At 59.3% G+C, this 57,671-nt stretch carries 52 protein-coding genes (1 of these 52 running past the window's edge); 31 read left to right on the top strand and 21 right to left on the bottom strand.

The window, feature by feature from the left end; all coding sequences use genetic code 11:
• The 5 genes from O9K64_RS15985 to O9K64_RS15965 all read left to right on the top strand — a co-directional run.
• Positions 1-162: the 3' portion of a cyclophilin-like fold protein gene (locus O9K64_RS15985; RefSeq protein WP_275099092.1), read on the top strand. Its footprint begins 222 nt before the window's first position; 162 of the gene's 384 nt are visible here — the last part of the coding sequence; its start codon lies off the left edge, out of view; it ends in the stop codon at positions 160-162.
• Between the two features lie 52 nt (positions 163-214).
• On the top strand, positions 215-1,033 hold the full coding sequence (gene panB, locus O9K64_RS15980; RefSeq protein ID WP_275099091.1) for a 3-methyl-2-oxobutanoate hydroxymethyltransferase: 819 nt from the start codon (positions 215-217) through the stop codon (positions 1,031-1,033).
• Between the two features lie 130 nt (positions 1,034-1,163).
• Positions 1,164-1,478: a hypothetical protein gene (locus O9K64_RS15975; RefSeq protein ID WP_275099090.1), complete on the top strand. Its 315-nt coding sequence runs from the start codon at positions 1,164-1,166 to the stop codon at positions 1,476-1,478.
• Positions 1,479-1,490: 12 nt separating this feature from the next.
• On the top strand, positions 1,491-2,183 hold the full coding sequence (locus O9K64_RS15970) for a class I SAM-dependent methyltransferase (RefSeq protein WP_275099089.1): 693 nt from the start codon (positions 1,491-1,493) through the stop codon (positions 2,181-2,183).
• Positions 2,184-2,235: 52 nt separating this feature from the next.
• Positions 2,236-2,586, top strand: a complete 351-nt coding sequence (locus O9K64_RS15965; protein WP_275099088.1) for a hypothetical protein — start codon at positions 2,236-2,238, stop codon at positions 2,584-2,586.
• A gap of 382 nt (positions 2,587-2,968) precedes the next feature.
• Here the strand turns inward: O9K64_RS15965 and O9K64_RS15960 are convergent, their stop codons facing one another.
• Both O9K64_RS15960 and frc read right to left on the bottom strand, forming a co-directional pair.
• Positions 2,969-3,397 carry a PAS domain-containing protein gene (locus tag O9K64_RS15960; RefSeq protein WP_275099087.1) on the bottom strand — a complete coding sequence of 143 codons (429 nt, stop codon included), beginning with the start codon at positions 3,395-3,397 and terminating at the stop codon, positions 2,969-2,971.
• 152 nt (positions 3,398-3,549) lie between these two features.
• Complete coding sequence (frc, locus tag O9K64_RS15955; protein ID WP_275099086.1) at positions 3,550-4,806, bottom strand: formyl-CoA transferase; 1,257 nt, start codon at positions 4,804-4,806, stop codon at positions 3,550-3,552.
• A gap of 541 nt (positions 4,807-5,347) precedes the next feature.
• Between frc and O9K64_RS15950 the strand changes: the two genes are divergently transcribed.
• The 15 genes from O9K64_RS15950 (at position 5,348) to O9K64_RS15880 (ending at position 15,458) form a co-directional block, all read left to right on the top strand.
• On the top strand, positions 5,348-6,169 hold the full coding sequence (locus O9K64_RS15950; RefSeq protein ID WP_275099085.1) for a phosphate/phosphite/phosphonate ABC transporter substrate-binding protein: 822 nt from the start codon (positions 5,348-5,350) through the stop codon (positions 6,167-6,169).
• Between the two features lie 86 nt (positions 6,170-6,255).
• Positions 6,256-7,629 carry a sensor histidine kinase gene (locus tag O9K64_RS15945; RefSeq protein ID WP_275099084.1) on the top strand — a complete coding sequence of 458 codons (1,374 nt, stop codon included), beginning with the start codon at positions 6,256-6,258 and terminating at the stop codon, positions 7,627-7,629.
• Positions 7,622-8,959, top strand: a complete 1,338-nt coding sequence (locus O9K64_RS15940; protein ID WP_275099083.1) for a sigma-54-dependent transcriptional regulator — start codon at positions 7,622-7,624, stop codon at positions 8,957-8,959. Before O9K64_RS15945 ends, O9K64_RS15940 begins: the two co-directional genes overlap by 8 nt.
• Before the next feature lie 156 nt (positions 8,960-9,115).
• Entirely contained in the window at positions 9,116-9,607 is a 492-nt protein-coding gene (locus tag O9K64_RS15935) for a YeeE/YedE thiosulfate transporter family protein (protein WP_275099082.1), read from the top strand.
• 1 nt (position 9,608) lies between these two features.
• Entirely contained in the window at positions 9,609-10,295 is a 687-nt protein-coding gene (locus O9K64_RS15930) for a YeeE/YedE thiosulfate transporter family protein (protein WP_275099081.1), read from the top strand.
• Between the two features lie 187 nt (positions 10,296-10,482).
• Entirely contained in the window at positions 10,483-10,794 is a 312-nt protein-coding gene (locus O9K64_RS15925; RefSeq protein ID WP_275099080.1) for a sulfurtransferase TusA family protein, read from the top strand.
• An 8-nt stretch (positions 10,795-10,802) separates the two neighbouring features.
• Positions 10,803-11,012 (top strand): hypothetical protein, encoded by a 210-nt coding sequence (locus tag O9K64_RS15920; RefSeq protein ID WP_275099079.1) that lies wholly within the window; start codon positions 10,803-10,805, stop codon positions 11,010-11,012.
• A gap of 103 nt (positions 11,013-11,115) precedes the next feature.
• The gene (locus O9K64_RS15915) at positions 11,116-11,385 is read left to right on the top strand and encodes a hypothetical protein (RefSeq protein ID WP_275099078.1); all 270 of its coding nucleotides are present in this window, start codon (positions 11,116-11,118) and stop codon (positions 11,383-11,385) included.
• 1 nt (position 11,386) lies between these two features.
• Positions 11,387-12,238 carry a rhodanese-like domain-containing protein gene (locus O9K64_RS15910; protein WP_275099077.1) on the top strand — a complete coding sequence of 284 codons (852 nt, stop codon included), beginning with the start codon at positions 11,387-11,389 and terminating at the stop codon, positions 12,236-12,238.
• A 26-nt stretch (positions 12,239-12,264) separates the two neighbouring features.
• A complete protein-coding gene (locus O9K64_RS15905; RefSeq protein WP_275099076.1) occupies positions 12,265-12,555 on the top strand; it encodes a hypothetical protein in 291 nt (96 codons plus the stop codon).
• Positions 12,556-12,564: 9 nt separating this feature from the next.
• Positions 12,565-12,837: a hypothetical protein gene (locus O9K64_RS15900; RefSeq protein ID WP_275099075.1), complete on the top strand. Its 273-nt coding sequence runs from the start codon at positions 12,565-12,567 to the stop codon at positions 12,835-12,837.
• A 16-nt stretch (positions 12,838-12,853) separates the two neighbouring features.
• On the top strand, positions 12,854-13,039 hold the full coding sequence (locus O9K64_RS15895) for a hypothetical protein (protein WP_275099074.1): 186 nt from the start codon (positions 12,854-12,856) through the stop codon (positions 13,037-13,039).
• Positions 13,040-13,056: 17 nt separating this feature from the next.
• Positions 13,057-13,980, top strand: a complete 924-nt coding sequence (locus O9K64_RS15890; protein WP_275099073.1) for a sulfurtransferase — start codon at positions 13,057-13,059, stop codon at positions 13,978-13,980.
• 128 nt (positions 13,981-14,108) lie between these two features.
• Entirely contained in the window at positions 14,109-14,609 is a 501-nt protein-coding gene (locus tag O9K64_RS15885; protein ID WP_275099072.1) for a hypothetical protein, read from the top strand.
• Positions 14,610-14,918: 309 nt separating this feature from the next.
• A complete protein-coding gene (locus O9K64_RS15880; RefSeq protein ID WP_275099071.1) occupies positions 14,919-15,458 on the top strand; it encodes a hypothetical protein in 540 nt (179 codons plus the stop codon).
• Positions 15,459-15,469: 11 nt separating this feature from the next.
• Here the strand turns inward: O9K64_RS15880 and O9K64_RS15875 are convergent, their stop codons facing one another.
• Together O9K64_RS15875 and O9K64_RS15870 are read right to left on the bottom strand one after the other, a co-directional pair.
• Positions 15,470-16,423, bottom strand: coding sequence for a hypothetical protein (locus O9K64_RS15875; RefSeq protein WP_275099070.1), 954 nt, complete (start codon positions 16,421-16,423; stop codon positions 15,470-15,472).
• 331 nt (positions 16,424-16,754) lie between these two features.
• Complete coding sequence (locus tag O9K64_RS15870) at positions 16,755-17,630, bottom strand: DMT family transporter (protein ID WP_275099069.1); 876 nt, start codon at positions 17,628-17,630, stop codon at positions 16,755-16,757.
• Positions 17,631-17,967: 337 nt separating this feature from the next.
• Between O9K64_RS15870 and O9K64_RS15865 the strand changes: the two genes are divergently transcribed.
• Positions 17,968-19,437 (top strand): extracellular solute-binding protein, encoded by a 1,470-nt coding sequence (locus tag O9K64_RS15865; RefSeq protein WP_275099068.1) that lies wholly within the window; start codon positions 17,968-17,970, stop codon positions 19,435-19,437.
• 17 nt (positions 19,438-19,454) lie between these two features.
• Positions 19,455-22,052, top strand: a complete 2,598-nt coding sequence (locus O9K64_RS15860; RefSeq protein WP_275099067.1) for an EAL domain-containing protein — start codon at positions 19,455-19,457, stop codon at positions 22,050-22,052.
• An 11-nt stretch (positions 22,053-22,063) separates the two neighbouring features.
• Here O9K64_RS15860 and O9K64_RS15855 read toward each other — a convergent pair whose 3' ends face one another.
• Both O9K64_RS15855 and O9K64_RS15850 read right to left on the bottom strand, forming a co-directional pair.
• On the bottom strand, positions 22,064-23,500 hold the full coding sequence (locus O9K64_RS15855; protein ID WP_275099066.1) for a pyridoxal phosphate-dependent decarboxylase family protein: 1,437 nt from the start codon (positions 23,498-23,500) through the stop codon (positions 22,064-22,066).
• 114 nt (positions 23,501-23,614) lie between these two features.
• Positions 23,615-26,158: an EAL domain-containing protein gene (locus O9K64_RS15850; RefSeq protein ID WP_275099065.1), complete on the bottom strand. Its 2,544-nt coding sequence runs from the start codon at positions 26,156-26,158 to the stop codon at positions 23,615-23,617.
• 189 nt (positions 26,159-26,347) lie between these two features.
• On the opposite strand from O9K64_RS15850, the gene yegQ reads away from it, so the two are divergent.
• Both yegQ and O9K64_RS15840 read left to right on the top strand, forming a co-directional pair.
• The gene (yegQ, locus tag O9K64_RS15845; protein ID WP_275099064.1) at positions 26,348-27,679 is read left to right on the top strand and encodes a tRNA 5-hydroxyuridine modification protein YegQ; all 1,332 of its coding nucleotides are present in this window, start codon (positions 26,348-26,350) and stop codon (positions 27,677-27,679) included.
• Between the two features lie 154 nt (positions 27,680-27,833).
• Positions 27,834-28,019: a PA3496 family putative envelope integrity protein gene (locus O9K64_RS15840; RefSeq protein WP_275099063.1), complete on the top strand. Its 186-nt coding sequence runs from the start codon at positions 27,834-27,836 to the stop codon at positions 28,017-28,019.
• A gap of 102 nt (positions 28,020-28,121) precedes the next feature.
• Here O9K64_RS15840 and O9K64_RS15835 read toward each other — a convergent pair whose 3' ends face one another.
• The 5 genes from O9K64_RS15835 to O9K64_RS15815 form a co-directional block, all read right to left on the bottom strand.
• Entirely contained in the window at positions 28,122-28,448 is a 327-nt protein-coding gene (locus tag O9K64_RS15835) for a hypothetical protein (RefSeq protein WP_275099062.1), read from the bottom strand.
• A gap of 128 nt (positions 28,449-28,576) precedes the next feature.
• Positions 28,577-29,425 carry a LysR family transcriptional regulator gene (locus O9K64_RS15830; RefSeq protein ID WP_275099061.1) on the bottom strand — a complete coding sequence of 283 codons (849 nt, stop codon included), beginning with the start codon at positions 29,423-29,425 and terminating at the stop codon, positions 28,577-28,579.
• A gap of 158 nt (positions 29,426-29,583) precedes the next feature.
• The gene (locus O9K64_RS15825; RefSeq protein WP_275099060.1) at positions 29,584-29,994 is read right to left on the bottom strand and encodes a Mov34/MPN/PAD-1 family protein; all 411 of its coding nucleotides are present in this window, start codon (positions 29,992-29,994) and stop codon (positions 29,584-29,586) included.
• A 322-nt stretch (positions 29,995-30,316) separates the two neighbouring features.
• Complete coding sequence (locus tag O9K64_RS15820; protein WP_275099059.1) at positions 30,317-31,375, bottom strand: DUF3549 family protein; 1,059 nt, start codon at positions 31,373-31,375, stop codon at positions 30,317-30,319.
• Positions 31,376-31,396: 21 nt separating this feature from the next.
• The gene (locus O9K64_RS15815; RefSeq protein WP_275099058.1) at positions 31,397-31,840 is read right to left on the bottom strand and encodes a YcgN family cysteine cluster protein; all 444 of its coding nucleotides are present in this window, start codon (positions 31,838-31,840) and stop codon (positions 31,397-31,399) included.
• A 466-nt stretch (positions 31,841-32,306) separates the two neighbouring features.
• Here O9K64_RS15815 and O9K64_RS15810 point away from each other — a divergent pair, with 466 nt between their 5' ends.
• Positions 32,307-33,149, top strand: a complete 843-nt coding sequence (locus O9K64_RS15810) for a tetratricopeptide repeat protein (protein ID WP_275099057.1) — start codon at positions 32,307-32,309, stop codon at positions 33,147-33,149.
• Positions 33,150-33,164: 15 nt separating this feature from the next.
• On the opposite strand, the gene sthA is transcribed toward O9K64_RS15810, so the two are convergent.
• The 10 genes from sthA to O9K64_RS15760 all read right to left on the bottom strand — a co-directional run bounded on the left by sthA (position 33,165) and on the right by O9K64_RS15760 (position 49,951).
• Complete coding sequence (sthA, locus tag O9K64_RS15805; protein ID WP_275099056.1) at positions 33,165-34,562, bottom strand: Si-specific NAD(P)(+) transhydrogenase; 1,398 nt, start codon at positions 34,560-34,562, stop codon at positions 33,165-33,167.
• 370 nt (positions 34,563-34,932) lie between these two features.
• Positions 34,933-35,367: a host attachment protein gene (locus O9K64_RS15800; protein WP_275099055.1), complete on the bottom strand. Its 435-nt coding sequence runs from the start codon at positions 35,365-35,367 to the stop codon at positions 34,933-34,935.
• 315 nt (positions 35,368-35,682) lie between these two features.
• A complete protein-coding gene (locus O9K64_RS15795; protein ID WP_275099054.1) occupies positions 35,683-37,068 on the bottom strand; it encodes a sigma-54-dependent transcriptional regulator in 1,386 nt (461 codons plus the stop codon).
• The gene (locus O9K64_RS15790; RefSeq protein ID WP_275099053.1) at positions 37,065-39,668 is read right to left on the bottom strand and encodes a PAS domain S-box protein; all 2,604 of its coding nucleotides are present in this window, start codon (positions 39,666-39,668) and stop codon (positions 37,065-37,067) included. Before O9K64_RS15790 ends, O9K64_RS15795 begins: the two co-directional genes overlap by 4 nt.
• Complete coding sequence (locus O9K64_RS15785) at positions 39,659-39,991, bottom strand: hypothetical protein (RefSeq protein WP_260292652.1); 333 nt, start codon at positions 39,989-39,991, stop codon at positions 39,659-39,661. The genes O9K64_RS15790 and O9K64_RS15785 overlap by 10 nt, the downstream gene beginning before the upstream one ends.
• A 63-nt stretch (positions 39,992-40,054) precedes the next feature.
• Positions 40,055-41,536, bottom strand: a complete 1,482-nt coding sequence (gene hemG, locus O9K64_RS15780; RefSeq protein ID WP_275099052.1) for a protoporphyrinogen oxidase — start codon at positions 41,534-41,536, stop codon at positions 40,055-40,057.
• A gap of 8 nt (positions 41,537-41,544) precedes the next feature.
• Positions 41,545-43,668: a radical SAM/SPASM domain-containing protein gene (locus O9K64_RS15775; RefSeq protein ID WP_275099050.1), complete on the bottom strand. Its 2,124-nt coding sequence runs from the start codon at positions 43,666-43,668 to the stop codon at positions 41,545-41,547.
• A 257-nt stretch (positions 43,669-43,925) separates the two neighbouring features.
• Entirely contained in the window at positions 43,926-46,205 is a 2,280-nt protein-coding gene (locus O9K64_RS15770) for a universal stress protein (RefSeq protein ID WP_275099049.1), read from the bottom strand.
• Positions 46,206-46,634: 429 nt separating this feature from the next.
• On the bottom strand, positions 46,635-47,378 hold the full coding sequence (locus O9K64_RS15765) for a carboxypeptidase regulatory-like domain-containing protein (protein ID WP_275099048.1): 744 nt from the start codon (positions 47,376-47,378) through the stop codon (positions 46,635-46,637).
• Between the two features lie 32 nt (positions 47,379-47,410).
• A complete protein-coding gene (locus O9K64_RS15760) occupies positions 47,411-49,951 on the bottom strand; it encodes a HEAT repeat domain-containing protein (RefSeq protein WP_275099047.1) in 2,541 nt (846 codons plus the stop codon).
• 714 nt (positions 49,952-50,665) lie between these two features.
• Between O9K64_RS15760 and O9K64_RS15755 the strand changes: the two genes are divergently transcribed.
• The 6 genes from O9K64_RS15755 to O9K64_RS15730 all read left to right on the top strand — a co-directional run bounded on the left by O9K64_RS15755 (position 50,666) and on the right by O9K64_RS15730 (position 57,339).
• On the top strand, positions 50,666-50,821 hold the full coding sequence (locus O9K64_RS15755) for a hypothetical protein (RefSeq protein WP_260292646.1): 156 nt from the start codon (positions 50,666-50,668) through the stop codon (positions 50,819-50,821).
• A gap of 19 nt (positions 50,822-50,840) precedes the next feature.
• Entirely contained in the window at positions 50,841-50,987 is a 147-nt protein-coding gene (locus O9K64_RS15750; RefSeq protein ID WP_260292645.1) for a hypothetical protein, read from the top strand.
• Positions 50,988-51,008: 21 nt separating this feature from the next.
• A complete protein-coding gene (locus O9K64_RS15745; protein ID WP_275099046.1) occupies positions 51,009-52,922 on the top strand; it encodes a cytochrome ubiquinol oxidase subunit I in 1,914 nt (637 codons plus the stop codon).
• Positions 52,919-53,755, top strand: coding sequence for a c-type cytochrome (locus O9K64_RS15740; protein ID WP_275099045.1), 837 nt, complete (start codon positions 52,919-52,921; stop codon positions 53,753-53,755). The genes O9K64_RS15745 and O9K64_RS15740 overlap by 4 nt, the downstream gene beginning before the upstream one ends.
• Complete coding sequence (locus O9K64_RS15735; RefSeq protein ID WP_275099044.1) at positions 53,752-56,184, top strand: c-type cytochrome; 2,433 nt, start codon at positions 53,752-53,754, stop codon at positions 56,182-56,184. The genes O9K64_RS15740 and O9K64_RS15735 overlap by 4 nt, the downstream gene beginning before the upstream one ends.
• Positions 56,185-56,703: 519 nt before the next feature.
• Positions 56,704-57,339 (top strand): SCO family protein, encoded by a 636-nt coding sequence (locus tag O9K64_RS15730; RefSeq protein WP_275099043.1) that lies wholly within the window; start codon positions 56,704-56,706, stop codon positions 57,337-57,339.
• Positions 57,340-57,671 lie beyond the last annotated feature (332 nt).

The raw sequence follows: 57,671 nt of genomic DNA, 5'->3' as shown, positions 1-57,671 counted from the left end.
CTGGCCTTGCCCTATGGTCCGACGCCCATATCTCAGGGTAATGAGTGCCGCCTGATATCAAGGGTCAATGTTATTGGCAAGCTGCTGGAAGATCCTCGTATACTGGCCTCAATCCATGATGGTGATCTTGTTCGCGTGGAACAGCTCCGAGATAATCCATGAGCTGAAGCATGCCCGCGAGGGCACAAAGTTGTATTTAATTAGTGAGTCGGGCATGGGTTACGCAAATACAATCGATGAATCGCCGGTTACGGTTACCAAGCTGCAGCAGATGAAGCAGTTGGGTGAAAAATTCTCGGTTTTAACGGCCTATGATTCAACATTTGCCCAGTTGATCGATCAATCCGGCATCGCGGCTATATTGGTAGGCGATTCACTGGGCATGGTGGTGCAGGGCAACAAAACCACGGTATTGACCACCCCCGAGGAGATGGCTTACCACTCCCGGCTGGTTTCGCGTGGCTGCGATCGTGCGCTGCTGATCGCTGATCTGCCTTTTCTCAGTTACGCGACCCCCGAGCTTGCATTGAAGAATGCCACCTTGCTGATGCAGGAAGGTCGCGCCCAGGTAGTCAAGCTCGAAGGGGGGCAGCAACATCTGGAGTCCATCCGCCTGTTGGCCGCCAATGGCGTGCCCGTCTGTGGCCACTTGGGACTGCTGCCGCAATCTGTTAATAAGTTGGGAGGATATAAAGTCCAGGGGCGGCAGTCCGAAGCGGCAGATCGTATGATGGAAGAAGCGCTGGCCCTGCAAGAGGCAGGGGCGGATATGCTGGTAACAGAATGTATTCCATCAGAACTTGGGGCGCGACTGAGCCGGTCCCTGAATATCCCGGTTATTGGCATCGGGGCTGGACCTGATTGTGATGCCCAGGTGCTGGTGCTGTACGATATGTTGGGTATTACCCGCGGGCACACGCCAAAGTTCGCGCACAATTTTCTGGCCGAAAATAAAGGGGTACTTGAGGCTATGATTGCATTTGACAGGGCGGTAAAAAACGGACATTTCCCTGCGCCAGAACACTGTTATTGACCCTTATCCCATTGGCTTGATTACAATGTTCCGGCGCAAGCACCAATCACCGGAGTCGATATTGGTAGTACCGATCCTGGAATTCCGGTAAGAGCGAACGTAGGATAACTGTATAACATAAGGTGGCTTTATGAAGGTGAAGGTGACACGGCCTTGGCAGATTATGGATATGGGACGCCCCTATGAAATCAGGACAGAAAACGCTGTAATAGGGACCATCCTGCCAAGACAGGAGGTTGAGATCGAGGTGCCGCCTGAGGCGGAGTATATTTTTGCGTCGGTGGCTCGTTTTTCCAGTAATCCCGTTTTCTTGGAACAACTCTCGGACACTGCCCGTCTTGAAGTCAGAAACCGCTGTGATGACTGGAAGCTGTTGATCCCGTTGCTGCCCTATTATTATTTGACTTCCAAAAAGCACAGTTATCTGAAATTAGATGCAATTTAGCGTGCTTTGCAGATGCACAGCTCTTTGTCAGGACCACAACTTTTTGATACCTGGGCGGATAAGTACCGGTGTTGGTTTGAGACGCCTATCGGAGTATTGGTAAAACAGTATGAACTCGCATTGATGCTGGATATGCTTGATCCGCAGCCGGGGGAGAAAATTCTTGATGCTGGTTGTGGCAGTGGACTGTTTACCGAGTGTGTAGTGCAGTGTGGTGCAGAGGTGATCGGTCTGGATGTTTCGGAGCCGATGCTGAATGCGGCCAGGGATCTGTTACCTGTAACAGCATTTATGCCGATTGTGGGGGATATGTGCGCCCTGCCATTTGAAAATGATTGTTTCGATAAAACACTCAGCATCACAGCACTAGAATTTATTGCGGATGCCCAGCCCGCGTTTGATGAGTTATTTCGTGTAACACGTACCGGTGGCTTGATTGTTGTTGCTACCCTCAATAGTCTTAGTCCCTGGGCCGACCGCAGAAAATCGGCTGCCAGCGAGAAACAAGAATCGGTGTTTAATCACGCCTGTTTTCGCTCTCCCGATGAGCTTCGTGGATTGGCGCCGGTAGCAGGTAAGATTCGTACAGCCATTCACTTTGAAAAAGATATGAATGTCGATAAAGCCCGGCTGGTCGAGTTGGAAGGCACGCGCCGGGAGAGTGAATCCGGCGCCTTTGTTATTGGGTGCTGGCAAAAGATTTGATGACACGGTTATCGATGTCTTTTTGTCTATATTTCTCTAGAAGGAGGTGGTTATGAAAAGCGTTTCCTTTGACTCTAAAAATCTCACTATTCCCGTTACGCTACTCTATGATACAAGAGAGGTGGCAATGGCCCATGAGGTTGCCTTTTTGAAATCCAAGAATGCCAATAACAATCTTGAGTTTCTCGATCTCTCCAAGACGCCAGATATTGCATCAGATTATGGTGTGGATGCGGAGGGATTAGGCGGAGAATACAAAGCCCGTGACGCTTCTGGTCAAATGCTGACGGGATTGGATGCGCTCTATGCGGCTCATGCTGCCATTGGATTGGGGGCATGGTTTGAGATGTGCCGGGTACCGGGATTCATGAGTAAGGGTACCGGTATCGGACCTCAAGGTTAACTGGTCTTTCAGGCTAACGAGAAATCCTTCGGTGGTGACTTGAAGGTGCAAACCCGCTAACAGCCTGGCAGGGGGAACGCTTAGCCGAACGGCAAGGTGTCCGTCGCGCGGCGGCATTTGAAGGAGCCGAAGACGAGGGCGACCGAAGGGGCGGTAAAAGGCAAAGTACTGGTTCGGCGACAAAATCGCCGGAAGCGATCCGGCGAGTCGCGATACCCAAAAGCGATGGCGAATACCGACCCGCTCAAGTGAGCTAAGGATTTCGGCCGGGACGCGGCCACAACGATGCCCTCCAGGAAGTGGGTCTCCTGTTTCGGCTATTCAAGAGTCCTGCCTTGACCTGGCAAAACGGTTGTTCCAGTCGGAGCGCGCTCGGTGTTTGCTAGGCGGACTGGCCTTCGAGCTCCGCCAAGCGTTTGCGCAGCTCGCGATCCTGGTTGAAGCGTTCGGTTTCATCGCGAATCACTGCTGCTATGCCTGTGATTTCATTATCCGTTGAATAGAGTAGCGCAACAGTGAATGCGATCGAGAGTCGGTGCCCATCCTTATGGGTCGCTGGCACCCTGAGCAGGTCATTTCCGTAACGGGTCTGGCCGCTCTTCATGGTCTTGTGGTATCCATCCCAATGCCTTTTTTGCTGCTTTTCCGGAATAATCAGGTCCAGTGACTGTCCCATTGCCTCATCCTTGGTGTAACCAAACAGGCGCTCGGCTGCAGGATTCCATAGCGTGATAGCACCGTCTGGGTCGGATATGACCACGGCTTCGCCAATGACATTAATGAGTTGCTGGAAATCGATTTCTGCTGCCATTTTATTGCTCCTTAACATTGAGATTATACGTCATTTGGACGGCCTTATATCGGTGCATCGAGCACACCACTTAGAAAAAAATGCGGCGTCCAGGGGAGGGACGCCGCCAAGCGAAGTGAAGGACCGTGCTTAAATTACAGATAAGTTGCTAATCAGATCGTATTTGACTCATGCATCGCGGCAATCTGCTCTACGTTGTAACCGAGCTCAGCCAGTACCTCATCAGAGTGCTCTCCTAACAGGGGGGAGCCGGTAATTACAGGCTTAAAGCCTGAGAACTTGATGGGGCTGCCGACGGTGAGATAGGTGCCGCGCTGTTTGTGTGGAACCTCGACAATGGATCCGCTCTCGCGCAGTGACTTGTCTTCGGCCAGCTCTTTCATGGACGCGACGGGTGCGCAGGGGATGTCGAACTTGCGCAGGATATCCACCGCTTCGTATTTAGTCTTGTCTTTGAGCCACTCTTCGATGAATGCAAAGATTTCCATGATTTTGTCCTGACGAGCTTCAGCGGTGTTGTAGGCTGGATCGTCAATCCATTCTGGCTTGTTCAATGCTCGGCAGATGGGTTGCCACGCATGGCCCTGGATAGTGAAGTAGATGTATGCATTGGGATCGGTTTCCCAGCTTTTACACTTGAGCACCCAGCCGGGTTGCCCGCCACCTCCGGCGTTGCCGCCACGGGGTACTACGTCACTGAACTCGCCATGTGGGTACTGCGGGTACTCTTCAAGGTAGCCGATCTTATCCAGGCGCTGCTGGTCGCGTAGTTTCACACGGCAGAGGTTGAGTACGGCGTCCTGCATGGCACAGGCAACCTTCTGACCTTTTCCGGTTTTGTCCCGACCCCTCAGCGCGGTTAGAATACCAATTGCCAGATGCATGCCGGTGTTGGAGTCGCCCAGCGCGGCAGCACTGACGGTGGGTGGGCCATCCCAGAAGCCGGTGGTTGAAGCCGCGCCGCCGGCACATTGCGCCACGTTCTCATAGACCTTCAGATCCTCATAGTGATGGCCTTCACTGAAGCCGCTGACAGACGCGAGGATCATTTTTGGGTTGAGTTCCTGGATCCTTTCCCAAGTGAAGCCCATGCGGTCAAGTGCCCCGGGGGCAAAGTTCTCAACCAGTACATCGGACTGTCTGATCAGTTTTTCGAGTACTTCCTTACCAGCAGGGTCTTTGGTATTGAGGGTCAGTGAACGCTTGTTGCTGTTAAGCATGGTGAAGTAGAGGGCATCAGCATCTGGGTCGTCGCGCAACTGGCTGCGGGTGACGTCGCCTGAGCCTGGACGCTCAACTTTTAGCACGTCGGCGCCATACCACGCCAACAGTTGTGTACAGGCTGGGCCTGCTTGTACGTGGGTGAAATCAATGACCTTTATGCCATCTAGTGGTAGTGGTGTGCTCATTATTGAGTTTCCTTCATCCAATGTTGTAATTACATTTAAGCCGTGAAGCTTGGCGATATACCGAGCAAAATTCCCGACCACGCACTTGCCGAATCTGAATCCCCAAACGATTCAGCCAGACGGTGATACTGCAGAGCTCAGAACGCTGCTGTCCCGGGTACTTTGCGTATACGGTATATTGTATACCACCAGTATTTTTATACGTCAAGTCTTGCCGGCTTATCCATTGGAGAGGCTGCTGTTACCCCGGATACACCCATTGCCAATCCGTCGGAGCGCGCTGCATCAATCTGCATGACTTTGTTGAAAACTCTGTTATCTTTGTCGCAGCAGAACTCTTTCTTGGAATGGCACAACAGGTTGTGAGTGCAACCTGCTCTATGAGCGCTGTCCATACGGAAATTCATAATTATAAAACCGACTGTCTGGTGGATAGTTGGTCTACTCAATTCAGAGTTAAAGTCTGCCATGGCGTGGCGGCGTCCGCGCTAGGCTCCCCTGGTGCCACTTCTCTGGATTACAGCAATTTGGGAGGCAGGTGTTGAGGAAGGCCAATCACTGGTCACTGTTATTGTTGCTGTTCACGTCAACCGCGCTGTTGGCGGCGGAACACCGTTCTGATCATCTTCGCTTTGGTGTGCTGCCGCTGCAGAGTCCGACCAAACTGGCCGGGATGTTTCTGCCCCTGTCCGACTATCTGGGGCGGCAACTGGGGCGGCCGTTGCAGTTTGTCACCAGCAGTAACTTCACCAGCTTTATGGAAAAGGTCGCGGATCGCCAGTATGACATTATCTACCTCAACCCGATGCTGTATGGGCGATCCCGCCAGTATGGCTACCGGGTGATCGCCAAGGTCGCTTCCGAGCCTTTTACCGGCATTTTGGTGGTCCGCAAAAAGGGGCGGATCAATCAGCTTTCAGGCACTTCGCTGCCGCCCGACACGCGTATCGGGTTTCCCGATCCGGGCGCTTTTGCGGCAACGGTAATGGTCTGGAAATATCTGGAGTCGATCGGTATCGATGTCGAAAGGCAGCTGCAGGTGCAGTATTTCGGCTCTCAGGATTCGGCCATTCTGGCCCTCTTTAACGGACTGGTGGATATTACCGGGACCTGGCGCCCATCGCTGCGTTCCATGCCTGAGGTGGTACGTCGGGATCTGCGGATTATTGCCGAAACGCCGCCACAGCCACAGATGCCGATAGCGGTCCGGGATGATCTGCCTGCAGAGGACATCGAGCGTCTGCGACGCGCCCTGGTCGAACTTGCCGAGAGCAGTCAGGGTGAGGTGATCATTCAACAACTCGGATTCAAAAGGGGTTTTGAACCGGCTAACGATGACGAGTACCTGGAGGTCAATCAGTGACCGATTTGCCACTTCCGACTGTTGGGCCGACTATGGATCGGCATGGGGGCTGGTTTCCACAGCTATTTCATACACTGCGGATACGGTTGATTTTCTCCGTGGCGCTGGTGCATGTGGTGCTGATGGGGTTATTTACTTGGGAGGCGGTTCATCGTCAGTCCCAGGAACTGCGACAGGAGATGGTCAATCAGGGGCGCTCCCTGGCCAGTCTGATGGTGGTTGCTTCGACCAACGCCCTGCTGGCGGAGGATCTGGCCTCACTGGCCGAGGTGACCCGCAGGGTAGGCGAGCGTGAGGATGTATCCTATGGCGAGATAGTCGATGTCAGGGGGTATGTGATGGCCAGCACCCGTGATGGTCGGGTAGGGCGCTCGGTTGGGCCGGTGATCAAGGTGAGTGAACAGTTTCCCCTTGTCAAAACGGATCGCGTGCTTGATCTTCGCCAGGCCGTACTCATCGGTGACAAACCGGTAGGATTCGTGGTGCTTGGCCTGTCTACCGAAAATCTGGAAAGTGCCCTGGCAGCAACCCGCAATCGCGGTATTCAGTATACCCTGCTGGCACTGGTGATCGGGAGCGTCGCGGCCTGGCTGCTGTCGATCACGGTGACGCGTAATCTGCATGCGCTTACCCTGGCGGCAAAACGGATTGGTGACGGTGATTTGGGTGCCCGGGTGGAGGTGCGCAGCCAGGATGAAGCAGGGACGCTGGCGCACGCGTTCAACTCCATGGCCGCGTCGCTGCAACGCAACGCCAGGGAGATCGAACAGGAGCATCAAAAGCGAACCGAAGCGGAACGGCTTGCCTGTGTGGGCGAGATGGCGGCTTCGATTGCCCATGAGATACGTAATCCGCTGGCGGCCCTGCTCAACTCGGTGAAACTGTTGGGTGATCAGAAGCTGGTCAAGGATGATCATGCCATCGTGACCCGTATTGTCGATACCGAGTCCAAGCGGCTGCAGCGTATTCTGGATGATTTTTTGACCTTCTCCAGGCTGCCGGCCGCTCAATTACAGAACGGTGATCTCAAGCAGTTGGTTGAAGAGACCGTTGAGCTGGTCAGGCAAGACCCCCGTTACAGCGGACGGATCACTTTTGACTGTCGCTACGAGCCGGATAACCAGTGTCTTTTTGATCCCGACCTGATGCGCCAGGTGCTGCTCAATCTGCTGCTCAACGCCATGCAGGCGATGCAGGGCGAGGGTAAGCTGATAGTAAGGCTGAAGCGCAACGGTGATCGGGTGAATCTGAGTATAGTCGATAATGGTGGCGGTATACCGGAGCACATCATGTCACAGATCAGCAAGCCGTTTTTCTCCGGCAGAAAAAACGGCACCGGACTGGGACTGTCTGTGGTGCAGCGTATCCTGGCTCAACATACCAGCGTGCTGAGTATTACCAGTCGGGAAGGTTCCGGTACTGAAGCTTGCTTTGACCTGGATCGTGAAAATCATGGGTAACGTACTGATAGTCGATGATGAGTTCTCCATTCGCAAGACCCTGAGTCTGTTGTTGCGGGCCGAGGGATTTACCCCGCTTGAGGCGGCAGGTATCAATGAGGCACTCGGTTACTTTGACAGTCATCCTATTGATCTGGTGATTACAGATCTGCGTATCGGTTCAGATAGCGGTATACGGCTGCTGGAGCGACTCCAGGAACGGGCCGTGACGGCGGAGAGTATCGTCATGACCGCCTATGGATCGATAGAGACCGCCGTCGAGGCGATGCGTTTGGGCGCCTATGATTACCTGACCAAGCCGATCAATCCAGATGAGCTGATGTTGCGAGTAAAGAAGGTTCTGGAGCGTAAGGCGTTGCGCGAGGAAGTGAAGCGTTTACGCATGGTGCTTGATGGTCGTGAGCAGATGCGTTCAATCGTTGCCGCCAGCGCCGCCATGCAGCAGGTGCTGGATGTGGTGACCCGGATTCAGGACCGGGATATTCCGGTCCTGATTACCGGTGAAACCGGTACCGGAAAAGAGGTTATCGCACAGGCGCTGCACGCCACCAGTGCACGCGCTGAGAAACCCTTTATTGCAATCAACTGCTGCACCCTTCCGGAGGATCTGCTGGACTCTGAGCTGTTCGGTCACCGCAAGGGGGCCTATACCGGCGCAGTCGGCAATCGGCAGGGCCTGTTTCAACAGGCAGATGGCGGTACGCTGTTTCTGGATGAGGTAGGCGATGTCAGTCCGCGCCTCCAGGCGAAGCTGCTGCGGGCTCTGCAGGAGGGAGAGATCAGACCGGTGGGTGGCAACTCAACCCAAACGGTTGATGTGAGAATCATTGCCGCCACTAATCGTGACCTGGAGCAGATGGTGGCGGAGGGCGAGTTCCGCAGTGACCTGCTGTTTCGGCTCAATGTACTACCGATCCATCTGCCCTCGCTGAGTGAGCGGCGGGAGGATATCCTGCCGCTGGCATGGCATTTCGTGCATCAGCTGCGTGAGCGTCTGGGACGTGATGATCTGGGTCTCTCGGCCAGTGCCCAGGAAAAACTGCAGCAGTATGACTGGCCGGGTAATGTGCGCCAGCTGGAGAATATCATCGAGCGCAGTTTTGCCCTGTTCTCCGGTCCGGTTCTGCACGCGCACGAGATCATTATCTCTACACCGGGCAAGGTCATTGCCGGGGAAACCCGCCCGGAAGTTGCGCTGAGCCTCGCCGAGGTGGAGGCGCGACACATCCGGGCGGTACTGGAGGCGAATGGGCATAATCAGGTGGCCGCGGCCCGGGTGCTCGGTATCAGCCGTTCCACCCTGCGGCGCAAAATGAATCAGGTGGGGTGACTCATTTTGCTACAGGGGGTGATCAAAATAGATCAGAATAAGCATATCATAATTTATTTAACCGTATGAAATTAAAAGAAAAATAACCACTGCCCTCTCTGGCATCACCCTTGCTCCTCCCTTTTGCCAATGACCAACTGGCCTCGGAGGGGGTACATGGAGCTTTTCAAGAAAACCTACGACCCGGTGATTTCACTGGCGATCATTTCAGTCCTCAATATCTTCCTGTTTCTTACCGTCGGGGCCTGGACCGTGGGTGGTGGCGAAACCATGATGACCGGTCTTATTGCCGAGTTCTTTCTCGGCGATGAACTGGCCCGCATTCCATTCTGGGATCTGGTGTTCAAGCCCGACCCCGGCTACTGGAAGATCTATATCAGCCTCGGCATGCTGTTTGGCGCCCTGGTCGGTGCGCTGTTGAGCAAGGAGTTCTACTGGCGTGTGCCGAGGCATCTCTCCGAGTGGGTGATGATCACCATCGGTGGACTGCTGATGGGTATCGGTATCCGGCTCGCCTTTGTCTGCAACGTGAGCACCTTCTTCGGACTGACCCCGCAGATGAATCTGGGTGGCTATTTGTCAATGACCGGCATTATCGCCGGCGCCTGGGTCGGTTCACTCATCTACAAAAAAGTACTGGAGGGTTGATATGTCGGTTGTCGGTCAATGTATTGCCGCCTTTGTTTTCGGCTCGATTGTCGGTTTTCTGGTGCAACGTTCACGCTTCTGCAATACGGCGGCGCTACGCGATGCCATGATGTTCAAGACCTATCGCAACACCAAGGCGCTGCTGGTCACCATGATGATTCTCACCGTGGGCTTCACCACCTTCATGACCTTCGGTGATGGTTATCCGCTACGTTTCGATGTCGGTATAAATCAGGTCATTGGTCTGTTCCTGTTCGGCATCGGCATGGTGCTTGCCGGCGCCTGTACCGTCTCCACCTGGGTCAAGGCTGGCGAAGGCAATGTGGGGGCCATGTGGGCCCTGCTGTTCACCTTTATCGGCATGTTTATCTTTTCCCTGGTCTGGTCCTACACCTATTGGCCGCCGGCATCGGCCGCCATGACCGGGGAACCGAATCTGGCCGGCCTGCAGTTCGGCTTTGCCAATGCATCAACACTGCAGGAGAAAACCGGGATCCCGGCGCTGTTCTTCGGACTGCTGCAGACTGCCGTGCTGTATGCCGTTTACCGGGCGATCCTGCGCAAGGAGCAGCGCATTGCGACACAGAATCAGCGTGTCAGTCAGCCCCGACCCGGCAATGAACCGGCACTGACGGGCCATGAACCGGCACTGGCAGGCAATAAACCGGCACTGGAAAGTGAATCCTGAAACTAAGGGCTCGCGCAAAAATAAGTTCCGGTATTCGGTCGCCACTGGACCCCGCCGCCGGCGTTACGCTTTTTGGCAAGGGAACAGCCATTGCCTGCAAAGCGTGCCTTGCCGGCATGGCCCAGTGACGCCCTCGGTACTACGAAATTATTCTTACGCGAACCCTACCCCCAACGGAGGAAAAATTATGGGACTTTTTGGACGCAAGAAAACGCAGCCCACGGCCGCCGCCGGCCCCGCCGGCGAGGTCACGCTTGAAGATGGCGCAACCTACCAGGTCAGTCAGGTCGTGGATTGTATCGGTGACTCCTGTCCCCGACCCCAGTTGATGACCAAGAAGGCCCTTGCCTCGGCGGCGACGGGTGACGTGATTGAGGTACGTATCGACAATCCGACCTCCATGGAGGCGATACCGCCGATGATGCCGGAGTTGAACAGTACCTATATCGGTACCCTCAAGGCCGATCGTTACTGGCGCGTTATTGTACGCAGGCAGTAGGGGGCGTGATGTCAAGGGACTTTCTGATTATGTCCGGCCTGGCGCTGACAGTGCTGGGGATCTCCATCGCCTCGCTGGTTTATATCAGTGTTGTGCAGCCGGACTATCTCAGGTCCGACCGGGATGGAGTGCCTTTCTATACGCCACCGGTGATTAATCCTGATGGGGGGGAGCCAGTGGAGATGGGCGAACTCATCCGTCACTACAAGGGGGAGTGATATGACGCTTGATCTGCAAAGCTGGATACAGCTCGGTATGTTTGTGCTGTCGATGGCCATTCTCTATTTCAGTATGACCAGCGACTCATCTTGAGGAGGGGGCATGATCAGTCGGAAAATTTGGGCGTTCAATATAGCCAGTCTGCTGCTGACACTGGGTGCCAGTGCGGTACTTTTTCCCTATGCCAGCCTGCCCGAGGAGACGTTGCGGGCGGCCGAACAGCCACTGCCGATGGAGGCATTTCCGGATGCCGATCTGGGGCCGGACTACGGCCAGGTCCCGGTCATCGAGCTGATGGGTTACTACCTTGAAAACCCGCCGGTAAAAGAGTCCGGCAGTGCGCCGAAGCAGCAGCACTTTGGCGGTTGCTAGGATGAAAATTAGCGACACCATGCTGCCGCTGCCCCTGTTGTGGATGATGCTTATGGTGTCTCCACTCTCCGCTGCGGCAACCGGGCTGGTTTATATCGATCAGCTGCCGGATGGCGATGGCTGGCGGCTGCTGGATAGCCGTTCCGTCGAGCGCTGCGAGCAGCGATCGATCCAGGGCGCACGTTGTCTTTCGGTCGATCAGCTGTTGGGGCAAAGGGATCGCCTGCCCAGTTTGCGCGATATTACCTGGTTGCTGGGCAGTCTCGGCTTGAGTGGTGAGGAGACGGTTGTGATAGCCGGTCGTCCAGGACTTGAACGTGACTTTATCGCCGGTGTGATCTATCTGGCGGGGCAGCGGAGGGTACTTGTCTTGCGAACCCCGTTAAGCCAGTCGATCAGCTCGAAAAACTGGCCCGTGGGTCCGGGACAGAGACGCAGTATGAGTCGCGAGACCCAGTATGTGGCAACGCCAAGAGACAGGCAGATTGTTTTACGCCACGAACTCTGGCGGCTGATACAGGCGCAATCGCCCAGAGTGCTGGATGCACGCAGCGATGCGGAGTACTGGGGGGTCCGTATCAGGGGATACCGGGGTGGCCATATTCCCGGTGCTGAGCATCTGGATATCACCGATCTCCAGTCGACCAGGATGACGGCCAATGGTATCCAGACCGTTATCTATGGCCATGCACCCCTTGACTCTATAGCGAGTTTCACCCGCCTGCAGTCGCAATGGGAAGAGTCGGTGTATCTGCTGATCGATGGCTGGCGGGTCTGGGCGGCGGACAGCACCCTGCCAGTCGATTCAGAAAGTTTTAATGATGACCAAAAGCTGAGAGTCGGCTATCAATAAACACTGCTGGGCAAACGGAGGTATGAATGAGTCTTTTGTTTATCGTATCAACACCAGGCGCAGGACGTCTGTTGTTGCCCCTGGTAGCTGCCTGCCAGCGAAAAGGGGCGCGCTGGAGCTGTTTCTTTACCAATGATGGTGTCAATAATCTTGCCGACCCCGATATTAAAGAGGCTACCCGCTGTGCCCTGCGGGTGGTGGTTTGTGAACACTCCTGGGCCCGCTACATGGGTGAGAAGATCTGTCCGGTAGAACTCGGCAGTCAGACACAGAACAGCATTATGGTTGGTGAAGCAGAACGAATCATCAGCCTATAAGGAGGGGAGATGGGAACCAAGCAGCTTGTTGTACTGGCGCGACGCAATCATGCAGAGGCGATGCGGGTTGCCGCTGGACTGACTATCGCCGGCCATGGTGTGAGGCTGATCTTCATGCACTTGCCGGTGGCGGAGACGGCTGAGAATATTGAGCAGGCCGAGACACTGGAACTGTGTGATATCGAGCCGGAAACGACAGTCCGGGGTGAAGATTTACCTTATCTGGACAGTGCCGCGCTATCGATGGCGCTGCTACATGCCGACAGTGTCATTAACCTTTGAGGAGGCCTGCGCGAAGATGAATATTGCTGTGCTGAAGACGGGGCTGTTTCCAGATACCGAGACCCTGGATTCGGGTATCGACCATCTTTTACCGAGTTGCAATGTCTATTGCTATGACGCAACCCGGGATGACCTTGCCGACGACGACTGGGATCGAGTGCTAGATGAAATCCTGGCCGCTGAACGCTTGATTGTGCTTTAAACACTAGGAGGATACAAATGAACATAACTAAAAAACTGATTGGTGGAGCTGCCCTGTGGTGTATCGTGTCAATGTCCTGGGCTGCCGATCCGCTGGTTGATGTGGCATGGATAAAGGCAAACAGTTGTAATGCCGATGTGCGTGTTCTGGATGTACGCAATCCACTTGATGGAGGATCCAAGACCGATTATCTGAGAGGACATATTCCCTGTGCCGTTCATACCGACTATCTCAAGGGCGGCTGGCGCACCAGCGTAAAAAATGTCCCGGGACAGCTGCCACCGACCGACAAGATCACCAAGTTGATTGGTGATCTTGGTATTGATAACAACACCCATGTGGTAATTTATCACGCCGGTAAGAACGCACTCGACCTGGGTAGTGCAACGCGAGTCTACTGGACCTTCAAGGTTCTGGGTCATGATAATGTATCGATCCTCGATGGCGGTTTGGCAGCCTATACCCAGGACAAGAAAAATCCGCTGGAGAAAGGCAATAAGGCACCGGAGGCCAAAAAATTCACCGCTACGCTGAACCAGGAGTTGTTGGCCAGTAAGGAGGATGTGAAAAAGGCCATCGACAGTGGTATTAGCCTGGTCGACAATCGGCCTGATAATCAATACCGTGGCATCAATCGTCATGAAAAGGCGAAACGCAGTGGCACGATCCCACAGGCGCATAGTCTGCCGGAGAGCTGGATGACGGAAAACGGCGGTGGCAAGTTCCGTGACGTCGCCACCCTGAAGAAGCTGTACCAGCTTGCTGATGTGCCGACCGAGGGCGAGGCGATCAACTTCTGCAATACCGGTCACTGGGCGTCTGTTGGCTGGTTTGTCGGCAGTGAACTGATCGGCAATAAAAAGACCCGGCTGTATGACGGTTCAATGCTTGAGTGGAGTGCGGATGAATCCCTGCCAATGGTCCAGGAGGTCAAGCTCTGATTGCGAAAGCCATCATCCTGTGGGTGGCAGGGTTCACACTGCTGTTCCCTGCCACCGTCTTTGCAAGTGGCGAACATGAAAGAAGGCTGGCAGTTGAGTTGGCCCTGTTGGTAGGAGACAGCAGGCTGTTGCTGGAAGATTCACTGTCGCCGGTCAAAAGAGCATGGATTGAAGCGCGAGTGATCAACGAGTTGAATATTCTACCCCTGCTGGCCCGCTACTACGGGCAGGAGCAGGGTGCGGATATTACTGACCTCTCTGCACAGATAGTTGCCTTGCAACAGACCCGACAGCAGCCCCCTGAACTACATGAAGTCGCTTCCCGTTTGAGTGGCCGATTTCCGATCCGGTTCACGGTCGATCTGCAGCGTCCGCTGAAGATTGATGAAATATCTCGCACCACTGACAGCTTTAACCAGATGTGTCTTGGTTGCCACGTCGCTCCCGCGGGCGATAACTCCGTGGTGATTGGTGACCTTGGCAGCTTCTCCCGCTCCATGGGCGATCAGGAGTGGCTGGCCCGGTTGCTAGGGGGGGTGCGTGGTGACAGCTATACCGTACTGGAAAATCCCTTCAGCGATAGCGATATAGCCCGGTTTTTCCGTTATACCCGGGATCAGCTGCGCTAGAGGGGTCTGCCGGCTTCCCCTCGCTACGATCGATCAAACCCGACAGACTCCTAGCCAACAATTCTAAAGTATGGCTTTCAATAGCCGTTTAGTTATCCCAGTCCGGTTAGTAAGGAACCACGGATTCACACAGATTCACACAGAGAGGAGATCAGAATTCTGAATCCGTGCCAAGAAATGCTGAGGCTAAGTCTCGTCAAATTTAGAATTGCTGGACTCCTAGCGGACAATCCTTTCAGAAGGAAGCTTGTTACTCTCCGGGGGTTAAACTACCCTTAAGGTAATGAAGCGGTCACCTGAGGTGTAGCAATGGGCAACGTCGCTGATTTCTGCAAATACAAGGCAAGGAAGGATTACGATAAAAAACTGCTGACCAAGGGATGGATGCCGACCCGCCTCGATGCGGATGTCGTGGGCGGGACCTCCATCTATATCTACGACGATCACACCCGGCTGTTGCTCTTCTCCGTGATCCAACGCTCGAGCCTGGAACAGATAACCCGGCGCGTAAAACACACCGAAGGTGAGGAGCTGCTCAACCTGGCGGAACAGCTGAGCGCGCTGATCACGGACTTTTCCCACACCCCGCCGTTTCAGGGTGACCGGCGACTCTCGTTGATGGCGCAGACGGCGGCCTGGTTTGCCGGCCTCTCCCTGTCGCTGATCAACTGTCGCGCCCTGAAGGGCGAGTCCATTGTCATCTTCCGGCTGGTGGACGTCGAGAACGGGGAGAGCGCCTTTCACCTGGCCCACCTGGCGTGGCCGGAGATCATGGAGAGCAGTCGTGCCGAATCGCAGCTCTCCGGCATGGCCCGGTCGCTGCGGCAGAGCCTGTTCGGGGGCGGTTGAGGCGTATCACACTAGCGGATCAACCGCTCCGCCTCGGTGATGACGACGCTGGCCGGCTCCCCGGCCACCCGCTTGCGGACCCAGTCGCGAAACGGCGGCAGCAGCTCCCGGTCGTTGCCGAAAAAACCCAGCTCCATATTCAGGTAGACCCCGGCGTCGTTGATGACGATCTGCTTGGTGATTCCGTCGTGCAGGGTGGCGATGGTCAGCTGCTGCCAGTCGATGGCATGTCCGGCCTGGCGGGCGCTCTGGAGGTGGCCCACGAGCAGGCGCAAATCAGCGGCGATGGCCTCGCAACGCGCCTGTTTTTCCACCCGGTCCTCCAGCGTGCGAAACACAAACATCAGCCCATCCCCGGTCTCGTAACTGGCCCCCTGGCGGTGCTGCAGGTGCCAGCCGCCGCGGACCCGGGGCACCTCGGTGAGCACCGGCGAGGGCGGCGTGGCGTGGTAGCGCTCGCAGTCATGCAGTTGGCAGTAGCGTTGCATAATCCGCTGCTCCATCGGCCCGGCCCTGGCGATTTCCGGACCGCTGATGAGCACCGGGACATTGTCTATGAACAGCAGCAGAGGACCGGACTGGTCGGATTCGATCTCAATCAGGCTTTGATCGCTGACCGTGGCCCGCAGTGCGTTGAGTTGATCGATAAATGTCTTCGACTCCCTTCTCCAGCGCGCCAGCTTCAGGCGTGCCTTCGGTTTGGCATGTTGTTCGTCGGCGCTCTCCCGATAGCTGCCCTCGTAGGCGGTGACCAACTCGTTCAGGGCGATGGTGGCAAAGTCGTAGCGTTCCAGCCGACCGGCCTGGGCCACCGCGGCGGCCAGGGTGCGGAACAGGGTTTCTCCTGCCGGTTTGGCGACGGCTGGCGCGGCGGCCGAGGCTGGTCCCGGTCCCAGCATCGAACCAAGCAGGACGGCAACGGCCGCTGCAAAGGCCAGAATCCGCTCTCGTGCTGTCCGTGACATAGGCGACGTCCGCTGAAATGAAGGGCCAGTATAGAATGGCACTTACTTAAAGCGAATCGCAGGATTTTCGTCATTCCGGCGCAGGCCGGACAAAAGCGCGAAGCGCGTTGAACGACTGAAAGTCGGCCCGAAGGGTGAGCGAAGCGAATAATCCAGGAATACCGCCACCATTAAGCAGTCTGGATCCCGGCCTGCGCCGGGATGACGGTAGTTCTTGGCTTAAGTAAGTGCCATTCGGGCCAGTATAAGGAATTCACCCCGGCTGTCTGTGATCCCGGTAGTATTGCACCCGTCGAGCGACTTCGCGGCAAAAAATCGTGGTTGGCGGCGGTCAGGGATCAGGTGTCAGCGCCAACCGGCGCCGCCGTGCCTGGCGCAGCTCGATCAGGCCGACCCCGGCGATGGTCAGGGTGCCGCCGATGGCCTTGTACAGGGTAAACGCCTCGTCCAGGATCAGGATGCCGGCGGCCACGCCGATCAGCGGCGCCAGGAGCGAGAACGGGGCCACCTGGTTGATGCTGAGGCGGGCAATCAGCCGATACCAGAGATAGTAGGCGACAATGGAGGAGCCGAGGACGATATAGCCAAGGGCCGCCCAGGCCCGCCAACGGGCGGCCTGAATGGCGTCCCACTGTCCGGACTCGAACAGCCAGGAGGCGGCCACCAGGATGGGAATGGCCAGCAGGCTCATCCAACCGATGATGGTCAGGGGGTGTATCTCGCTGTGGCGTTTGATCAGCACGTTGGCCCAGGCCCAGCAGAAGGCCGACACCAGCAGCGAGAGCAGCGCCAGGGGGGTGCCGCCCTCCGGCTCGCCCGCCAGCAGGGCGGCGCCGGAGAAGGCCAGGGCCATGCCGAGGATACGCACCCGGCCCAGGCTGTCGGCGAATAGCAGGGTGGAGAGGATGACGCTGAACGGGATACCGAGCTGGATCATCAGCGCGGTGGTGGCGGCATCGGCGCCGCGCAGGCCGATAAACAACATGCCGAAGTGGCCAAAGCCCAGCACCACGGCCAGTACGGCAATACTGCTGAACTGGGCGCGGGTCGGGCGGAAAAAGGGCGCGACCAGCAGGGCGACGCAGGCAAAACGCAACGCGGTCAGGGCCAGCGGCGGGATCTCCGTCACCGCGACCTTGATCACCACGAAATTGAATCCCCAGATCACCACCACGGCCAGGGCCTGCATCAGGTCGGAAGGTTTCATATCAAGCGGCAGCCAGTACCTGGATTAGCATGTGGCATGCGCTGTCGGTGTGCATGCGGGAGCGTTACATAATAACGATTTTCAGGGTCCAGCCTAAATCTATAAAACCTTAATATCATTATGATTTATAAATGCGCAGAAGTTTTATCCTACTATCGGATTAAGGTTCTGGCAACCGGTGCCGCTAACGACGGCAATAAAACTATAAGGCTCAAGCCGGGCAGTTCAGTTCGATCTCGTGGGTATACCCGCCCGTGGTGAATCCCCGCCGTGATTTACCGGGGGTGACCGACCCTGCTATTTCCCGGAATTCAAGCTTACCGGTGCCGGAGGAGAGATGACCCCTGTATCTGCGCGCAAACGAAAACAGTTTGGCGGCTTCCTGCTGTTATGCCTTCTGCTGTCGGCTCATGTGGTCTACGCCGGTGAACAGGCCACCCGGGCAGCCTTGCTGGTTCGGGAGCTGATTGCCCGGGGGGAGATCAGCCCCGGCAGTACCCTGCGGTTGATGGTCAAGCAGGGCAATATTGCCAATTTCCTCGGTACGGAGTCGGAGCTGAAGGCCCGCTGGGAGCGGCTCACCGGTACCTTTCTGGATGCCAGGGTGATGCCCCAGCTGGCTTCCCATGAGTTCATCAGCAACGGCACGGATGTGGATCTCACAATCGCCCGCAATCGCGAGTATCCCGATCTGGTGAGGGCGGGACTGCTCAACGATCTGACGCCGTTGATGCAACGCTTCGGCTTCTCATTGCCGGAGGATGCCGTCAGCGGGTATCTGCTCGCCAGGTTACAGGCCTATTTTGACGGCCGGGTCTATGCCATTCCGGCGGATGGCGATGTGGCGCTGCTCTATCTGCGGCGTGATCTGTTGGAAGATGAGGAGAACCGGCGCGCGTTCCAACAGCAATATGGCGAGCCATTGCAGGCCCCGGAGACCTGGGATGACTATCTGCGCCTGGCGGCGTTTTTCAATCATCCGGAGGCGGGTTTTTACGGGGCACTTGAACCCAGGGAACCGCTCACCGCCTGGATGTACTGGATGCCACGCTATGCATCTCAGGCGGTGCCAAACCAGTACCTGTTTGATGACCGGATGCGCCCGCTCATCGCGTCGCCGGCCGGCATCCGTGCCACGGAAAATTTTATCCGCACCGTACCTTATTCTCCGCCCGACATACTCGGTGCTGGAAAAGATTACAGTTACACCCTGCCGTTCTTTTTCAACGGCAAGGGATTTGCCACCATCATCACCCTGGCTGGCGCCAAGCTGTTCAATCTCGACAGCTCGCCGGTGAAAGGAAAATTCAGCGCAGTGCCGATGCCGGGAAGCCGGGTGGCGGATACGCTGGTGCGGCGTTCGACCCTGATCTATGGCAACAACCTGGTCATTCCCAGTAGCAGCCGTCAGCCCCTGCTGGCGTTTCTTTTTGCTATGTGGGTGACCGACCCCGAGGTGTCGCTGCACGCCGTCGGGGTGCAGGCCGGGTTTGCGGATCCGTTTCGTTACAGTCATCTTGATGATCCCAGGATCAAGCAGGTCTACACGGCCGAGGTACTGGCGGTGCTGGGCCGTAGCCTGGCTGATGTGGTTCCGGCAGGGACCGGATTGCCTGGTGACGATGAGTATATTGCGGTACTCAATCAACAGCTCTGGCGCGCCGCCAAGGGGGAGCTGAGCGCGGCCGTCGCCATGGAACAGACCGCCGAAGCGTGGAACCGGATCACCGACCGCTATGGCCGGGAGGAGCAGATACGCTATTGGCGGCAGATACGTGGACTTTACCCACACACGGCACATGAGTAGCAGGGAGCCGGCGGTCGATGAACATGTGGAGATTCACCTCATTCCGTAAGCAGTTGTTGGCCGCCTTTGGCGGTATCGGCGTATTGGTAATGATCATGCTGTTGCTGGGCAATCAGATCGCCGGCGTATCGATCAAACAGTTTACCCGGCTTATCTCGGATCAGGTCCAGGTGCTGGCCAGTGCCAATGATCTGCATCTGCGTATCGGCAGACTGCGTCTGGTCGAGATCGAGTTGGCGAATCTGACCGACTACTTTGCGGTGGCTAACGAGCTCCAGACATTGAACCGGCAGATCACGGAGTTCCAGCGCGAACTGGAACTGTTTGAACAGCAGCAACAGTATGCCAGCGGCGCGGTCATGCGCAGTCTAGGCAGAAGCTGGGAGCTCTATCGGCAGGATCTGCAAGTGGTGAGCGGGTATGCCAAAAAGATGCAGATGGGTGAGGCCATCCGGGTCTCAAGCTTCCAATCCGTTTTGCACTTCAAGGATATACAGCTGCAGCTGCAGGCGGTCTCCAGCAGCATGAAACAGGCCGTTCAGCAAGCCTATCTGCGGACCGAGCAGGAACAGCAGCAGTTAAGGAGCGGTTTCACCCTGGTCTCCCTGCTGGGCCTGTTTGTGGTCATTAGCTTTGTCGTGCTGTTTTCCCGCTCCCTGTCGCGGCGGGTGATCTCGTTGCGGGATGCCGCCGAGCGGGTTTCCAGGGGATTTACCCACAGTCCGATTCATGTCGATGGGAACGACGAGCTGGCCAGTCTGGCCGCGGCCTTCAATCAGATGCAGCAACAGGTTCAGAGCCGGGAACGCGCCCTGACAGAGGCACATGACACCCTGGAGATGCGTGTGGAACATCGCACTCGGGAGCTCAATGCGTCAAATCAGCATCTGCAGCAGGAGATGGATGAACGGCGGCGTGTTGAGATCTCTCTCAAACTGCTCTCTCAGGCGATGGAGCAGAGCCCGGTCGGGGTCTTTATCGCCGATATCAAGGGGCGCATCGAATATGTGAACGACGCCTTCGTGAAGAGTTTGGGCTACCACAGCGCGGCGCTGACCGGCGAGAGTTTTCTGCTGTTGATCCAGAAGGCCATACCGCGGGATGTCACCCGGGAGCTGATTGCCACCATCAATGCCGGTCAGGAGTGGCGGGGCGAGGTCGAAGTCAGGCTCGAGGGTGGGGTGTTTGAGTGGATGAGCCTGCGGATCGCTCCGGTAAAGAGCGCCGACCGGCAGATCACGCACTTCCTGGCTATCAAGGAGGATGTCACGGTACGCAAGCAGCAGGAGGCGAAAATTCTCTATCAGGCACAATTCGACAGTCTCACCGACCTGCCCAACCGGGCCCTGGCCCTGGATCGGCTCTCCCACTCGATGGTCGCCGCCGAGCGCCACGGCAGCAAGGTGGTGCTGATGTTCCTGGATCTGGATGATTTCAAGAAGATCAATGATTCGCTCGGTCATGAGATCGGCGACAAGTTGCTCATGCAGGCCGCCGCCCGGCTGAAGCAGGCGGTGCGGAAGAGTGACACCGTGGCGCGCCAGGGCGGGGATGAGTTCCTGGTGATACTGGATGGCCTCACGACCGGAGCGGACGCGGAGCCGGTGGTGGAGAATATTCTCAAGTCATTCAACTGCTCGTTCCTGGTCGATGGGCATGACCTGGTGGTGACGCCCAGTATCGGACTGGCGGTCTATCCCGAGGATGGTGAGGATCCGGGTAAATTGCTGCGCAATGCCGACCTGGCGATGTACCAGGCCAAGGAGGATGGGCGGAACACCTTCCATTTCTATAATCGGATGATTCATGACCACTCCCTGCAGCGACTCGAGCTGGAGCGGGAGCTGCGCCATGCCCTGGAGCGGGAAGAGATGGAGCTCTACTACCAGCCGCTGTTTGATATCAAGAGCCGCAAACTGGTTGGCGCCGAGGCCTTGATACGCTGGAACAGTCGCGCCTTCGGCCTGGTGTCGCCGAACCACTTTATCGGCCTGGCGGAACAGACCGGTCTGATCGTGCAGTTGGGCGAGTGGGCGATGCAGCACGCCTGCCAACAGGCCTGCCTGTGGCAGAACCTGCTGCCGGATTTTCTCATGTCGATCAATGTCTCCCCACGCCAGTTCCGCGGCGGCTTCATCACCGGGACCATTCTGCGCAGCCTGAAACAGTCACTGTTTCCCATCAATCAATTGCAGATAGAGGTCACCGAAGGGCTGCTGATCAGGAATCTTCCCGAGGTGCAGGAGGCGCTGACCACGCTCGATCGGCTGGGCGTGCGTCTGGCCATGGATGATTTCGGTACCGGCTATTCATCCCTCAGTTACCTGAAGAACTTCCCCTTCCACACCCTCAAGATCGACCGCAGTTTCATCAACGACATGACCGATGACCCGGATTATCGCACCATCGTCTCGGCCGCCATCAGTATGGGGCGGGCGTTGGGCCTGTCGCTGGTGGCGGAGGGGGTGGAGACGGAACAGCAGCTGGCGATCCTGACCGAGGAGGGGTGCCAGACCGCCCAGGGGTTCCTGTTCGGCAAGCCGGTTCCGGCGGCCGAATTCAGTGATCGCTGGATGGAGGGGGAGGTGGATGATGTGGTGGGAGGGGCTGTCTAAGGGCCCGCTGTTCAGCCGAGGGCGGCGCGGATCTCCCTGATCTCGTCCAGCAGGTGTTCGATATCCTCCAGCCGGGTGCGGGGGTTCATGAACACCAGGCGCAGCCAGCGACGACCCTTGTAGAGCGTGGAGGAGATGTAAAAGTCGCCCCGCTCCAGCAGCTGGCGACGGATCTCCAGTTGGATGTGATCATCCCCGTCGATCCGGAAGCAGAGGATATTGGTCTCGGGGCGGATGGCCAGCTCAAATTCGTCCCCGCCCTGGATCAGCTCGGCGGCCTCCCGGGCACGCTGCACCAGCCCCTCCACATGTCGCGCCAGCCCCTGCTCGCCCAGCGCCGCGACGGTCATGAACAGGCGCAGCCCCAGCCCCGCCTTGGTGCACTCCACGGTGCGCGAGATGAAGTCGAAGCCGGGCTGGTCCTTGGCGTGCAACAGGTAGCTCGCCTCCTGCTCGAAGGCGTGGTCCAGGTGGCGGTGATCGCGCACCAGCACGCCGGCGCAGACGGTGGGGGTGCACATCATCTTGTGGGCATCCCAGACCACCGAGTCGGCCTGGTCAATACCCTGCAGCAGGTGGCGCAGGTTATCCGACACCAGGGCGCCGCCGCCGTGGGCCGCGTCCACGTGTAGCCAGATGGCGTGCCGGCGGCAGATGGCTGCGATCTCCGGCAGCGGATCGTACAGGCCGGCCGCGGTGCCGCAGGCGTTGGCGACGATGGCCAAGATGCGCTTGCCGCGGGATTGCAGTTCGCTAATCTGCCGCTCCATCGCCGAGGGCAGCACCCGGCCGCCGGCATCGGCCGGCAGGGTCAGGCAGTTGTCCTCGCCCAGGCCGAGGATCGCCACCGCCCGTTTCATCGAGTAGTGCGACTGCTCCGGCACCAGCACCACCAGGTTGCCGGGGTTGCCCCGCCTCCAGAACTCCGGCACCCGGGCGCTGCGTGCCGCCAGCAGGGCGGTGAGATTGGCCAGCGATCCGCCATGGGTCAGGACCCCGCCGGCGTGTGGCGAGTGCGGGTCGAGCTGGCGGTTGCTGGGCACCCCCCGCCAGCCGATTTTTTCCAGCATCCAGTTGACCATGAAGTATTCGATGCAGGCGGCCGCCGGACCCATCTCGTAAATGGCCATGGCATTGTTGGTGGCGCCGTCGATCAGCGAGCCGAGCGCCCCGGTGGGGTGGGGCACGGCCACCTGATGGGCCAGGAAGCCGGGATGGTGGAGGCGGGTGGTGGCCGCCAGGTAGTCGGTGACGAACCGTTTCAGCGATTCTCCGGTCAGGTCGCCCTGTGCCAGGTGTCGGCGCAGATCGAGTTGATCGATCAATCGTTCCAGGGACTCCTGGTGGATCACCGGGGCCGCCTGGTCGGCCGACTCACGGATGTAGTCGGCCAGGGCCTGTACCACGATGGCGGCATCATCTGCGAACGGGGTCTGTTGGCTGCTCATGGATCTGCCCGGTGCTGCAAAGGTTGTGGGAGAGTCGTTGTGCTGAAGGGGAGGATACTGTAAACCCGGCGCGGAACAAAGCCACGGCCCAATTGCTTTGGACCGGAAGTCTGATTACCGATCCAGTGGGAGGGTGCCGGCAATCAGCAGCGGCTCGATGGACTTGGCCGGCAGGGGACGGGTAATGAAGTAGCCCTGCAGTTCGTCGCAGTGGTGCTGTTTGAGGAAATCGATCTGCTGCCGGTTCTCCACCCCCTCGGCGATCACCGAGAGCCTCAGTTTGTGGGCCATGGCGATCATCGCCGCCACCAGTTCGGCGTCATCCCGGTTGGTCGGTACATCGCGGATGAACGAGAGATCGATCTTCAGCTTGTCGATTGGCAGCCGTTTCAGGTAGCCGAAGTTGGAGTAGCCGGTGCCGAAGTCGTCGATGGAGATATGGATGCCGTGGCTCTTCAGGGCCGTGAGCATGGGAATGACTTCGTGCGGACGCTCCATCACCGCGCTCTCGGTCAGTTCCAGCTCCAGGTAGCGGGGCTCCACCCGCGCCTGTTGCAGCATGCCGATCAGCCGCTCGCTGAATTCGGGCTGGATCAGCTGGCGTGCCGAGACATTGACCGCGATACGGAACTCCCCCAGGCCCTTGCCGATCCACTCGCGGCACTGGTTGATGGCGGTCTCCAGCACCCAGTCGCCCAGTTCGGGGATGAGGCCGATATTCTCCGCCAGCGGGATGAACAGGGCGGGTGCGATATAGCCCAGTTCGGCGTGTTGCCAGCGGATCAACGCCTCAACGCCGGTGATCCGGCCGCTCTCCGCCAGCACCTTGGCCTGGTAGTGCAAGGTGAATTCCCGCTCCTTGATCGCCTTGCGCAGGTTGCTCTCCATCGCCAGGTGCTCCAGGGAGGTGGCGTTCATGGTGGCGGTGTAGAGCTGGTAGCTGTTTCTGCCGTCATCCTTGGCACGGTACATGGCGGTATCCGCGTTGCGGATCAGGGTCTCGCTGTTGTTGCCGTCGTGGGGGTAGATGCTGATGCCGATACTGGCGGTGATGTAGAGTGTGTTGTTGGCCAGGGTGATCGGCTTGGCGATGGCGCCGATGATCCGGTGCACCATGGCCACCGCGGCATCGGCATCCTCGATCTCCTGTAGCAGCAGGGTGAACTCGTCCCCACCCATGCGCGCGGCGGTGTCGCCCTCACGCATCTCGCTCTGGATACGCCGGGCCACCTCCACCAGCAGCTGGTCGCCGGCGCTGTGTCCCAGGGTGTCGTTGATGCGCTTGAACAGGTCCAGGTCGATGAACACGATCCCCAGCAGGTGGTCGTGACGGTGGGCGTTGGCGATGGCCACGTTGAGACGGTCGTTGAACAGGCGCCGGTTGGGCAGGCCGGTGAGCACATCATAGAAGGCGAGGTTCTTGATCTGCTCTTCACTCTTCTTGCGGTCGGTGATGTCCGACAGTATGGCCGCCAGCTTGGTGATCTCGCCTTCATGATTGCGGATGACGTTGATGCTCAGCCACTCCGGATAGATCTCGCCATTTTTGCGCCGGTTCCACACTTCGCCGGCCCAGTAACCGTCGCTGTGCACGGCGCCCCACATCTGCTGGTAGAAGGCGGCGTCGTGGCGGCCCGATTTGAGCAGCGCCGGGGTGTTGCCGATGCTCTCTTCCGCGCTGTAGCCGGTGATCCGGGTGAAGGCCGGATTGACCGACTGGATGAAGCCCCTGGCGTCGGTCACCATGATGCCGTCGCGGGAGGCCCTGATGACCTGCTGCGCCAGGTGCAGGTTCTCCTGCGAATGCTCCAGGGCAATGCGCCGGTCCCGCAGGGCGTTGCGCAGGTCGTCCACGTGATGGTGATCGATGCCGGTGAGGATCTCGGAAAACGAGAGGATACCCATCAGGTTGCCGCCCGCGCCGGTGATGCCGAGATGGCGGAAGCCCTGTTGATCGAAAATGGTTCGTGCCTGCATCAGCGACAGGTGGTCCGGTTGCATCAACAGCGGGCGGCTGGCCACGTCGCCGACACAGGCGCTTGTGCACCGGGTGGCGATGGTCTTGAGGAAATCCCGCTCGGTGAAGATGCCGTAGGGCGCATCGTCAGCATAGAAAACGGCCGCCGCATCGACCCCGGCTTCGCGTAGCCTTTGGATCGCCTGGTTGAGTGGCAGGTGCGCCGCGAGGATGACCAGCGGTCGCTTCAATAGGGTGGAGATGTTGCGCAACAGCAAATCGTGCTCCACCCCCTGGGCGCGGACCAGGTCGCTCTGGCTGAGCAGGCCCACCGGCTGGGCATCCCGGTCGATGACCAGCAGGTGACGGATCTGTTCCAGTTGCAGCAGCCGTTCGGCCTTCTCCAGCGTGGCGTGCTGTTCAATACTCTTAACCGGTCGGCTCATGACGCTGGAGATCGGTTGATGGACCGCCTGTGGATCCTCGGTCAGGTCCAGTTTCAGAGCGTCCGCCTCGGTCCAGATCCCCAGCGGCAACTGGTTGTAGGTGATGACAATGGCGCTGCAACGTGACTGCCACATCATATTGGCGGCTTCAATGATCGGCGTCGACGGCGGACAGTTGAGGATTTTTCGGCTGATGATGTCGCCGACCGTGATACTCCTGGTGGATTCAGTGCTGATTTCTTGACTGCAGATCATGCCATAATGCCGGGGCTGAAAGGGGTACAGGGCATTAGCGGCCGCGGGGAGCGAGACTTTAACCGGCGGCATCGGCTTACCTTGTCAAATACGGGGTCATGTTCCTTTGGTCCTGCGCCGGGCTCTGCGTTATAGTTCGCCTCTCCGACCCCACCGGCCCCACGAACAACGCTGATAATCCTCTAGCCCATGAAACGACCCGAACTGCTCTCCCCCGCGGGAACCCTGAAGAACATGCGCTACGCCTTCGCCTATGGCGCCGACGCGGTCTATGCCGGGATGCCCCGCTACAGCCTGCGGGTGCGCAATAACGATTTCATGGAGGAGAACCTGGCCATCGGCATCGCCGAGGCCCACGATCAGGGCAAGCAGTTCTTCCTGGCCTGCAACCTGATGCCTCACGGGGCCAAGTTGAAGACCTTCATGGAGGATATAGCGCCGGTGGTGGCGCTGGGCCCGGATGCCCTGATCATGTCCGATCCCGGCCTGATTATGCTGGTGCGCGAGCGCTGGCCGGAGCTGCCGGTGCATCTCTCGGTACAGGAGAACACGGTGAATGCCGCCTCGGTCCGGTTCTGGCAGCAGGTGGGCCTGACCCGGGTGATCCTCTCCCGGGAACTCTCCCTGGATGAGGTCGAGGAGATCCGTCAGGCCTGTCCGGAGATGGAGCTGGAGGTGTTCGTGCATGGCGCGCTCTGCATCGCCTACTCCGGGCGCTGCCTGCTGTCGGGTTATTTCAACCATCGCGACGCCAACCAGGGCAGCTGCACCAACTCCTGCCGCTGGGAGTACAAGGTGGGGCAGACCACCGCGGGGGAAGAGCTCACCGGAGTGGCCCAGTCGGGCCAGTCGGGTCAGCCGCGCCACCCGGCGGCTGACAGTGTCTATCTGCTGGAGGAGAAGGAGCGGCCCGGGGAGTACATGCCGATCTTCGAGGATGAGCAGGGCACCTATATCATGAACTCCAAGGACCTGCGGGCGGTGGAGCACATCCACCGGCTAGTCCAGATCGGGGTCGACTGCCTGAAGATCGAGGGCCGCACCAAGTCCCACTATTACACCGCCCGCACCACCCAGATCTACCGGCAGGCGATCGATGACGCGGTCGCCGGGCGGCCGTTCCGTCCCGAGCTGATGGGCGAGCTGGAGAATCTCTCCAGTCGCGGCTATACCGACGGTTTCTACCAGCGCCATGAAAGCCAGGAGCTGCAATCCTACCGGGACAACTCCTCCCGCAGCGCCCGCCAGCAGTTCGTGGCCGAGGTACTGGTGGGGGATGCCGGGGAGGGCAAGGTGTGGCTGGACGTGAAGAACAAGTTTGCCGTGGGTGACCGGCTGGAGTTGCTGACGCCGGCGGGCAACCGGCAGTTCATCCTGGATGCGCTGGAGGACCAGCACGGCAATCCCATGACCGAGGCCCCCGGTGGCGGCTATGTGGTCAAGGCCCGGCTGCCCCGGGACGATGTGCGGATGGGGCTCATTACCCGCCTGCTTGAGGAGCGGGGTCGCGCCATCGGCTAGTATTATGGGACCTCCCCGGTCGCGGAAAGCAGGCCGCGATGGCACGGCTATCGATCAATTATTTTCATCTTCACGACAAAAAATATTAACTTTACCTCTCCAGGCCACTGGGAGTAATTACTGTGCCTCTTTTATTTGCGTGAGTTGGGCATGAATGAATACGGTAGATGATGTTCTGGATAATGATGATCTGGAATCCGAGGAGGAGTCCGATATGGAATATATCTCCTCAAAGGCGAAGAAGAGTTCGCCTGAGGCCAGGCGCCGGGTGGAACAGCTGATGGAGCTGCGCCGGCTGCGTCAGCTGTTGGGCGATCCCGATTTCAATGGCCTTGACTGACTGTTTTGCCGGCCCAGGCGCCGGTCTGGCCGCCCGTCCGGCCTGGAACATAGCGGGTTAAAAGCCGGAGCAGGCCGCCACGTTGAATACGTCATAAAATTTTTAAGTTGTTTTTTCGGTCCATTTCGCAGTAAAAAATATCACCTGACCATCAATTTCTAGCCAATATTTGTTGGAGATCTGACAGTGAGTAGACGTTCCGATAGGGATGAGTATGATGACGACCTCGGTGAGTGGTCGGATAAAGTGCATCATAAGAACCGTAAGCAGAATGACGGGGGCAGAAGCAAGCGCTCTACGATGCGTGACAAAGAGGGCGCGCGCAAACCCAGCAGTCCCCGCCGGAATACCGACAAGCATTCGGATTTTTTCTGATTTCGGCGATGCCGGTACGCGCCCTGCCGTACCGGCATCTTCAACCCATCCCATCCGCCTTCCTGATGACCCATCAGTCTCATCGGGTCGAAAACCGTTTATAAAATCGCCGAATCACACCGGGGTCGGAGTCAAGCCGCGCACCGGCGATGGGAAATGCTTCCTGCGCGAGCCCATAGCCCTTAGCAGGCGCCCGCCTGCAGACAGGCGAGGGCACTCCTGACCGGTTTGCGGTATTCGCTCTCGGGGCGTACGACCCGATAAACCTGCCGCTCGATCACCGGCGCGTCCGCGACCCGGAACAGCTGGCCCTGTTCCAGCGCCCCGGCCACCATCTGTTCGGCAAGATAGGCGGTGCCGCCCTGTTGCCGGATCAGGTCGTAGGCCAGCCCGCCCGATCCGGCGCGCATCATCGGCACCGCCGCATCGGGAAAGTACTCGGCGTGCAGGCTGGCAAAACTGTTGCCCCAGTCCACCAGGGTGTAGCCGGAGTGTACCGCTTCGGCGGCGCAAAGCCCCTGCCGGGAGGAGACCATGACCAGCGGGACCTCCATCACCTTGCTGATGCTCAACTCGGACATCTGCGGCGGTTCAAACATGAACACCAGGTCGAGCAGACCGGAGGTGAGACGCTGGACCAGGGTCTCGCGGGTCAGGATCTCCACCTGCAGCATCATCTCCGGGGCCTGATGGGCCAGCTGCAGGCATAACCCCTTTACCAGAATGTCCCAGAGGTCATTCATGCAGCCGATGGCAATGGAGTCGGAGAGCGAGGACTCCATGGCGATATCCTGGCGCGCCCGCGCCCACCCCTTGACGATGGTCTCGGCATGGCGCTGCAGCCTGTTGCCGGCGAGGGTCAACTGGATGTCGCCGCGTTTGCGGATGAACAGATCCACGCCCAGGGTCGACTCAAGCTGTTTGATGCGCGCGCTGACGGCGGACTGGGTGACGCAGAGCGTCTCCGCCGCCTTGCCGAAATGACGTACCTTGGCCACCTCGAGAAAAGTTCTGAGCAGTGCGATATCCATGCCTAAGGCTCGGGAATAATGGGATTTTCCGGAGCATGACACTTCGCGGCATCGAATGCAATTCGGCTACCGGCGGCGGGATTCCTGCCGCTTGCAGGGTGAAATATCACGGCGTGAGGAGTTGTCGCGGCCGGCTGGGATTTTGTAAGCAAGGCGAGTCAAGAGACCAGATCCTCCTCTTCGAAGCGGTTGCTGCTGAGACGCCACGAGCGCAGCTCCGCGATCCCCACCGGGGTGACGGAGGCGATCAGGTAGGAGTAGCCGGGGGTGACCAGGTGCCGTTCGTCCTCGGAGGGGACATGGCTGTGGTCCGGCAGGGCGCGCCAGATGCCGACGATCTCCAGCCCCTGCTGTCGGGTTTTGCGGTCAAGCTGCTGCTGGTTGAGCAGTTCCAGGTGGAAGTCGCCTTCCATCTGGTCCGGGTAGGCCACCTGCTCCACTTTATGCACCGAGATATGTCCCTGTACCTGCTTGCCGAACAGGACGCCACAGGTCTCATGCGGATACGCGAGACTGGCCAGCAGTCCCAGCTGATCGCGCAGGTGTTGGGACAGGTAGAGGTGTGACATACCTTAAGCATAGGGCATGGTTTCTGTCGCGGAGTTATTTTTTTGCCAGAACTGACTGATTTGACTGGCTTTGTTGTGGTTTTATTCGGTGACTGACGGCAGCGTGGTGGTGAGGTTATACCGATGGACACGCGGCACCCTTGTTGACAGCTGTCCGCGGCGGTCGGGCGCGCCGGAACCCATCTTCGGATGCGGATGCGGGTGCGCGATGGGTTGCGCGCTGGAGAGGGAGCGGGCGGAGAGTTCATGGGGGCGCGCCACCCATCCTACGCCGGATGCACGCCGTCCCACTTATGTGGACTTATATGGGTAAAGGTCAGTGCTAGCCCTGCGTGACACCCTGAAACAGGGCGCCGATCGCACGCGAAAGCGGTACCGAACGGCCGGGGTCGCGGACCGCGGCCAGGAGCGGCTGGCGCATGCCCGGCAGGTAGAGCAGATCGGCCATGCAGAGGTTGAACGCCTCCTGACCGGCGCTGTTCTCGGCCAGGCGCTCCAGGAACAGGCGGCGCAGCTCGACGTCCAGCAGCTGTTCCCAGGCGCGCCCGGAGACGGCGCTCAGGATCTCGATATGGTTGCCGCCCGGGGAGGCGAGAATCCGGCTGATCAGTGCCCGTTGCGGCCCCGGCGCGCCGGAGCGGGCGCTGCCGCGGATGGCGGCCGCCAGCAGGCCGGGGTCGGGGTTGGTCCGCTGCAGCTCCTGCGCGACCCGGTCGAGCAGGGCCTCGGTTATTCCCCGGGAGGTGGCCTCATTCTCCAGGCAGTGGCAGAGGGCGATCAAGGGCTGGACCGGCAGCGCGGGGATGGCCTTGACCAGGGCGGTCTCGTTGCCATCCTGATCCAGCCGGGCCGCCAGGTCGGCGATGCCCTGATAGCCGACGAAGGACCACTGCTCCCATCCGGGCTGGCCGGAAATGTATTGCTGTGCATGCGCATAGAAGCGGGAGGGTGGGGCGTTCAGCAGACGGGAAACCTGGGCATGGAACACCGCCATGCGCTCTTCCTTCGGCTTGAAGCTGTAGGGGTTGTCCTGCAGCGCGGTGTCCAGTTGCCGATCTTCATTGTCCGCCTGCACCCTTTCACCGATCCGCTCGATCAGGCGGTGCATGAAATCGTCGCGGGCCGCCTGCAGCAGGCGGCCCTGTTCGTCCAGCGGCAGGCGCAGGAACCAGATCAATGGCTCCTGTCGAGCGTTCTTGTCCTGCAACAGCAGGGCGAACCAGGCCTGCTGCTGCAGCGGGTAAGGGTAGGGGATTTCGGTCTTTTCGAACTGCATGAAGCGGTCGCGGGGGAGCTGGTCCACCCGCCGTCCCATGTCAAAAAAGCGCAGTCGGGCACCGCTGGTTTGCAGAAATTCGGTAATGGTGCTGATCGGTTCCACGGGGGTCTCGCCGCTCTGCGGTTATCTGATCCAGTCGATGATGTGGTGATCCAGGTTGTCGGCCTGCAGTTCACTGATCACCCGTCCGCCCACCGAATTGCCACTGTAGATGACCGTCTCCCCGGTTCCGGAGACAAGCGGGTGCCACTCCGGCAGCGGCCTTCCCTCCGCCAGTAACCGGTAGGCGCAACTCTCGGGGAGCCAGTAGGGGTCCTCCAGCACCTCCAGGGTGATGCTGACGCAGTCGGGCACATTGAGCGAGCGGTTGGGATAGTCGCTGCAGCGGCAGACGGACTGGTCCAGATAACGGCAACAGACATTGGTGAACTGAATCTCCCGGGTCTCTTCATCTTCAAAGCGGTGCAGGCAACATTTGCCGCAGCCGTCGCACAGCGACTCCCACTCTTCGGGGGTCATCTGCGCGAGGGACTTGTGGACCCAGAATGGGATTGCGGATGGCGACATCCAGCTATTCTACCAGTGATTGGCCGGATGTGGCTGCCCCGAGTGTGGATTTCGTCCCGGGTTGGAAGCACCGGGGCCGGCCGGATCCGGGAGCGACATTTGTCTGGATTAGCCGCTAAGTCATTGTCCGCTTGAGAGTTTGCTAACACCGTGCCAGATCAGTGAGAATTTTCAGCATGGTTGCCGGTCCGGTCTGCCCGTTCTCCGGCCGTTCATTATAACTGTTTGATTTTAATGTGGATTAAAAATTGTACAAAAAGTATCCAAATTAATATTGCAGTTTGATGAACAGGCCGTCCGGGCAGATATGAGCAACTTTTCCACAGTCTTATCCACAGGAATTGTGGATAACTGGCACTCGCGGTCGGATCTTCAGCAGCCGGTGGGAAATTGATCCCGGACGGGAAACGCGCCGCTTTTCGTGGGATACTACGCCGTTTTTTATAATCTTGAAGGAGTCTACGGGATGCTCTCTCCGCGGCGTTCCATATCACGGGATGAGGATGCCCCTGCGGCGGTGCGGCAGGATGGTCCCTCTTATGAGCAGGGGGTGGCCGCCTATGCGCGGCGTGCCTACGAAGAGGCCTGTCGCTGCTGGTCACCGCTGGCCGAGGCGGGTGACGCCCAGGCGCAATATGGCCTGGCGGTGCTGTTCGACCGCGGCGAGGGGATCGCCCGGGATCTCGCCACGGCCGTCGCCTGGTATCAGCGGGCCGCCAACCAGGGGCTGGCGGACGCCCAGTACAACCTGGCCGTGCTCTACAACGAGGGGATCGGCGTTCAGGGCAGCCGCAGCCAGGCCGTGCACTGGTTCCGCAAGGCGGCCGAGCAGGGCGATACCGAGGCCCAATACCGCCTGGCGCGCTGTTATGATCAGGGGCTGGGACTGGCGAGAAACCAGGCGCAGGCGGCAGCGTGGTACCGCCGGGCGGCCGAGCAGGGGCACGCCGCGGCGCGCAACTGCCTGGGGGATATGTATCGAACCGGTGACGGTGTGGCGCGCGACTATGCCCAGGCACTGTACTGGCTGACCCTGGCGGCGCGGCAGGGTTACGGCTACGCCCAGGTCAACCTGGGGTATCTGTATGACCAGGGCCTGGGCGTGGAGGCGGATCCGCTGGAGGCGATCAACTGGTACCGCGAGGCGGCCCTGCACGGCGATCCCATGGCCCAGTACAATCTGGCGGAGATGTTCCGCATCGGGCGCGGCGGCCAGCAGGACCCGCGGCAGGCCATCCGCTGGTACCGCAAGGCGGCCGCCCAGGGGCACCCCGGCGCCGTCAGGCGCCTGCGGCGGATCGACGCCTGATCGGGCCGGCGGGGATCAGAAGATGCGGTTCAGGCCGTTCAGTGCCGCCACCCGATAGGCCTCGGCCATGGTTGGGTAGTTGAAGGTGGTCTCGGTGAAGTAGAGCAGGCTGTTGGCGCTCCCCTTCTGGGACATGATGGCCTGGCCGATGTGGATGATCTCCGCGGCGGTCTCGCCGAAACAGTGGATACCGAGGATCTCGAAGGTCTCGCGGTGAAACAGGATCTTCAGCATGCCCACGGTATGCCCGGTGATCTGCGCCCGGGCGATGCTCTTGAACATGGCGTGCCCCACCTCGTAGGGCACCTGCTGTTCCGTCAGTTCCCGCTCGCTTTTTCCCAGGGAGCTGATCTCCGGGTTGGTATAGATGCCGGTGGGGAACTGTTCGATCAGGCTCCAATCGCACTTTCCGGCACTGATCTGGGCGCCGACGAAACGACCCTGGTCGTAACTGGCGCTGGCCAGTCCCGGCGGTCCGGCCACGTCGCCGGCGGCGAAGATATGTGCCTGGTCGGTCTGGTATTTTTCATTGACCTCGATCTGCCCCCGGTGGTTGATGCGGACGCCGATCTCCTCCAGTCCCATACCGCTGGTGTTGCCGGAGCGGCCGTTGGCCCAGAGTAGGATGTCCGTCTTAAACTTTTTTCCGGATTTGCAGTGCAGCACCACGCCGTCGTCCAGCGCTTCCACCCGGGTGTACTCCTCGTTGTTGCGGATCACCACCCCCTGGTTGCGCAGATGGTAGCTGAGGGCGTCGGTGATCTCGTCATCCAGGAACGAGAGCAGGCGGTCGCGGGTGTCCACCAGGTTCACCTTGACGTCCAGATTGCAGAAGATGGAGGCGTATTCGCAGCCGATCACCCCCGCCCCATACACAGTCAGGGATTTTGGGGTGTGCGTCAGTGACAGGATGGTGTCGCTGTCATGCACCCGGGGGTGGGAGAAATCGACATCCTCCGGGTGATAGGGGGAGGAGCCGGTGGCGATCACGAAATGATCCGCCGTCACCCGTTCGGCGGAGCCGTCGAAGTGCTGAATGTTCAGGGTGTGCTCGTCAAAAAATGTCGCGATTCCGTAGAAAATATCCACGTTGTTGCGGGAGTAGTAGCGATAGCGAGTGCTCACCTGCTCCTGGATGACCGATTCCGCCGCCCGCAGCATGCGCGGGTAGTCCACGTTGACCTGTTCCACCGTGTGCTGAAACAGCGGGTTGCGCTTGTAGTCCACCATCATGGAGATGTTGTGGCGCAGCGCCTTGCTGGGGATGGTGCCCCAGTGGGTGCAGCCACCGCCGACCTTGTCGTGTTTCTCGACAATGGCGATCTTCTGGCCCGATTTGGTCAGTTTCATGGCGGCGCCTTCGCCGCCGGGACCGCTGCCGATAACCAGGGTGTCGTAGTGCTTTTGCGTCATATTTTCCGTTCTTCAGAGAGGTGTCTGGGTTGCCGGGAAGTGTCCACGGCTGTCACCGCGTTGGTCCGGTCCGGGATCTGTTATCTAATTTTTTAATAGAATCATTAGTATACTCTGTCGATGCGGTTCGAGCCAGATGCAGAATAATTTTGCCCACAAAAAATAAGATGATTGTACTATTATTTTGCAACTACTCACCCGGGGGCCATTAAGGCCCCTTCGATACACCGCGGAGGAGATAAGCCATCGTGTGAGGCCGGCAAGGTAGGCCAATTACCCCGGGAGTAGTTACGTTTTTAGGTTTATACCGATTGATCGTGAATGGCCGTGGCGGGACAACCGGTGTGCCACGGCCGGTACGGGCGACTGCCTAGAGTCGGTGGGGCAGGTTCTTGCGGATGGTCTCAACGTCGTGGGCGGTGAGGTTCTTGGAGATTTCGCTGGCAACCAGTTTCTGTAGCGGTTGCGGTTGTTGCTTTCTCAGCAGGCCGAGGAAGCTGGGTGCGGCGATGACATGGAGTTTGTTGAAATGGCCCTGGGCACGGCCGGATTCCAGGGCGGCACAGACCTGGTGGGCAAAACGTACCGCTTCATCGTGTTTCGCCTCGTCCACATGGCCGATGTCATGGCTGCGCGGGCCGGAATTGCGATCGCGGCCCGGCTTGTCGGTCACCAGGTCGCCGGCATGCAGCCGCGCCTCGGGGTGATCCAGGGTCTGGATCTCGACCAGGGGGCTGAAGGCGTTTTCCACGGAGAAGATTCTTGCACGGCTTGTGTCAGCAACTACTACCCAGGCTGCATTCATAATCATTCCTCTCTCAAGTTGATGATCGGGTCGATGACCCTGGATACTGGGAGCCTGTCGGGTTTGACCGACCGTAGCGAGGGAAAGCCGATTTGTTCCGCACATCCCTGTGCTTCACCCCTCGGGGTTTGCACTTCAATCGCTCCTGGCAATTGAATGAGCCAGATTTTTTGATCTTTCGAGGCGAATAGTTGGCCTATTTAACGAGGAAGATCGGAAAATATGGCCAAATTCGGTTTTTCCGCAGTAGGTCAGTGTTAAATCCGACAGGCTCCTAGAGTATAGAGGATTCCCCGCCGGGAGATACCGGCCGGTTTACTCAAAATCCTCCTCTTCCCGCTCAATCACGATATGTTCCGGAGGGGTCAGTTGGTAGTGCCTTATCATCCTTCGCAAACGTGGACGGGAGATCCCGAGAATCTCACAGGCCCGACCCTTGTGCCATTGGGTTGCCTCCAGGACCCTGGCTATATGGGTTGCCTCCATCTCTTCAAGGCTTTGATCTGCCGGGGCTTTCGCATGGTTATTGCGGTCTTTTCGGGACAGGTTATCCAGCGGCGGAGGCAGCAGGTCGCGGGAAAGCGCATCGCCATGCGAGAGGGCGATACTCTTCATCAGCACATTCTCCAGTTCCCGCACATTGCCCGGCCAGTCATAGCGTTCCAGGCAATCCAGCACCTCTTGGGAAATGTGGGTCACATTCCGATGCAGTTCCTTGTTGATACGCCCAAGCAGCACCTGGATCAGGTCCATCAGGTCCTCTTTTCGTTCCCGCAAGGGTGGCAGATGGATGTTGACCACCTGTAGCCGGTAATAGAGGTCCTCCCTGAACTTACCGGCCTTCACGGCTTCCTCGAGATTGACATTGGTGGCGGTGATGACTCGCGCATCGGTTGTCTGGGCCTGTTTTGCTCCCAATGGGGTGTACTCCTTGTACTGCAGCACCCGCAGCAGCTTGGCCTGCATGGCGGGGGACATCTCACCCACCTCATCGAGAAAGATGGTGCCCCCCCTAGCCAGGGAAAATTTACCTTCCTGCCGGCCGACCGCACCGGTAAAGGCCCCCTTCTCGTGGCCAAACATGTCGGATTCGAGCAGGGTTTCCACCAGTGCCGCGCAATTGACAGCGACAAAGGGACCACCCGGGTTCTCTCCCGAACGGTGAATGGCGCGTGCCACCAACTCTTTGCCTGTGCCGGATTCGCCGGTAATAAGTACCGTGGCCGGGCTTTTTGCCACCATGCCGATGGTCTTGAATACCTCTTTCATCCCCCGGCTGCGCCCGACCATGGAGAGGCTGCTGGTATCGCCGATATGCGCCGGCAACAGATTTTCACTCTCCTGGACCGGTACCATCAGCTTGGCAATGGCACTTTCCAGTTCGTCGATATCGATCGGTTTGTGAATATAATCATCCGCCCCGCTCTGCATCGCCTCGATGGTGCTCTCCATATCGTGGAAGGCGGTGATCATGATGATCCTGGCCTGGGGCAGGGCGGTTTTGAAATCGGGAATGCCCTCCAGCCCGGAACGGCCCGGCATGCGGATATCCAGAATGACCAGGTCGGGTTTGGTCTCTGCCGCCGCAAGACCCTGGTCGACACTGTGGGCGATCTCCACATTATGTCCCTGGTTGCGCAGATGAACCTGCAGTGTCCGGCAGCTGGCGACGTCGTCATCGACAATAAGGATTTTGCTCATGCCGGGCTGTTCTCCGCTGATTGCTCTTCATCTTGCTGAATGGAATTCGGTGAAATGGGTAATACCACGGAGACCCGGGTGCCCTGCGGTTCATTGGGCAGGAGTTCGATGGCGGCCCGATGTTGATCGAGGATGCGTTTGACAATCGCCAGACCGAGCCCCGTTCCCTTGGTTCGGGTGGTGAAAAACGGCTCAAACAGCCGTTCCCGTTCCTCGGGATCAATGCCATTGCCGTTGTCGCAGATATCCACCCGGATGCAGGTGCCGCTCAAGCCCAATTCCACCATGACATCAATAGCCACCCGGGGTCTGTGGATGCCATCGGTCGACTGGGCGGCGTTGGTAATGAGGTTACTGAATACCTGGCGGAGTTTGGTGGCATCACCATAAAGGGTCGGCAGGCCCGGATGATACTGGGTCGAAACCTGGACATCGAACTCCTCGATCTTGCGCTGTGACAGGCCGATCGCCATATCGATCACCCGATCGATGGTGATCCATTCCGGGTTCAGCGCATCGGGTTTTGAATAGGTGAGCATGTCGGAAAGGATCTCCTCCATGTAGCGGATCTGCTCCAGCGAGATCTGGCGCAATTCGTCCGTCTCCGCCAGTGCCTGGTCTCCGTTCTGTTTGCCCAGGATCTGCAGCGTCATCTTCACCGAGGAGAGGGGATTGCGCAGGTCATGGGCGATCATGCTGGCCATGCGCCCCATGGCGGCCAGCGCCTGGTTTTTGGACAGCTCACGATTGCGCTCCTCAACTTCCGCTTCGAGCCGCTTATGTTCGGTAATATCCTCTTTGACGGCAAGAAAGTGGGTGATTTCACCCTCGGGATTTCGAATAGCGGATATAGTGGCACTCTCCCAATAGAGCTCCCCCGATTTCCGGCGATTATGGAATTCGCCCCGCCACTCCTCGCCCCGGTAGACCGTTGCCCAAAGATTTTTATACTCGGCCTTGCTGGTTTCTCCGGACTTCAGAATCCGTGGGTTTCTGCCGACCACCTCTTCCCGGGTATAGCCGGACACCTCGGTAAACTTTGGATTGACATAGTCGATCAGTCCCTGCCTGTTGGTGATCATGACAACACTGGGACTCTGTTCCACCGCACGGTTCAGTTTGCGCAACTCTTCTTCGGAACGACGTTGCTCGGTGATGTCCTCACCAATACCGGTTACGCCGATCACCGCCCCGGCGGGGTTATAGGAGAGGGTGTTGTTCCATGCGATCAGCAGCAGACTGCCGTCACGGGCCAGCACCCGGCCCTCATAGCGGGGTGGGAATTGCTCGGGATGGCGCATCCGGTCGATGATGCCCAGCATGTCGGCTTTAAATTCGTCCGGGATAAAGGTCTCTATCCATGCCTTGCCTATGACATCCTTGCGTTTCCAGTCGGTAAGGCGCAGAAAATAGTCATTACAGAAGGTGATCAGGCCCTGGCGATCCAGTGCGACCGCCACCAATTCGATGTTTTCAAGGGTATGGCGGAATCTTTGTTCATACTCGCGTTGGGCATCGGTGCGCCGGTGGTGGTACTGTGAGTGGGCGAGAAACAACGCGCTGATGATAATCAGCCCCAGCATGCCGAGATAGAGCGCCAGATGCTGCTGGATGAAAAACGGCAGCGTCGCCGACAGTTCACGGGAAGAGACCTGGGCAATGATCTTCCAGTGACCAGGGGGATTGCCCTGGACCGCCGGGCTGCCGGGTTGCGATGTTTGCCTGGCCACGCTGAGCGGGGAGACGGTGTGGAAGGTGAAGAGTCCCGCGGATGTCTGGAACTGGCCGCTCTCGGATCGCTGGATGATATCCCAGGCGCGTGGCTGTTCGGTGGCGAATGTCTTGTCGCTACCGAACATAAAGCCCCACTCATCTTTTCGGTTCAGGCTTTTCAGCCAGTAGCCCTGCTCATTGACCAGTACGACATGATCGGCAATGTTGGCCGCGGCCTGGGTGAAGTTGCCGATCAGCCGGTCACCAAAATAGTTGAGCATGATGGCGCCCTGTTTTACCCCCGCATCGTCAAATACCGGGGTGGCAAAACGGATCATCGGTTTTAACGGGTACTCTATTTTTCCATCTTCGATATTGAGATCCAGCGGCGAGAGGTAGAGTCCGCCTCGCGATTGGCTCATTACATCCTGGATATAGTAGCGGTCCGCCTTGTTCTGGAGCTCATCGCGGGGCACGGTGCGCAGCTGTCCGCCATTGTAGTTGACCCGCACAACCTCCCGGCCGGCCCTGTCCAGATAACGGATCTGATCGAACAGTCTCTTTTCTTCGGCAAAGACGGAGAACTCCAGGGCAACACGTTGTTCCAGGACGTGCCGCGGTGCCTGCAACAGACCCTGCTGTTCGACATGCCGGGCCAGAAACATCAGATCGCTGGCCACGCTGGAGATATCGCTGACGATCATGCGTCGGGCCAGGTCCACATTGAGGCTTTCGCTGGCTTCGCGGTTGCTGCGCTCGGTGGTGTAGTAGGTGTAATAGTGCATCGAACCGACTATTCCCAGCATCAGCAGGAGCGACATGAAGATGCCTGCGAACCCTTTCACCAGGCTCAGGCGTGACTGCGGCATGGGCGGGGTTATCGGCATTGTTGCTCCATATGCCTCTGCAGCCGGTTCAGGTAAGCGGTCAGCGGCTCATCATGGCCCCGTGGGATCAGAAAGGTAAGTCGCGCCGCGATGATGTAGGGTTTGCGGTCCCCTTCCCCCGCCGGTTGCGCCTCGGTCAGCAGCCGGTGTACCCGTTCCAGCACCGTGGCCGGATCCTCGCAATAGCGAGGCAGGGTGACGTTGCGGGAGTACCATTGGGCGGCGCCGGAGATGCCGAGCAGGATCAACAGCACCACCGCCACCAGCCGTAACGGCCGGAAGGGCGGTTGTTGTGCATTGTCTAAAACCTGTGGTGCGGTCATGATTTAGAATATTACCGGTCGCCTGATCGGCGTCGTCAGTTTCATTATATGCCTGCCGGGTCGCTATGCCGTCAAGGCGTGGGTGGTCCGGATGGCCTGTTGCAGGGTGGCCCGCGGCAGGCTCTCCAGGATCGCCCGGGCCGTTCTGCTGCCCTGAAAAATCCGGTCCCGGACCGAGACGCCATCCAGGTAGTTGGCCGTCAGATGGAGCCCCGGGTGGTTCGACAGGCGCGCGCGTATGGCCTCCACCCGGGCCTGATGTTGCCCATGATAGAGCGGCAACCCACGGGGATGACGGTCGACGCGGATGTAATCCGCTTCGCCTTGCAGACCGATCAGTGGCGACAGCTGGCCGAGCAGCAGGCTGACGATTCGTTCATCGCTCCAGCCGATGCTGTCGGCCTGACGCGCCCCGCCCAGATAGCTGGTGAGCAGCGTCTTGCCCTCGGGGGCACGGCCGGGAAACAGGCGGCTCATCCACAGGTTGCCGTTAAATCCCAGCTTTTCCTTCCCGGGTACCAGGAACCCGGTGCCGTCCAGGGGGTGTCCCACCTGGCGTTCATCCATGCCGAGATGCACGATGGAGACCGGGGCATAACTTATTTGCGCCAGCAAGCCGCTCAACGACCGGTCCAGATCCGACAGCAGCATCGCAGCGCTATCGGCGGGTGTGGTGATCACCAGTTGGGGGACCTGTAGGGCGGGCGTGGCGACGTGAAGGGATTCACTAATGCCGCAGGGGCAGGGACGCCCAGGCGCGGCCATGCCCGAATCCGTACCCGTACCCGAGCGGGCGGTGACCCGCCAGCCACGCCCGGCGGGTTCGATCCCGGTTACCCGCGTGTGGTAGCGTATGCTGACCCCCGGCGCGCGGCTCAGCCGGTCGGTCAGCTCGGACATGCCGCCCTGGAACGAGAAGGTGTCGGCGCTGTTGGCCCGGCGTTTTTTCTTTTTCAGCAGACTGTTGATCAGCACGCCCAGGGTGATGCTGCCGTAACGTTGTTCCAGGGCGGTCAGGCGCGGCAGCACCGACCGGGCCTCGGCCAATGCCGGATCGGAGGCCAGGGTGCCGGCGATAAAGGGATCGAACGCCGTTTCCAATACCTCGCGGCCCAGGCGCCGGGTGATGAACCGGCTGGCGCTCTCGCCCGGCTGCTCGCCCCGGGGGATGAATCCCTCCGCCAGCAGGCGCAGCTTGGCCTGCCAACTCCACAGCGGCGAGTGTATCAGGCCGGCGACCCGCATCGGCACGGCGGTGAGGCGGCCCCGGTGCACCACATAGCGATTCAGGTCATCCGGCCGGGTGCGTTTCGACCCGGCGAGACCACACTGATCGACCAGCCGGTCGATCTCCGGGCGAAAGTTGACCAGCAGCCCGGCGGCGCGTTCGGTGAGGTAGCCCGCTTCATGGGTGCTCTGGATCTTTCCGCCGGGACGGCCGTCCGCTTCCCAGACTTCAACGGCGATGCCTTGCCGCGCCAGCCACCAGGCGGTCGAGAGTCCGGAGATGCCGGCGCCGATAATCAATACTTGGGGGTTCGCCATGATTTTCCTCAGCGTCTCAGCTCGGCCCGCATCCGCTCCAGCAGATCACGGTCCAGCAGCCCCAGGCCACCGCCATCGGGCGCCTGTTTCGATTCGACATAGGAGCGGATCTGTTGGAAGCGCTTCACGGCCTGTTCATTCCCCTTGAGCCGGGGTACCCGCTCCCGGGCGATGGCGAAGGCGTCGAAGTCGAGGTCGGCCATGCCGAAGCCCTTCATGCGGCGCACCGCGCGCATCATCGCCCGGTTGCGGAATCGGGTCAGATCCTCGGCGGTGATCCGGCTTAGCCCCTCGCGGCGGGCGCCGAACTCGGCCGCCTTCTTGATCCCGCCACGGACGAAATCCGGTGCCGATTCGACCCGCGCCAGGGCATCCGCGTCCCACTCTACGCCGGCCATGTCGGTGGCGATCACCACGGCCACGTCGGCCTCGCTGACCACGATCGAATCGCGGCGTTTGGCCTCCCGTTCGGCGGCCGCCTCCATACTGGGTCGAACGAACAGCGCCACCTGCGGGGCGCGGCCGGCCAGCACCACCTCCAGCAGTTCCTCCGCCTGATCCTCCCAGAACAGCTTGCGCGCCGGATCGTCTTCCGCTTCCAGGCGCCGCAGCAGGTTGATGTTGACCTCAAGCCGGCCCTCCTGGCGGGCGACATCCTCCGCCACGGCAAACACCCCCTCGCGCAGAAAGGTGGGGGTTTGTTGCAGATACTCCGTCGCCTCGGCGGTCCAGGCCAACCGCCGTACCGGCGACTCCGGGGGGATCTCCCCTGAGGCCTGATTCCCAGGAGTAGCCTGATCCCCGGAAGCGGTTGGCCGTGCGGGCATGTTGTCGCCAAACCGTTTGGCCGCCAGGGCGCTCATGTGCGCCACCGTGACCTGCGATTCCCCCTGTTCCACGGCATGGGCCTCGGCCCGCTTGCGCACCATCTTGCGCAAAAAACCGGGGACCCGGGCCAGGCGCTGTTCCGCCTCGGGAGACCAGCTTATGGTGGTAGGCCCGCTCTCGTTCAGGGGTTCTATCAGCGGCTTGCCGGTCGGGTAGTGCCCGCACCAGGGATCGGCCCGCATCAAGGCCTCGCCATGTCCGAGCCGCTCGGTGGTGAGGAGGTGGTACTCCGTCGCATCGGACGGTAACGCTATCGGTTCCGCCGCGCGGGCGATACCCAGCGGCCGGGCGCGGCAGCCGCCGCAGAGTTTGCGGTATTCGCATTTGCCGCATTTGCCGGTCAGCGTGGGCTGGCGCAGCGATTGCATCTGCGGTGCGTGATCCCAGATCCGCCAGAAACTCTCCTGGCGGATATTGCCCTGCTCATCCGGGATATAGGGGCAGGCGGTCACCGCCCCCTCCGGGGTGATGCGGCAGTAATGGATGCCGGCCAGGCAACCGCCCCCCTCGTAGCCCTGGGCCCGTGTCAAGGGGGAGTCTGGATCGCGCTCATAGGCCACCCGCTTGAAATGGGGGGCGCAACGGGCGCGGATCAGCAGTTCGGGGGTGTTGGCCTGGGCCTCGACCAGTTCGTTCAGCACCGCTTCGTAGCGGGCCGGAGAGATATCGGACATGGACTCGCCGCGCCCGGTGCAGACCAGGAAGAAGATGTTCAACACATGGGCGCCGGCCGCCCGGGTGAAATCGATCATCGACCGCACCTCATGGGCATTCCGGTCGGTGACCGAGAAATGGACCTGAAACGGTAGCTGATGCCGGCGGCAGAAATCCATTCCGGCCAGGGTCTTTTCCCAACTGCCGTTACAGCCGCGGAAGCGGTCGTGGCTGTCAGGCTCCAGTGAATCGAGACTGATGCCGATGCCCATGACGCCGGCCCGTTTCAGTGATACCACCCGGGATTCGTTCAGCAACACCCCGTTGGTGCCCACCACCATGGCCAGTCCCAGTTGGCTCCCATGGCTCACCAGCCGTTCCAGGTCGCGTCTTAGCAGCGGTTCGCCGCCGGTCAGCACCACCATGGTCTCGGTGCCGCGCGCGGCAATCTCGTCGAGCAGTTGCGTCACCTCGGCGGTGCCGAGCTCGCCGGCGGCGCTGGCGCGGCCATCGGCATCCATATAGCAATGCTCGCAGGCCAGATTGCAACGCCGGGTCAGGTTGATGGCGATCAGGTAAAGATCATGCATGCGCGTTTAACCCAACGTATGCGACAAGGTGCAACTACTCACCTGGCCTGTAAGTGATTGGCCTGGCTTGTTGGCCGATCTTGATGGCGCCTTGGATCCGGCCCCTTTTTCAGATTCAAGCCTGCCCTTGTCTGAGCGAAGCGAGTTTGGGCAGGCGCTGAAAATGGGGCCGGATTCGAGGAGATAAGCCATCACGTGAGGCCGGCAAGTTAGGCCAATCAGCCCGTGAGTAGTTACGATGCGGTTATACAAGATAATCACCCACTGTTGCGCGGGTCGGCCGGGTCGAGATGGAAGGCGCCGCGCTCCTGCCACTGTGCCCTGACCACTTCCACCGCCTCCCGATCGATGGTGGTCTTGCCTTGGCGCCCGGCCCAATCCTCGATTTCGCGTACCAGCATGCCGCGCACGAAATCCGGCACCCGGCTGAGGCGCTGTTCGGCCTCCGCACTCCAGGTCATGCTGGTACCGGCCGATTCCGAGCCGTTCTTGATCGTCTCCAGCACCAGGGAGATGAAGGCGGCATCGATGATCCGCACCCCGTTATGCCGGGCGATGGATTCGGCGGCGTTGACCGACATGTCGCGGCAGAATCCCACCGGTACGCCGCCGAGCATGGCGCGTGCCTCCGCGGTCCACTCCAAGACGTCCGGTTTGGCGGCTGCCGCCGGAGCAGCGTCCCGGCCAGGCTGGGTATTGGCGCCGGCGCCGGCGAAGGGGCAGGCGCTTGGCTTATCCCCTTGTGGTTTCTCCCCCCGTGGTCTCCCCTCAGCCACGTTCATCTCCATCATCGCGGAACGCGCCTCGGCCAGCCCCGCCTCGGCCACGGCCAGGGTGATCTCGCCCGTGCCTTGCTGGCGTGCATACGCCTCGATACGCTGCTTCGAGCTGTCGCGCATGAAACCCGCGGGTACGCGCATCAGGCGTGCCAGGGCGGCGGTTTGCCAGGTCATATCGCCGGCGGGTGAATGATCCGGGGCGGCGGCGTGAACGGATTCACTAATGCCGCGGGGGCAGGGATGCCCAGGAGCGGCAACGGCTTCATTTCCGGAAACGGGTTGTTGCTCAGGTTGATTCTCAAGAAAATGACGGATATGGGTGGCCTCGACCTGGCGCGTGCCCTCGCCGCGGGCGCGCTTCTCCGCCCGCATACTGAGATTGCCGCGCAGACTGAGATCCTTGACCGTGAGCAGCAGACGGGTGGCCTCGTCGCTCCAGCGCATGGCCTGTTCAGCGGTCGGTTTTTGCTTGAGTTTGCCGCTGTCATAGGCCTCGACAATCTCCTCCATCGCCTGCTCGGCGTGGTTGGGCATCAGTTGCGCGGTGGCCTCTTCGACAATGCTTTCGGTAATGACGGTATGCCCCTGCTCCTGGGCATAGCGCAGAATGGCCATCCTCGCCATGGGCCGGACAAAGGAGGGTACCCGCTCCATGCGCTGTTCGGCCTCATGGGTCCAGGAGGTGGTGACCTCGGCCAGCCGGTCGATCCGGGGTGTGTAGGTCTGCTGGCTGAGCAGTACCGCGCAGGGGGCGTCATTGAGCAGATATTCGGTATTGCCGCCGATGTCCAGTTCGTCGTCGGCATGAATGCCGGTGGTGCCGAGAATCAGCAGCGAGGGGTTGGTCTCCTGCAGATAGCGCAGCATCACCTCGTGGGGTTTGCCATCCAGCAGCACGGTCTCGACCTCCATGCCGTAATCCCTGGCGATCTCCTGGGCCACGGCCAGGTGACCCTGGTAGATTTTGGCCAGGCCGGAGTCGATGATCTCCTCGTGCAGCTTCTCCTGCTCCTGAAAGCGGAATACTTTTCCCGCCTCTTCCGAGAGCACTCCGGCAATGCGGTTAAAGGCGACGTAGTGATAATAGGGGTCAAAAGCGGAAATCACCTTGACCGGGACATGCCAGGTGCCGGCAAGCGAAAGCGCGGTCAACAGGCCGCCATAGGATTTGGGCGAGCCGTCGATGCCCACCACAATGGGACCGTCGCCGAGGGTGCGTTCCGGTTGCTTGACAATCAATGTGTCAATCCGGCTGCGCCGCGACACCCGCTGGCACACCGTGCCCAGGCGACTGCCCTTGACCGCTCCCAGGCCGAGGGCGCCCATCACCAGCAGGTCGTAACGGCCGCAGTTGGTCTCCCTGGCCAGCTCACGATAGTTTTTTCCCTCCAGCGAGCGCCGTTGAATGGTCAGTTGTGAAGCTGCCGCCTGTCGGTCCACCTGATCCAGGTAGGAGTCGGTGATGATGGAGAGTCCCTTGGTGATCAGCGAGTCGTGCACGTCGCGCTGCCGCTCCAGCTCCTGTTCTTCCCGGAACTGGTCCGGGAGACCACCCTCCATCTGCCGAAAGCGCAGGTCATGCAGTTTGGCGGCGTAGACGTGAGCGGAAGTCAGCCGGCTGCCGAACCGGCAGGCCAGATCCACCGCCTCCCGGGTGGCGCGGTTACTGTGATCCGATGAGTCCACGGCCAGCAGAATGGCTTTGTAAGCCGTCAGCGGCTGGGGGGTGTCATCACGTGGCTGTGGCTGTGTGTTCATCGGGATCGCTCCGGGATTCAGGGCAAGGCGGTGTTGTCGCTATCGTTCGACAACTGCGGCTAATCGATTAAAGATCACCTACGGATAAACCGGGTCTGTCCGGAATGGCACTTAAGTAAGCCAAGAACCACCGTCATTCCGGCGCAGGCCGGAATCCAGGAATACCGCCACCATTAAGCAGTCTGGGTCCCGGCCTGCGCCGGGATGACGAAAATCCTGCAATTCGCCTTAAGTAAGTTCCAGTTGGGTCTGTCCGTTTTCTCGTTCCCGCGCTCCGCGTGGGAATGCATACCAAACTACAAACTGTGGTTATTGCAGAAGCCAGTAACCGATGATGGTGGCAATCACCACGGCATTGATGGCCGCCCCCACCATGGCCAGGTAATCCAGCGGGGTGGGGTACCATTTCTGTTTCCGCGTGTCGCTCATTTATTTGAACGTGAAGTCAACGGTTGCGGTGCCATTGGCCGCTACTTCGACGGTGCCTTTCTGGTTTTTCAGCAGGCCGTGCCACGCCTTGATGGTGTATTTACCGGGCGGTACGTTGTCGATGGTGAAAGAGCCATCCTCCTGGACCACGGCGAAGTAGGGGTTCTGGGCGACAAACACAAAGCCGTGCATGAAATCATGCGCATCGCACTCGATCTTCATCGCCGGCCCTTTTTTCAGTGCCACCTGCTTGGTGACGGTGTTGGGTTCGGGCTGGCTGACATTGCTCTGGGTCTTTTTCGGGCCGGTGTAGGAGCCGGTGAGCAACTCATAGGTATGGATGTTGTGCAGGACCGGGTCCTTATTCACCGCCACCAGATTATTTTCGTTACGCATCACCTGAAGAAACGGGCTGAATTCACACCCCTTCTGGGTGACCGTGGCGTCGGCAACCTCCGCCGGGAAGGCCTTACCCTCTTTCACTTTATCCAGGTAGACCACGCTGTCCAACAGATGGCCATCCTTTACCCGCACGAAATCGATTTCGCGGCTGCCGTTGCCGCAGACATCGTTATCCTTGGATATGGTGTAGCTCTTGGCCGACTCATCCTTGCCGGCAAACTTGACCTTGCCGGTGATGCTGCCGCCGCCGCTGACCGCAGCCTCCTTGTAGGCCGCGGACTGGGCCGCCAGCGGGAGTGTGCAGAGGGTGGCGACACTGAGGGAAAGTAATAACTTCTTCATACGGATTCTCCTGATCGTAATGACCGTTAGCGTCAGGCAGCCTGCTGGGGCTGCTGAGGGTTTGTATTCAATAATGTTTCCAGTATCTCGATGTAGACGCTGCGCTTGAGGCTGCTGTCGGCACATTTCAGCTGGCACAGGAGCCGGTCGGCACAAAAATCAAAGTCGAATAGCTGCAGCGCCTGGCCGATGGGCCGCGCCTCCTCGCCAGACCAGTTGGCCACGCTGTCGATTATTTTGGCCGCCGCTGTTTTAGAAAAGGTCTTGTCAGACGCTTTGTCGACAAGCGGTCCCAGCGCGCGTGATGCCGCCAAACGAACCGCCATTTCCGGACTGTCCAGTTTTTCCAATAACTCCCTGGCCACGGCGAGGGGTGGAATGTTGCGGATGACCATATGATCCGCCTCGTCTGGATCGGCTCCATGCACAGCCAGTTGTGCCAAGGCGCCGATCGCCTGAATCTGTACGTTGGCATCTTCATCATGCAAGGTTGCGATCAACGGAGCGAGCGCGACGCGGTTGCCCAGGTTGCCCAGGGCACGGGCGCAGGTGACCCGTTGTTCCATATCACCGACGGTTAATTGGGTGATCAAAATGCCCACTGCATCCATCAATCCCGGCGTGGCGGGATTGCGTCTGCCGATCAGGCCGATGGCATCGGCCGCTTCGCGTCGCAGCAGACTATCGTCGTCACTCAAAGCCTGTACAAGTGCGGAGACGGCATCGCTGCTATGGCTGTCCGCGAGAATGCGTGCCCCCAGGCGGCGTACATCCTGCTCCGGTGTAATGTTCCGCTGTGAGCGAAGGCGTTTCATGGTATTGATGTTTTCATCCACTACCTCCATGAATTCCTGCGTCTCTTCATCCGCTTCAGTTTCCGTCGCGGGCTCGGATATCCCCAGGGTGACTTCCACATTGTCCATGGCAATGGCGTCCAGGGTGGAGATCGCCTGCCTCACTTCCCCGGCCTGGACAATACGGCCAGCCTTTTCCGGCAGTTGCAGGTTGGCTGTCGATGAGGGCGGCTGAATATAATCGGCCAGCACTTCAGGGAGCGGCTCCGGTGTTACCTCCTGCGTCACCTCCAGAGCTGCCGAGTCTTCTGTCGAAATTTCGATTGCATGCGCATCTGGATTGTAATCCGCGGGCACTCGCAGTGGATCGGCGTCCACCGCCTCGTCGTCGTTGTGTGGATTCTCCAGGGCGGGGCTGTCGGCATCCGCGGTGGCTGTCTGTTGCAGTTTCTCAAGGATCTCCTGGCGATCCGGAGCGAGGGTGATCTCGCCCCTGACGGCGGAGATGATGATTTCCAGGGGACGGGGATGCGCTTCCGCTTCAGCAGAGGATAATACGCTGTTTTTATCCAGCTCCATCAGGGCGGCGAGCGCCGCCAGCCGAACGGGTTGCTGCCGGTCGCCGATGCACTGGGTGAGGATTTCAACGGTCTCCCCGGTCAGGCATCCCATGCGGCCGAGTGCCAGGGCCGCCTCGCGGCGTACCATCGGATGGCCCGCGCGATTCTGCAATATGACCAGCAGTGTCGGCTCGACCGCCGTGTCGCAATTGTGTCCCAGAAGTGAAGCGGCCGCGGAGGCCGTCTCCACGCTGCCATCCATCAGGCTGTCGCTGACCGCCTCCAGGTTCCGTGCGGACAACGGATTGACACCGGCCACGGGAATCAATGCGTTCATCAAGGTGCGCCGCACCTGACTGCTGGGATCACGCAGCAGGGGAAGCAGGGCCTCCTGGAGCCCGTCGACGGCGGAGCCCGTTCCACTCAATTGCAAGACTGACCTGATCGCGGCATCCCGGACCCGTTCCTCGGGGTCACGCAGCATCAGCAGCAGTGCCCGCAGGTAGTGGGTAGCATGGAGCGCCGCCAGGGATTCGGCCGCCTCGGCCCTTACCTCAGGTTCACTGTCCTGCAGCGCCCGGCCCAACGCCTTGACCGCCTGATCGGGCTCGGCATATCGCAGTGCCCGGGCGGCGCGATAACGGGATTGTGGGCGGCGTTCGCTGTTCTGCAGGCGGGCGATCAGCGTTTCGACCCCGCGATTTGGGATCTGTGCCAGGGCACGCAGGATTTCATTCTCGATATCCTGCTCGTTCTCGTCGTCAAGAATTCTTTCCAGGTCATCGACGACGGACTCCGCCCGCAATCTGCCCAGTGCCTTTACCGCTTCCAGTTGCACATTCCACCAGGGATCCCAGTCACTCTCCCACTCCATCCCCACCGGGCGCTGGTTCATGACTCGATGTAACGCCTGGATGGCAGCTTCTCCACCGATATGGCCGACCGCCTCCGCTATCGACGCACAGATTTCGCCGTCCGTCTCATTGTTCAGGGCTTCAACCAAGTCGGGAACCGCGACCGCCGAGCCGATCTTACCCAGCGCGTCCGCCGTATCGACACAGACATCGATATCTTCATTCCGCAGATAGGGGATGAGCTGTGTGACGGCGCTCTCCGCCTTCAAAGCGCCCAGTGCGCGTATGGCATGGCAGCGATCCGCTTCATCGCCCGTTTGAATGAGTTCACACAGTGCTTCGACGGTTTGGTTGCATGATGGCATGGAAATGCAAATGTCCTGGTATTTGAGTTGCCCAGTGAGAATGCACTAATCGTACCAGTTGAAAAATCGTAACTACTCACGGGGTGATTGGCCTGCCTTGCCGGCCTCACACGATGGCTTGTATCCTCGAATCCGGCCCCTTTTTCAGCGCCTGCCCAAACTCGCTTCGCTCAAACAAGGGCAGGCTTGAAACTGAAAAAGGGGCCGGATTCGAGGCGCCACCGAGATCAGCCAACAAGGCAGGCCAATCACTTGCAGATCGGGTGAGTAGCTACGAAAAATCTTGACTGATCCCGCGATTGCGGCCCGCGGCGGGTATTTTCAATCCTTTTTGAGTGGCATGAATTGTTCAATCGCGGCCGGAAGTTCGGCGTGGAGTGAACAAAGTGTTCACCTTTTTCTCCCTCCCAAACTCAATGGTCACCACCCCCGCCTGCGGTTGAATAAAAAATGCCATTGAAAAATGTTGTGTGAATAGTTCGTTCTGTACTCCCGCGTCTGAAACCGGTGATCTGATGATATACCCGCCTACCGGGCGCGCTTCCAGATTGTGCCCGAGTTACAGGGTTATCTAAGGGTTAGCCGCGGAATCCGTGGATTATTTTCGACCTAGGTGCCCGGTATATGTTGTGTTGGCCTGCATTTTGCTCTGGCCTTGGGAGCTTCACATAAACAGATATTCGAAAACACCTTTGCGGTGTGGCTGGGGGAAAAATGAATCGTGCACCTGATGAGCATAGTGAAACCGTCCGGGATCCAGGAAAAAAAGCCTGGGGGCCAAAGCTGTTTCTCGCCACGCTGCTGGCCTTGTTGGTTTTCTTCTACTGGCTGCTGATCTACTCCGGCGGTGTGGTTGTTCAGCACGGTTAGGCACAGTTAAGGAGGTTGCGTGGATAAAAATATGCAGAGAGGTATGGTCGTTGCGGCGACTGTCATGGCCTTTGTGGTGGTCCTGGCCGCATTCTATGGACTTGACCATTTTGTGATGAGTATTCAGGGGCTGCCGCTGAATATGGACCTGAGTCCGGCACAGTGATAGAGAACCGGGGTTTTTTCAATGATGTATAGAAATGATTTTGCTTCCGGCAGGTCGTGCTGGAAGCCGTCGCTGGTTGCCATGCTGCTGACCCTGTTGCTGGGGTTCTCGCTGAGTGCAATGGTGCAGGCGGCCCAGGACACGGGCGGCGAGAGCGTCGCGCAACGGATCGCTCCGGTGGGTCAGGTGTGGGTCGAGGGAGAGCCCGCGCCGGAAACCGAACCGGTTGCGGAGGTGGCGACCGAGGAGGCGCCGGTCTACGTGGCGCCGCGTCCGACGCGCAAGGATTATCCCGATATCGGCGTCAGCAGTCGCGCCGTAGTGTGGATTCTGGCCCAGATGCATCTCTTCTTCGGTGCCCTGGTGCTGGCGGTGCCGCTGTTTGTGTTGATTATCGAACTGGTGGGGCAGTCCACGGGTGACGAGCGCTATGACGACATGGCGCATGAGTTCATGAAGATCAGCCTTACCGGCTTCTCCATTACCGCGATTTTTGGCGGCACCCTGGCGCTGGCCCTGTTTGTGCTCTATCCCGATTTCATGGGCTACATGATGCGGGTGTTCGGCGCCCAGTGGATCGTCTACGCCGGGCTCTTTTTCCTGGAGAGCTTCTTCCTCTACACCTATTACTACGGCTGGAACGCCATGCGTTATGGCAACCTGAAATGGTTGCACCTGACCCTGGGTCTGCTGCTCAATGGTGCCGGTATGACCATCATGGTGATGGCCAACTCCTGGGCCACCTTCATGATGGCGCCCTCCGGCGTGAACGAAGTGGGGGCGATTGTCGGAAATATCTGGGAGGTGATGAAGGGGCCGCTGTGGAATCCGGTCAACCTGCATCGGTTTATCGCCAATATCGCCTTCGGTGGCGCGGTGGTCGGTGCCTATGCCGCCTTCAAGTTTCTCAGCACCCGGGATCCGGCGAAGCGGGCGCATTATGACTGGATGGGTTACACCTCCAATTTCATTGCCCTGCTGGCTTTCCTACCGCTGCCGTTCGCCGGCTACTGGCTGATGGCGGAGATCTATGCCTATTCGCAGCAGATGGGCATCACCGCCATGGGGGGTATCCTGGCCTGGCTGTTTATCGTCCAGGCGGTGCTGATCGGCACCATCCTGCTGGCCGCCAACTACTATCTCTGGGCCGGTATGTCGCGTACCGAGGGCTCGTCTCGCTATCAGTGGCTGATCAAATATATCGCCCTGATCCTGGTGGTCTGTTTCCTCATCTGGGTAACGCCTCACACGCTACTGCTGTCGGCCACGGAGATCGCCGCGCTGGGCGGCAGTCATCATCACTACCTCGGCCCGCTCGGCATCATGCCGGCGAAGAACATCGCGGTGAACCTGATGCTGATCGTCACCTTCCTCTCGTTCCAGCTTTACCGGCGTTCGGATAAGGTGGCGACCGTCTCCTGGGCGCCTGCCGGCAATGCCTTGCTGGTGGCGATCTACGTGGTGGCGATCGTGAACGTCATCTTCCTCGGGGTCTATTTCGGTTACTTCACCAATACGGTCTATAAGGTGGGTTCATCGGTGGCGCAGGTCGCCTCCACGCTGGTGGTCATCATCGCCGGTATCGTGATCGACAGCCTGATGTTCCGGGGCGCCAGGACCCTGCCGTCACACTGGGGTCGGATTCCCGATCGCGCCCAGTACGCCCTGTTTGCGCTGCCCATCGCCTTTACCTGGTTGATGGGGCTGATGGGCTATGTGCGCTCCTCGGTCAAGACCCACTGGCATGTCTATACGGTGATGCAGGATAACTCGCCAGATAACTTCATCCCGACCATCGGTTATGCCGGCAATATGATCACCATCGTGACCGTGCTGTTCCTGCTGTTTGTCCTGTTCATGTTCTGGATCGCCAACCTCGGCAGCAGCAGACAACCGGTGCCTGTTCGTGCGGCGGCGATGGAGGGAGTGGCATGAGTGTATTGATCAAGACAGTGGGTTTCAGCCTTGGGCTGACCCTGGTGTTTACCGGCGTGGCCAATATGCTGCCCCAGGTAGAGGGCGACGCACCGGTGGATGTCAAGGTGGATCTCAGTGCGTTGACCATGGATGACTTTGTCGCCATGGGCGAGGATCTGTTCAACAACAAGGGCACTTGCACACTCTGCCACAAACCGGCACCCCTGGGTCGGGCACCGGATGTGCAGGGCACGAACATGGTCGCCATTACGACGGAACGGCTGGCCGATGAGCGCTACCAAGGCAAGGCGACCGATGCGGCTTCCTATATCCTGGAGTCGATGCTCGAACCAAGCGCCTACGTGGTAGCCGGCTGGGGCAAGAAGGGAAGTGATGACGCCGAGTCGCCCATGCCGGCCGTCGATAAGCCGCCGATCCAGCTGAGCGACATCGAGGTGGATGCCATCATCGCCTACCTGCAGGCGAAGGACGGCAACGAGGTCACGGTGGCCTTGCCATCGCCGGATGCGGCGGCGGAAGTAGCGAAAAGTGACGCCGCTCCGGGAGGGGCTGGTGCCGCTCCGGCGCCGGCAGCCAGTGGAGAAGAGGGATTGGCCAAGTATACCTGCACGGCATGCCATGCCCTGGACAGCGACGATACCCTGGTGGGGCCGGGCCTTGGCAGCGTCGGCGCACGCCTGTCCGAGGGTGAGATTCGGCAGAGCATTATCGATCCCAATGCGGTGATCGCGGAGGGCTTTCCGGCCGCCATGCCGGGGGATTTTGCGGAAAAGATGACGGTCAGGGAGTTGGAGATGATCGTGAAGTTGTTGGCGGAGAAGAAACAGTGAATGCAATCAGAATCCCCGCCTTTTGGCAGGCCGTGCTGGTCATAATCGGTGCCTACCTACTGTTTGACAATATTTTTGTCCTGATCAATCTGCTGACCGGTGAAGCGCACTCGGCGCTGATGCCGAAGACGCTGATGGTGCAGTACATGGTGATCACCGTGATTGCCGTGCTGCTCTATTTCGCCTTTGATGACAGTCGCTGGGTTGAATTCAAGGCGCCGATACTTTCCACACTGCGTGATGACGGCAAGGCGCTGGTGCGCTGGTCGTTGCTGTTGCTGGTCCCGGCAATTGTCGGCTATACCGTATATGGAATGGTGTTGCCCACCAGTGATGCCCCCGTGGAGTTGCGCCAGGTGCACCCGGCGCCGCCGGCGTCGGTCAAGGTGTTCAACAAGACCTTTGACCTGGGAACGCTGGAAAACCCGGTGCGGGAAGAGATCCTCCAGACCCTGGCCCGGGATGAAGAGGCGGGATGGGAAAAATATCAGGCGGCGGTCACCGCCGGCCGGGATGTCTATTACCAGAACTGCTTCTACTGTCATGGCGATCTGCTGGATGGCAAGGGACACTATGCGGCCGGATTCAATCCGCAACCAATCAATTTCCAGGATGCCACCATTATTCCCCAGTTGCAGGAGTCCTTCCTGTTCTGGCGTATCACCACGGGTGGACCGGGCCTGCCGAAAGAGGGTACGCCCTGGAACTCGGCCATGCCGGTATGGCATGAGATGCTCAAGGAGCAGGATGTCTGGAATGTCATCACTTTCCTTTTTGATTACAACGGCCAGGTGCCGCGTATCTGGGATCCGGCGGTTTCGAAAACCGTTACCGGGATGAAGGACAAGGTGCTGGCAAAGCGGGCGGGCATAAAGGGCAAGGAGCTCTACCAATTCCGCTGCGAGGTGTGCCATGGCGAGCAGGGCATGGGTGATGGTATCGCGGCGGAGCGTATGTACCCCAAGCCCCGCGACTTCAGTCTGGCCCTGTTCAAGTACAAGACGACGCCCGGCACCACCCTGCCCAGGGATGAGGATCTGTTTAACACGATTAAATACGGCCTGCCCGGAACCGGCATGCCCGGCTGGGGCTCGATGATGACGGATGATCAGATCCGCAGCCTGTTGCCGGTGATCAAGGGCTTTGATTTCACATCGGCCTGGCCGCCGGAGGGCGCCGATGAAGCAGCGTTCGATGACGAGGGCCGCTATACGAAAAGCGATTTCCGGGTGATCACCGACCAGGAACCGCACGAGGGACAGATCACCTATTCCGAAGAGTCCCTGGCCAAGGGCAAGGTCGCCTTCGAAAAGTCCTGTTCCGAGTGCCACGGCAATACTGGGCGGGGTAACATCATGTCCGGCAAGCAGTTGCAGGACGACTGGGGCAACCGCATCTGGCCGCGTGACCTGACCAAGCCCTGGACCTGGCGGGCCACCGAGGCGCGCGAGAAGGGTGAGAAATCGCGAGAGGCCACCATCCGCAATATCTATACCCGGCTCTCCATCGGTATTCCCGGCACCCCGATGCCGGCGCATCGCGCGGTGGAAGAGGGCAACAAGGACCCGGTGAGCCTGGAGGACCGCTGGCATATCGCCAACTATGTCTACAGTCTGCGTGAAACCACGGTACAACCGAAGGATGGTCCGGTGGTGGCGGGCATGAAGGTGGCGGGTGGCGTGCCGGCCACGCTGGACGATCAGCGCTGGTCGGAGGCGCCGGCGGTCACGCTTCAACTGGTGCCCAATATCATCAAGGCCGATCGCCTGTTCACGCCACTGAATGATGCGGTGACGGTGCGGGCGCTCTACGACGACAAGGAGATCGCCTTCCTGCTGGAGATGGATGACCGCACCGAGAGCCGTCCGGGTATCGAGTATTTCACCGAGCTGCAGGACGAGAATCTTGAAATGCATCCGGATGCCTTCGCCATCCAGTTCCCCCGTGAGGATGGGTACCTCTCCGCGCCCATGGTGGAGAAACCGCTCTATCGGCACGGCGACGCCAAGCACAACACCACCATCTGGTACTGGAACGCGGGCAGCGTGGAACCGGCGCGGGATGCCGCGGGCATGCTCCTGGAAGGCAGTGGGCCGGATAAAAAGCTGAAACCGCGTGATGCCGATGGTTCGTTCACGGCGCAAGGTGCCTGGCAGGACGGCAAGTGGCGTGTCCTCATGAAGCGGCCCAGGGATGCGGGGAATGGCGACATGGTATTCCAGGAAGGGCAGTTCATGCCGGTCTCGTTCGCCAATTGGGATGGCAGTAACGGGGAGGTGGGGTCAAAGCATACCCTGAGTACCTGGTACTGGCTGTTCCTGCCGCCGGAGATGGATGTCTACAAGGTGTATGGACTGCCCATCGGTATTGCCCTGTTGATTTTTCTCGCCGGACTTTGGTTGGTATCGGCACAGCGCAAGAAGCGCTGAGAGCACGCGCGGGGTGGGCACAATGCAACGCCTGCCCCGTGATTGGTTGTTGCATCCAGGCGTAGGATGACGGTGAGGCACGAGCCGCATCAATATCGATGTCCGCAACTAAAAGACAGACGGTGGACAATCGTGTAGAGCATCTGGATTCCGGCATGCGCCGGAATGACGGGGTCAGTGCGGAATGGCACTTATTAAGCCAAGAACCACCGTCATCCCGGCGTATGCCGGGATCCAGGCGGCTTAATGGTTGCGGTATTCCTGGATGATTCGCTTCGCTCACCCTTCGGGCCGACTTTCAGTGAGTAGTTACTCGCAAAATTTTGTAGGGTGGATAAGCCAGAGGCGCATCTACCAGTGCTACGGTGAGGAGTGGTACATGGATGTACCGTTTACGGACCTGAGGATGGCATGCGCCTACCGGCTTATCCACCCTACATTTGCTGGCTATTGCCCCGGAGCGGTCCCGTTGTATCGACACGGCACACGGGTGACCGCATCAATGACAGGAGGTGAATCATGTGGGGGTTGAATGAACCGCGTGGGCAGAAAAAGCGTGCCCGCCCTACACTGCCGTTGATCGTGCTTTTTATCTCTTTCTGGAGTGCCGCGGTAATGGCGGAGGGTTTCCCTTCAGCCGGGGAGGCGCCGCCAATCAGCGAGGCTCCCGCCGGGGGTGATTTCCAGCTCGACTCCAGTCGCGGATCCGTCGCCCTGAAGGATTTCCGCGACCAGGTGGTGCTGCTCTACTTCGGCTACACCAAGTGCCCGGATGTCTGCCCCACCTCGCTCTCCGTGATGACCCAGGTGCTGAATGGTCTGGACGAAGCCGAACTGGCACGGGTGCAGGGACTGTTTGTCAGTGTCGATCCGGAGCGTGATACCTTTGCCGTGCTGGATGAGTATGCCGACTATTTTCATGAGAAAATCACCGGCATCACCGGAAGTCCGGAGGCGGTGGCGCAGGTCGCGGCACAATACGGTGCCCGCTATTACCAGGTGGAACTGGAGGGCTCATCCTTCGGCTATGCGGTAAATCACTCTTCGGTGATCTACCTGATCTCCCGGCAGGGCGTCCTGCGATTTATCTTTCCCCATGCCACCCCGTCGCCGGTGATCCTCGAAGCTGTCCGTTATCTGCTCGCCAACGAGTGATGCCGACAATACCGCCGAGGGTCGGAGTCAGGCCGCATATCTCCGGGAACCTGCTGCTCCATTTCGACCGGCTTGACTCCTTTCGATTTCCGATCATAGGGCGCCCCATGGGCGCCGTCGGCGGGTACGGTCCGCCCTATGGGTGGTACCGGTAACGGGGGAACAGTGCGGCCGCCTCTATCCGAACCACGGATCCACACGGATGGACACAGATTGTATTAAGGGCTCGCATCGACGCAGCAGGTGGGTACAAAAATTGTGCTGTTCTGTAGGATGCTGGTGAGCTTGCGAACCGCATCGGTCGCAGGCACTGAAATTGATGCGGTTCGTGC

Source organism: Sedimenticola hydrogenitrophicus, assembly GCF_029017505.1.
Classification (GTDB): domain Bacteria; phylum Pseudomonadota; class Gammaproteobacteria; order Chromatiales; family Chromatiaceae; genus Sedimenticola; species Sedimenticola hydrogenitrophicus_A.
The sequence above is the reverse complement of the archived record's forward strand: the minus strand, read 5'-3'. Positions and strand labels throughout refer to the sequence as shown.

Coding starts and splice junctions, on each gene's coding strand:
- panB (WP_275099091.1), top strand. CDS start 215: ATGGGTTACGCAAATACAATCGATGAATCGCCGGTTACGGTTACCAAG.
- O9K64_RS15975 (WP_275099090.1), top strand. CDS start 1,164: ATGAAGGTGAAGGTGACACGGCCTTGGCAGATTATGGATATGGGACGC.
- O9K64_RS15970 (WP_275099089.1), top strand. CDS start 1,491: ATGCACAGCTCTTTGTCAGGACCACAACTTTTTGATACCTGGGCGGAT.
- O9K64_RS15965 (WP_275099088.1), top strand. CDS start 2,236: ATGAAAAGCGTTTCCTTTGACTCTAAAAATCTCACTATTCCCGTTACG.
- O9K64_RS15960 (WP_275099087.1), bottom strand. CDS start 3,397: ATGGCAGCAGAAATCGATTTCCAGCAACTCATTAATGTCATTGGCGAA.
- frc (WP_275099086.1), bottom strand. CDS start 4,806: ATGAGCACACCACTACCACTAGATGGCATAAAGGTCATTGATTTCACC.
- O9K64_RS15940 (WP_275099083.1), top strand. CDS start 7,622: ATGGGTAACGTACTGATAGTCGATGATGAGTTCTCCATTCGCAAGACC.
- O9K64_RS15935 (WP_275099082.1), top strand. CDS start 9,116: ATGGAGCTTTTCAAGAAAACCTACGACCCGGTGATTTCACTGGCGATC.
- O9K64_RS15930 (WP_275099081.1), top strand. CDS start 9,609: ATGTCGGTTGTCGGTCAATGTATTGCCGCCTTTGTTTTCGGCTCGATT.
- O9K64_RS15925 (WP_275099080.1), top strand. CDS start 10,483: ATGGGACTTTTTGGACGCAAGAAAACGCAGCCCACGGCCGCCGCCGGC.
- O9K64_RS15920 (WP_275099079.1), top strand. CDS start 10,803: ATGTCAAGGGACTTTCTGATTATGTCCGGCCTGGCGCTGACAGTGCTG.
- O9K64_RS15915 (WP_275099078.1), top strand. CDS start 11,116: ATGATCAGTCGGAAAATTTGGGCGTTCAATATAGCCAGTCTGCTGCTG.
- O9K64_RS15910 (WP_275099077.1), top strand. CDS start 11,387: ATGAAAATTAGCGACACCATGCTGCCGCTGCCCCTGTTGTGGATGATG.
- O9K64_RS15905 (WP_275099076.1), top strand. CDS start 12,265: ATGAGTCTTTTGTTTATCGTATCAACACCAGGCGCAGGACGTCTGTTG.
- O9K64_RS15900 (WP_275099075.1), top strand. CDS start 12,565: ATGGGAACCAAGCAGCTTGTTGTACTGGCGCGACGCAATCATGCAGAG.
- O9K64_RS15895 (WP_275099074.1), top strand. CDS start 12,854: ATGAATATTGCTGTGCTGAAGACGGGGCTGTTTCCAGATACCGAGACC.
- O9K64_RS15890 (WP_275099073.1), top strand. CDS start 13,057: ATGAACATAACTAAAAAACTGATTGGTGGAGCTGCCCTGTGGTGTATC.
- O9K64_RS15880 (WP_275099071.1), top strand. CDS start 14,919: ATGGGCAACGTCGCTGATTTCTGCAAATACAAGGCAAGGAAGGATTAC.
- O9K64_RS15875 (WP_275099070.1), bottom strand. CDS start 16,423: ATGTCACGGACAGCACGAGAGCGGATTCTGGCCTTTGCAGCGGCCGTT.
- O9K64_RS15870 (WP_275099069.1), bottom strand. CDS start 17,630: ATGAAACCTTCCGACCTGATGCAGGCCCTGGCCGTGGTGGTGATCTGG.
- O9K64_RS15865 (WP_275099068.1), top strand. CDS start 17,968: ATGACCCCTGTATCTGCGCGCAAACGAAAACAGTTTGGCGGCTTCCTG.
- O9K64_RS15860 (WP_275099067.1), top strand. CDS start 19,455: ATGAACATGTGGAGATTCACCTCATTCCGTAAGCAGTTGTTGGCCGCC.
- O9K64_RS15855 (WP_275099066.1), bottom strand. CDS start 23,500: ATGAGCAGCCAACAGACCCCGTTCGCAGATGATGCCGCCATCGTGGTA.
- O9K64_RS15850 (WP_275099065.1), bottom strand. CDS start 26,158: ATGATCTGCAGTCAAGAAATCAGCACTGAATCCACCAGGAGTATCACG.
- yegQ (WP_275099064.1), top strand. CDS start 26,348: ATGAAACGACCCGAACTGCTCTCCCCCGCGGGAACCCTGAAGAACATG.
- O9K64_RS15840 (WP_275099063.1), top strand. CDS start 27,834: ATGAATACGGTAGATGATGTTCTGGATAATGATGATCTGGAATCCGAG.
- O9K64_RS15835 (WP_275099062.1), bottom strand. CDS start 28,448: ATGGGATGGGTTGAAGATGCCGGTACGGCAGGGCGCGTACCGGCATCG.
- O9K64_RS15830 (WP_275099061.1), bottom strand. CDS start 29,425: ATGGATATCGCACTGCTCAGAACTTTTCTCGAGGTGGCCAAGGTACGT.
- O9K64_RS15825 (WP_275099060.1), bottom strand. CDS start 29,994: ATGTCACACCTCTACCTGTCCCAACACCTGCGCGATCAGCTGGGACTG.
- O9K64_RS15815 (WP_275099058.1), bottom strand. CDS start 31,840: ATGTCGCCATCCGCAATCCCATTCTGGGTCCACAAGTCCCTCGCGCAG.
- O9K64_RS15810 (WP_275099057.1), top strand. CDS start 32,307: ATGCTCTCTCCGCGGCGTTCCATATCACGGGATGAGGATGCCCCTGCG.
- sthA (WP_275099056.1), bottom strand. CDS start 34,562: ATGACGCAAAAGCACTACGACACCCTGGTTATCGGCAGCGGTCCCGGC.
- O9K64_RS15800 (WP_275099055.1), bottom strand. CDS start 35,367: ATGAATGCAGCCTGGGTAGTAGTTGCTGACACAAGCCGTGCAAGAATC.
- O9K64_RS15795 (WP_275099054.1), bottom strand. CDS start 37,068: ATGAGCAAAATCCTTATTGTCGATGACGACGTCGCCAGCTGCCGGACA.
- O9K64_RS15790 (WP_275099053.1), bottom strand. CDS start 39,668: ATGCCGATAACCCCGCCCATGCCGCAGTCACGCCTGAGCCTGGTGAAA.
- O9K64_RS15785 (WP_260292652.1), bottom strand. CDS start 39,991: ATGACCGCACCACAGGTTTTAGACAATGCACAACAACCGCCCTTCCGG.
- hemG (WP_275099052.1), bottom strand. CDS start 41,536: ATGGCGAACCCCCAAGTATTGATTATCGGCGCCGGCATCTCCGGACTC.
- O9K64_RS15775 (WP_275099050.1), bottom strand. CDS start 43,668: ATGCATGATCTTTACCTGATCGCCATCAACCTGACCCGGCGTTGCAAT.
- O9K64_RS15770 (WP_275099049.1), bottom strand. CDS start 46,205: ATGAACACACAGCCACAGCCACGTGATGACACCCCCCAGCCGCTGACG.
- O9K64_RS15765 (WP_275099048.1), bottom strand. CDS start 47,378: ATGAAGAAGTTATTACTTTCCCTCAGTGTCGCCACCCTCTGCACACTC.
- O9K64_RS15760 (WP_275099047.1), bottom strand. CDS start 49,951: ATGCCATCATGCAACCAAACCGTCGAAGCACTGTGTGAACTCATTCAA.
- O9K64_RS15755 (WP_260292646.1), top strand. CDS start 50,666: ATGAATCGTGCACCTGATGAGCATAGTGAAACCGTCCGGGATCCAGGA.
- O9K64_RS15745 (WP_275099046.1), top strand. CDS start 51,009: ATGATGTATAGAAATGATTTTGCTTCCGGCAGGTCGTGCTGGAAGCCG.
- O9K64_RS15740 (WP_275099045.1), top strand. CDS start 52,919: ATGAGTGTATTGATCAAGACAGTGGGTTTCAGCCTTGGGCTGACCCTG.
- O9K64_RS15730 (WP_275099043.1), top strand. CDS start 56,704: ATGTGGGGGTTGAATGAACCGCGTGGGCAGAAAAAGCGTGCCCGCCCT.